The organism is Streptomyces sp. NPDC048257 (assembly GCF_043201855.1).
Lineage (GTDB): Bacteria > Actinomycetota > Actinomycetes > Streptomycetales > Streptomycetaceae > Streptomyces.
Window position 1 is genome coordinate 1 of sequence record NZ_JBICZI010000039.1, and the last position, 46,148, is coordinate 46,148.

The following is a 46,148-nucleotide window of genomic DNA, read 5'->3' on the forward strand; positions in this document are numbered from 1 at the left end:
GCAGCCATCTGGCACAACCGGACCAACGCCACACCCCTGACCAGGTCACTCATCGCCTACGACCACTGACCAGGACTTCGGACTTACTCGTCTAGAGGGGGGCGTCTTGTCGATCAGGCCGGATCAGGGAGCGTCACCTGGTGCGTGCGAGCGCGCGCCAGGTGACGCGAGCCGGCCTGATCGGCACGACACCCGCCGGGCCGTCCGGAGTGGGACCATGGACAGGAGAGGCGATGACCATGCGTTCCGGGAATGAGCCGGTGACCGCGCGCAGTCCGCTGCGGCTGCGGTTCTGGCTGGGTGTGTGGGGGCTGGTCTGGGCTGCCGCCGGCACGGCCCTGTTCTCGCTGGCGGGCCGTCCCGGATGGGCGGCCGCATGCGGGGCGCTGGCGCTGATCGTGGCCGTGGACCTGTTCATGATCGTGCGCCACATCCACCAGGGTCCGCACTACCAGCCCGGCCCGGACGTCCCTCCGTACGAACCGCCCCACGGCGGGTGAGACCGGCGAGACCCGGCTCGGGCCCGTCCCCCGCAGATCAGGCCGGATCGTCCCCTGCCGCTGCCCCTCCGGCGGCGGACGGTCCGGCAGGGCCCTCGAAGCGGGCCGCCGCCAGGTACTCGGGCTGTGGGTCGAGGGCCGCGGCGAGCCGGAAGTGCTTGCGCGCCTGCTCCGGGCGGCCCGCGCGCTCATGGGTCCGGGCCAGTGCGAAGTGGGCGAGGGCGTTGTCCGGTTCCCGCTCCAGCACCAGCTCGAACTCCAGCTCCGCCGGGCGCAGTTGGGCCGCGGCGAAGAAGGCCCGGGCACGCAGCAGCCGAGCCGCCGTGTTCTCCGGGTGCGCGGCTATCACCGAGTCGAGCAGCTTGACCGCGCCGCGCGGGTCACGGGCGGCGAGCAGGTGTTCGGCGGCCCGGTAGTCGATGACGTGGGTTTCCGGGCTGGACGGCGTGGGGCGCTGGGTCTCGGACACGGTCGAAATCCTTCCCTCTACGGGCGCGTTCAACGCCCCCGCCCCACCCGCTATTCCACGTACCCGTCAGAGCGCCCCGCCCGCCGCCCGGGCGGTGAGCTCTTCCCAGACCTTGCGCACCTGCGGTTCCAGGGCCTCCAGCGGCCCGTCGTTGTCGATCACGAGGGTCGCCACCGCGAGCCGCTGCTCGCGGCCGGCCTGCGCGGCCATCCGGGCCCGCGCCTCCTCCTCGGCCATCCCGCGCAGGGCGGTCAGCCGCTCCAGCTGCGTCTGCGGCGCCGCGTCCACCACGACGACCAGGTCGTACAGCGGTGCGAGGCCGTTCTCCGCGAGCAGCGGTACGTCGTGCACCACGATCGCGTCGGGCCCCGCGGCGGCCTCGAGCTCGGCCGACCGGGCCCCGACCAGCGGGTGCACGATCGCGTTGAGCGTCTGGAGCTTCGCCGGGTCCGCGAAGACGATGGAACCCAGCTTCGGCCGGTCCAGCGTCCCCTCGGCGGTCAGTACCGATTCCCCGAAGGCCGCCACGACGGCCGCGAGCCCCGGCGTACCGGGCTCCACGACCTCGCGCGCGATCCGATCGGCGTCGACGACGATCGCCCCGTACCCCGCCAGCAGTCGCGAGACCTCGCTCTTGCCGGCACCGATTCCGCCCGTCAGGCCTACTTTCAACATGCCCCGCAGCATAGGGGGCCCTGCCCGGACGTCAGTTCTCGCCCTCGCGCTCCGCCAGGAACCGCTCGAACTCGCGGCCGAGCTCGTCCGCCGACGGCAGCTCCGCCGGCTCGGCGATCATGTTGCCGCGGGTCTCGGCTCCGGCCGCCGCGTCGTACTGGTGCTCCAGCCCCTGCACCAGGCTGACCAGCTCCTCGTCGCCCTCCCGGATCTGCCGGTCGATCTCCGTCTGGGTACGGTGCGCCTCGGTCCGCAGCGCGTGCGCCACGGCCGGCAGGACCAGTCCGGTCGCCGCCGTGATCGCCTCCAGCACCGTCAGCGCGGCGTCCGGGTACGGGGAGCGCGCGACGTAGTGCGGTACGTGCGCGGCGACACCCAGTACGTCGTGACCGGCCTGGCCCAGGCGGAACTCCACCAGGGACTCCGCGCTGCCCGGCACCTGCGCCTCGTCGAAGGGGCTGCGGTGGCCCGGCATGAGGTCGGTCCGGTTGCCGTGCGGGGTGATGCCCACCGGGCGGGTGTGCGGGACGCCCATCGGGATGCCGTGGAAGTTGACCGAGAGCCGGACGCCGAGGCGCTCGACGATCTGCCGGACGGCGACGCAGAAGCGCTCCCACTCCACGTCCGGCTCCGGGCCGGACAGCAGCAGGAAGGGCGCTCCGGTGGCGTCCTGGACGAGCCGGACCTCCAGCTTGGGCTCCTCGAACTCCGTCCAGTGGTCGCGCTGGAAGGTCAGCAGCGGGCGCCGGGCGCGGTAGTCCACCAGCCGGTCCGCGTCGAAGCGGGCGACCACCTGGTGGGGCAGGGTGTCCAGCAGCCGCTCGACGATCTGCTCCCCGGCCTCACCCGCGTCGATGTACCCCTCGAAGTGGTACAGCATGACCAGCCCGGCCGAGTCCTGGGCGACTGCCAGGTCGGCCACCGCCAGGCCCTTGGCATCCCATTCGTACAAACCCTGTGGATCAAGCACCGTCACCACTCCTCCTCGCCTCGTTCCCTGCCAAGAACGTCCAAGACGGCGCTGCCATTCCCCAGTTGGCCGCATTCACAGGAACGCAACGATCAACGACCAGGAGGAGGTCGGGAGCGGGAGACGGGCAAACGCGGTAAGGCCCGCCCCCCGAAGGGGACGGGCCTTACCGTTCAACGCAGTTCAGCTCTGCTCACACCGGAGTGCGATGCGCGCTGCGATCAGCTCTGGCCGCCGGCCAGCTTCTCGCGGAGCGCGGCCAGAGCCTCGTCCGACGCCAGGGCGCCAGAGGTCTCGTCCGACTCCGAGGAGTACGAACCACCCGAGATGCCCGCGGGGGCGTTGCCACCGGCGGCCGGGGCGGCAGCGCCCTCGGCAGCAGCGGCCTCGTCGGCCTCGCGGCTCTTGATGACCTGAGCCTGGTGCTGCTCGAAGCGCTGCTGCGCCTCGGCGTACTGGGTCTCCCAGGCCTCGCGCTGCTTGTCGAAGCCCTCGAGCCAGTCGTTGGTCTCGGGGTCGAAGCCCTCGGGGTAGATGTAGTTGCCCTGGTCGTCGTAAGACGCGGCCATGCCGTACAGGGTCGGGTCGAACTCGACCGACGCCGGGTCGGCACCGAAGGACTCGTTGGCCTGCTTCAGCGACAGCGAGATCCGGCGACGCTCAAGGTCGATGTCGATGACCTTGACGAAGATCTCGTCGTTGACCTGGACGACCTGCTCCGGGATCTCCACGTGGCGCTCGGCCAGCTCGGAGATGTGGACCAGACCCTCGATGCCCTCGTCCACGCGGACGAACGCACCGAACGGAACCAGCTTGGTGACCTTACCCGGGACGACCTGACCGATCTGGTGGGTCCGGGCGAACTGCTGCCACGGGTCCTCCTGCGTCGCCTTCAGCGACAGGGAGACGCGCTCGCGGTCCATGTCGACGTCGAGAACCTCGACGGTGACTTCCTGACCGACCTCGACGACCTCGGACGGGTGGTCGATGTGCTTCCAGGACAGCTCGGAGACGTGCACGAGACCGTCGACGCCACCCAGGTCCACGAAGGCACCGAAGTTGACGATCGAGGAGACGACGCCGGAGCGGACCTGACCCTTCTGCAGGGTGGTGAGGAACGTCTGGCGAACCTCGGACTGGGTCTGCTCGAGCCAGGCGCGGCGCGACAGAACCACGTTGTTGCGGTTCTTGTCGAGCTCGATGATCTTCGCCTCGAGCTCCTTGCCCACGTAGGGCTGGAGGTCGCGGACGCGACGCATCTCGACGAGAGAGGCCGGCAGGAAGCCGCGGAGGCCGATGTCGAGGATGAGACCACCCTTGACGACCTCGATGACGGTACCGGTGACGATGCCGTCTTCTTCCTTGATCTTCTCGATGGTGCCCCAGGCACGCTCGTACTGAGCGCGCTTCTTCGAGAGGATCAGGCGGCCTTCCTTGTCCTCCTTCTGGAGAACCAGGGCCTCGATCTCGTCGCCGACCTTGACGACCTCGTTCGGGTCGACGTCGTGCTTGATCGAGAGCTCGCGGCTCGGGATGACGCCTTCGGTCTTGTAACCGATGTCGAGGAGAACCTCGTCCCGGTCAACCTTGACGATGACGCCGTCGACGATGTCGCCATCGTTGAAGTACTTGATCGTCTCGTCGATCGCCGCGAGGAACGCGTCCGCGTCGCCGATGTCGTTGACCGCAACCTGCGGAGTGGTGGCGGTGGTCTCGGTGCTGCTCGTCATGTGGGAAAGGGCTCCGGTTACGGACAGAAAGTCGTAGGTACTGCTACGCCGGGAGCCCTTATCGGCATCCACCGAAGACCGGACAGCCAAGGAGGCCCCCGATCCGCAGAGGAGCGGCGGGGCCTCGAAAACCGAGGGGACATCAACAGATGCAAGCGCAGCCTGCTAGGTCTGAGGAGCACAGGCTCGCAGCGCAACTTGTAGCATACGGGGGCAGCCGGACAGGGTCAATGCGCGAAGGCGCACACCCCGGGCGGATCGCCGCAAGACCGGCACAATTCATGGGCGGGAAGCCCTTCCTGACGCTTCCTGCCACATTCAGAACACATTCGCAGACTACGACGACGGGCCCCATGAACCAAGAGGACTACGCCTCCGAAGAAGCGTACGAAGCAGATCCGGGCTCCGGGGAGGACGCCGAGGCCACCCGGCGTGACGCGGGGGAAGCGGAGAGCAGCCGGGCCAGCCGCAGCTGGTGGGACCGCAACGCCGACGAGTACCAGAGCGACCACGGCGCCTTCCTCGGCGACGACCGCTTCGTCTGGGGACCCGAGGGGCTGGACGAGGCCCAGGCGGCCCTCCTCGGCCCCGCCGCCTCCCTCCGGGGCAAGGACATCCTGGAGATCGGCGCCGGCGCCGCCCAGTGCGCCCGCTGGCTGGCCGCCCAGGGCGCCCGCCCGGTGGCCCTGGACCTCTCCCACCGCCAGCTCCAGCACGCCCTGCGCATCGGCGACGACGTGCCGCTGGTCGAGGCCGACGCCGGGCGCCTCCCCTTCCGCGACGCCTCCTTCGACCTGGCCTGCTCCTCCTACGGCGCCGTCCCCTTCGTCGCCGACCCGGTCACCGTCATGCGCGAGGTGCACCGCGTACTGCGCCCCGGCGGCCGCTGGGTCTTCTCCGTGACCCACCCGATCCGCTGGGCCTTCCCCGACGAGCCCGGCCCCGAGGGGCTGTCCGTCGCCGCCTCCTACTTCGACCGGACCCCGTACGTGGAGCAGGACGAGCGGGGCCGCGCCGTGTACGTGGAGCACCACCGCACGATCGGCGACCGGGTCCGCGACGTGGTGGCGGGCGGCTTCCGCCTGCTCGACCTGGTCGAGCCGGAGTGGCCGGACTGGAACAGCCAGGAGTGGGGCGGCTGGTCCCCGCTGCGCGGACACCTGATCCCCGGCACCGCGATCTTCGTCTGCGAGCGCGACTGACGTGATCCGTACCGCCGCCCTCGACGCCCTGCCCGTACGGGAGGCCGTGCCCGCGCTGGTCTCCGCGCTGGACGGCCACGGCACGGCGGTGCTCTGCGCCCCGCCCGGCACCGGCAAGACCACGCTGGTGCCGCTGGTGCTGGCCGGGCTGGTGGGCGGCGGGCCGCGGCGCCGGGTCGTCGTCGCCGAGCCGCGGCGGATCGCCGCCCGGGCCGCGGCACGCCGGATGGCCTGGCTGCTGGGCGAGCAGGCCGGCGGCGCGGTGGGCTTCACGGTGCGCGGGGAACGCGTGGCGGGCCCGGACACCGTGGTGGAGGTGGTGACGACCGGAGTGCTGCTCCAGCGCCTCCAGCGCGACCAGGAGCTGGCCGGGGTGGACGTGGTGATCCTGGACGAGTGCCACGAGCGGCATCTGGACGCCGACACCGTCGCCGCCTTCCTGCTCGACGTACGGGAGACCCTGCGCCCGGAGCTGCGGCTGGTGGCGGCCTCGGCGACCACGGATGCCGCCGGCTGGGCACGCGTTCTCGGCCGGGGCGGCCCCGGCGCCGCGCCGGTGGTGGAGGCCGCGGGGGTCTCGTACCCGGTGGAGACGGTCTGGGCCCCGCCGGCCCGGCCGGTGCGGCCCCCGCACGGGATGCGGGTGGACCCGGCGCAGCTGACGCACGTGGCCTCGGTGGTGCGGCGGGCGCTGGCGGAACGCAGCGGCGACGTGCTGTGCTTCCTGCCCGGCGTCGGCGAGATCGCCCGGGTCGCCGGGCAGCTGGGCGGGGTGGACGCGGAGGTGCTCCAGATACACGGCCGGGCCCCGGCAGCCGTCCAGGACGCGGCGCTCTCCGTCGCCCCGCACCGCAGGGTGATCCTGTCCACCGCCGTGGCGGAGTCGAGCCTGACCGTCCCCGGGGTGCGCGTGGTGGTGGACTCCGGGCTGGCCCGCGAGCCCCGGGTGGACCACGCCCGGGGGCTGGGCGCCCTGGCGACCGTACGGGCGTCGCGGGCGGCCGGGCGCCAGCGGGCGGGCCGGGCCGGCCGTGAGGCGCCGGGCACGGTGTACCGCTGCTGGGCCGAGGCGGAGGACGGCCGCCTGGCCGCGTTCCCCTCCCCGGAGATCCGCGTCGCCGACCTGGCGCAGTTCGCCCTGCAGGCCGCGTGCTGGGGTGACCCGGACGCGGCCGGGCTGGCCCTGCTGGACCCGCCGCCGGCCGGGGCCATGGCGGCGGCGCGGGAGGTGCTGGTGGCCGTCGGCGCGGTGTCCCCGGCCGGCGGGGTCACCGCGCGCGGGCAGCGGATGGCCCGGATCGGGCTGCACCCGCGGCTGGCCCGGGCCCTGCTGGACGGCAGCGCCGCGCTCGGCGCCCGCCGGGCGGCGGAGATCGTGGCCCTGCTCGGCGAGGAGCCGCCGCGGGAGTACGGGGACGACCTGGCCGGCGCCTGGCGGCGGGCCCGTACGGGCGGCGACGCGTACGCCGCCCGGTGGCGCGCGGAGGTCCGCCGCCTGGAGCGCGCGGCCGGCACCACTGCCGGGGGCCGGCCCCCGGACCCCCGCGCCTCGAACGCCGGCGAGGCTGTGGTCGCCGACGCCGCCGCAGGGCTGATCGCGGCCCTCGCCTTCCCCGAGCGGGTGGCGAAGGCCAGGGGTGAGGGGGCCCTCCTGATGGCCAACGGCACCGGGGCCGAGCTCGGCGACGGCTCGCCGCTGCGCAGCGCGCCCTGGCTGGCCGTCGCGGTCGCCGACCGCGGTCCGCATGCCGCGTCGGCCCGGGTCCGGCTGGCCGCGGTCATCGACGAGGACACCGCCCGCTGCGCCGCCTCCCACCTGCTGACCGACGGCGAAGAGGTGCACTGGGAGGACGGGGACGTGGTCGCCCGGGCGGCGCACCGGCTCGGGGCGATCGAGCTGGCCGTACGTCCCCTGCGCACCCCCGACCCGGCGCTCGTGCGGGCCGCCCTGCTCGACGGACTGCGCGCCGAGGGGCTCGGCCTGCTGCGCTGGTCCCCGGACGCGCAGATGCTCCGGGCCCGCCTGGGCTTCCTGCACCGGACGCTGGGCGGTGCCTGGCCCGACGTGGCGGACGACCGGCACTTGCTGGAGCGCGCCGACGACTGGCTGGAGCCCGAGCTGTCCCGGGCCCGGCGCCGCGCGGACCTCGGGCGGATCGATGCCGGGCAGGCCCTGAACCGGCTGCTGCCGTGGGCCACCGGGGAGGCCGCCCGGCTGGACGAGCTGGCTCCGGAACGCCTGGAGGTGCCCAGCGGATCGCGGATCCGGCTGGACTACTCCGCCGAGCACGGCCAGCCGGTGCTCGCCGTGAAACTGCAGGAGCTGTTCGGGCTGGCCGAGACCCCGCGGGTGGCGGGCGTACCGGTGCTGGTGCACCTGCTCTCGCCCGCCGGCCGGCCCGCGGCCGTCACCGCCGACCTCGCGTCATTCTGGCGGGGCGGCTACCGGGCCGTCCGCGCGGAGCTGCGCGGGCGCTACCCCAAGCACCCCTGGCCGGAGGACCCGGCCACCGCCGAGCCCACCCGGCACACCAACGCCCGGCTCAGGCGCTGACCCCGTCCCCGTCCGCGGCCCCCGCCTCCCGTACGCGGCGGCCGCGGGCCTCCAGCCACAGGGCCGCGGCGAGCAGCGCGAGCCCGCCGGCAGCCAGGCCGATCGGTGCGTAGGTGTGCAGCGCGAGGACCTTCGTACGGTTCGACTTGACGAGGTCGACCGTGTGGTCGGAGTAGTCCTCGCGCATCGTGACGTGACCGGCGAAGGCCGTGAGCTTGCCGTCGGGGCCGCCGGCCGCGATGCCGCCGCGCATCTCCTGCTGGATGTCCTGCTCGGCGTTGACGGGCGCCCCGGTCACCGGGTCGACCCAGAACCTCACCTTGGCCGTGTACCAGAGGGTGGTGCCGGTGGCCGCCTCGATCGTCGACGGGTCGATGCCCTCGATGGGCATCTTCTTGGGCATGGGGACCTTGGTCCACGGAATGGTCTGCTCGAAGTAGTAGACGTCCATGCCCTTGAACGTGCGCGGCCCGACGTAGTGGATCGGCGAGGAGGTACGGGTCTGCGCGTCGAAGTACAGGTAGTCGCGCGGCTCGGTGAAGAAGGGCCATTTGAACTCGATGCCCTCGCGTTTGACGGCGTCCCCGTCGACCATCTCTCCGGTGGCGTGGACCGGGTCCTGGGTGTGCGCGTCGAAGATGTAGCGCTCGGGTATCTGGGAGACCATCTTCCCGTCCGGGCCGATGATGTAGGACAGCGTGTCCCAGACGACGACGTCCTTGCCCGCGCTCGCCTCGATCTCCCTGGACGCCTCCACGTTGCCCTTGAGGGTCTGGACGATGGTGACCTTGTCGACCTTCTTCGGCTGCATGCCGCCGGTGTAGTCGAGGAGCGTCGCGTCCTTCGCCTCCAGGACCATCTCCTGGTACTGGCTCGGCGGGATCTTGGCGAGGCGGGGGTACGCGTACCAGCGCAGCAGGGGTGCGAGGGCGGCGAGGAACACGGCGAGGGCGAGCAGGACGAGGCTGGCGGTACGTCTCAAGGCCGGGCCTCCTCTACTGTCCGGGCGCGCTGGGCGCGGTGGTGAGCAGGGGCTTGGGCGAGGTCTTGCCTTCGGTCGCCCCGAGCGCCGTGATGGCGAACACGAGGGCCAGTGCGGCGGCAAGCCCGATGGCGGCGGCGATGAATGCGCGCATGCCGGGCCTCCGGAATCTGATAGGGCGTCAGGATTGGAGCCGCACCGTAGCAACGCGGGACGGAGATGAGAACCGTCTGGGCCCCGGATCACGGGGAACCGGCGCTGACCTGCGAGGCGGTCAGCGGACACCGTCAGCGGACGCGGGGCGCGGGACTCGGGGCTCGACGGGCACCTCGGTCCGGGCGGTATTGGTCTGAATTACCTACGATCAGGCGTGTTGTGCCGCTCCGTGACGGGTTCCGGCTTCCCCCGGGTCAAGATCTCCCCTGACATCGCAGTGGAGTCCCTCTCGAGTCGAGGAGCACGCAGATGGGTCCGGATCCGGAGAAGAGGGCGGGGCAGCGGCTGGAGCCGCGGCACCGCCGCAGCAGATGGTTGGCCGGCGGCGCTGTCGCCTCGCTCGCGCTGCTCCTGGCGGCGGGGTTGACCGTGCCGAACGCGTTGGCGGCCCAGGGCGCCGACGGACGGGTGAGCGCGTCCGGCGCGGCGGGCGGCGGCGACACGTGCGGGAAGGACCCACGCTCCGGCAGGGACAAGGGCCACTGCAAGAGGGGCCCGAGAGGCCCGAAGGGACCCCCCGGGCCCAGTGGGCCGCCCGGCGAACCCGGCCCTCCCGGCCCCAGCGGTCCGCCCGGCGCCGTCGGGCCCAGCGGTCCACAGGGAGTACCGGGTGCCATCGGGCCCAGCGGTCCGGCCGGCCCCAGCGGACCGGCGGGTCCGAGCGGTCCGCCCGGACCCACGGTCAACGTCGGCGCGAGCATCTTCGCCGTCAACGAGCAGAGCATCCTGACCAGCATGCTGACCAAGATCCTCTTCACCGGCGCCGCCTACGACACGAACATGATGTTCGACGCGCCGAACTCGACCCTGGTGGTCAGGACGGCCGGGCGCTACCTCCTCACGGGACGGATCCTCCTGGCGTACCAGCCGAATCCGGCGGCGTCCCGCATCCTGCAGATCTATGTCAACGCCGGTCTCCGCGCCTCCGACACGCAGGACGCCGCGACCCTCCCGAGCACCGGGGCCGCTTCGCAGACGGTGTCCACGACCCTGCAGCTGAACGTGGGTGACGTGATTTCCCTCCAGGCCTTCCAGAGCACCGGAAACCCTGCCCTCTCGCAGCCCCAGTTCGGAGATTCGGTCACGGCTCCGCAGCTCACGGCGGAGCTGCTCGTACCGACGCCGTAACCGGCGCCGCCGCCCCACGGGACCGCGACGGCCCGCCGGTTCTCCGGCGGGCCGTCGTGCTGCCTGGATGACCCCGGCTACGGGGCCTTGGGCTCTCCCGTGGCCTTCGGCGTCGGGGACGGGGAAGCGGACGGGGAAGCGGACGGGGACGGGGACGGCTTGCGCGTGGCCGTGGAGGTCGGACCGGGCGTCGGAGTCGGCCCTGTGCTCGCCGGCGGCGTGGGAGTCGGACTCGGCGTGGGCGTGGGAGTCGGACTCGGCGTGGGTGTCGGCGTCGGGCTCGGCGTGGGTGTGGGTGTCGGCGTGGGGGTCGGTGTCGGCGTGGGCTTCGGGTCCGGCGTCGGGGTGGGCGTGGGGGTGGGCGTGGGGGTCGGCTTCGGGTCCGGCGTCGGCGTCGGGCTCGGCGTCGGTTTCGGGCTGGGCTTCGGGGGCGTGGGCGCGGGCGTACCGGGCCGGTCCGGGATCTCGTGGGTGCCCTTCAGGTAGTACGTGAACCAGGACCGCACCGTCCGCAGGTACTCCGTCGAGCGGTTGTAGGACAGCACCGCCCGGTCCAGGTCCGCGTCCGCCCGCAGGTCGCGGGTCCCCGCGCACAGGTACCGGCCGGCCGCGAGGGCCGCGTCGTGCACGTTGTTCGGGTTGCGGCGGCCGTCGCCGTCCGCGTCCTGGCCCCATGCCGCCCAGGTGGAGGGGATGAACTGCATCGGCCCGACCGCCCGGTCGTAGCGGGAGTCCCCGTCGTAGGCCCCGCCGTCCGTGTCCGCGATGTTCGCGAAGCCGTTGCCGTCGAGCACGGGTCCCAGGATCGGCCGCAGGGTGGTGCCCGCCGCGTCGACCCGGCCGCCCCGCGCCTGCCCGGACTCCACCTTGCCGATCGCCGCGAGGAGTTGCCAGCGCAGTCCGCAGCCCGGGTCGCTGCGCCCCACCGTCTTCTCCGCGCCCAGGTACGCCGCGAGCACGCTCGCCGGTATCCCCTGGGCCCCTTCCGCGGGCCCGGTCGCGGGCGACGCCGGCCCGGCCTGCGCCCCGGTCGGCGCCTGCGGCTGTGCGGGCGGCCCGTCCTCCGGCAGCAGCGCCTCCGGCGGCTGCGGGCTGACCAGCGGCGGGAGTTCGGTGAAGTAGGCGGAGTCCCCGCCCGCCGGGTCCGCGGCCGGCGGCTGCTGCCCGGCGCCCTCCCCGGCGGCGGAGAGCCGGCCGGCGCTCCCGGACCCCGGGCCCTGGGATGCGGTCACCGCTGCGACCACCAGAGCGGAGACCAGGGCGGCTGTCGTCCCCCTGCGCAGCCTGCGTCCGATTATTCGAGCCGACATGAGCCCAACCCCATCCCCTCGACGTCCGCGTGACCCTACGTCAGCTCCCTTCAAGGGGCACGCATGGTGGCCCGGAATTCACCACATCCCCACGTCCCAGAGCAGGTCACGCATACTGTCTGGACCCTTCGGGAGCATTGGCCCGAAGTAGGGAACGTCCACGGGAACATCCAGGAGAAGTGCCATGCCGTTCACTCTCAGCCACGCGGCCGCCGTACTTCCGGCCATCCGCCGGACCGGGCGTGCGCGGGGCCCCCTCGTCGCTTCGGCGCTCGTCCTCGGGTCGTTCGCGCCGGACACCTTCTACTTCACGGACGCGGTCGTCGAAGGGGTCATGGCGTACGGGGCCTTCACGCACTCGCTGCCGGGGATCTTCACCCTGGACGCCCTGCTGACGGCCGTCCTGGTGGGCTTCTGGCTTCTGCTGCGCGAGCCGCTGATCGCGCTCCTGCCGCGCGGCTGGCGGGGCAGGGTCCACACCTTCGTACGGGGTGAGGAGTGGCGTGAGCGTCCGCGGCCGGCCGCGCTCGCCGGCTGGTTCTACGTCTCGGCGGTCGTCGGTTCCCTCACCCACGTGGTGTGGGACAGCTTCACCCACCTCGACCGCTGGGGGACGAACGCGCTGCCGGATCTCGGTGAGCCGCTCGCCTACGGCCTCCCCCTCTACTCGTACCTGCAGTACGGCACTTCGGCGGTCGCGGCATGCGCCCTGCTCTGGTTCACGGTGACCGCCCTGCGCCGCCTTCCCGCCAGCGTGGCCCCCGCGTCCGTGCCGGTGCTCTCCCGCGCGGAGGTCCTGGGCGCCCTCGCCCTGCTCGTGGTGTGCGTGGCCGTCGCGGTCACCGTGCGCATCATCCGTTTCTTCACCTTCTTCGACCGGATCCGTACGCCGCTCGACATCATCCCGACCGTCTGCTTCGGCGCGGGCGGCGGCCTGGCCGTGGCGCTGCTGGTCTACGGGGTCCTCGTACGGCTGCGGCAGCGCCGCGACCGGACCGGGCGCCCCGCGCAGGAAGAGACGCGAACGCCCGTCCCCACCGCCTGAGCAGCGGGGACGGGCGCCGGTTCTGCCTGCCGTACGCGGATCAGTGCGCGGCGGACTCCCAGTCCGGGCCGACGCCCACCGACACGTCCAGCGCGGCCCGCAGCTCGACGGCTGCGCCCATCTCGCGCCGCACCAGCTCCTCGACCTGCTTGCGCTCGCCCGGGGCGATCTCCAGCACGATTTCGTCGTGGACCTGGAGCAGCATCCGCGACCGCAGGCCGGCCCCGGTGATCGCCTTGTCCACGCGCAGCATCGCAACCTTGACGATGTCGGCGGCGGTGCCCTGGATCGGGGCGTTGAGCGCCATCCGCTCGGCGGCCTCGCGGCGCTGGCGGTTGTCGCTGTTGAGGTCGGGCAGGTACCGGCGGCGGCCGAAGATCGTCGCCGTGTATCCGGTGGCGCGGGCCTCGTCGACGACCCGGCCGAGGTAGTCGCGGACCCCGCCGAACCGCTCGAAGAAGGTCTCCATCAGGCCGCGCGCCTCGGCGGGCTCGATGTTCAGCTGCTGGGCGAGACCGAAGGCGGAGAGCCCGTAGGCCAGGCCGTAGGACATGGCCTTGATCTTGCGGCGCATCTCGGCGTCGACGGCGGACCGCTCCACCCCGAAGACCTGGGAGGCGACGGTGGTGTGCAGGTCCTCACCGGTCGCGAAGGCCTCGATCAGGCCCGCGTCCTCGGAGAGGTGGGCCATGACGCGCAGCTCGATCTGGCTGTAGTCGGCCGTCATGAGGGACTCGAAGCCCTCGCCGACGACGAAGCCGCGGCGGATGGCGCGGCCCTCGTCGGTACGCACCGGCACGTTCTGCAGGTTGGGGTCGGTGGAGGACAGCCGGCCGGTCGCGGCGACGGTCTGGCTGAAGCTGGTGTGCACCCGGCCGTCAGCGGCGATGGTCTTGACCAGGCCCTCGACGGTGACGCGCAGCTTGGCCTGCTCCCGGTGCCGGAGCATGATCACCGGGAGTTCGTGGTCGGTCTGCGCGGCCAGCCAGGCCAGCGCGTCCGCGTCCGTGGTGTAACCGGTCTTGGTCTTCTTCGTCTTCGGCAGGTCCAGCTCGCCGAAGAAGACCTCCTGGAGCTGCTTGGGCGAGCCGAGGTTGAACTCGTGGCCGACGGCGGCGTGCGCCTCCTTCACGGCCTGCTGCACGGCTCCGGCGAACTGCTGCTCCATGGCCTCCAGGTGATCGCGGTCGGCGGCGATGCCGGACCGCTCCATCCGGGCGAGGAGCTCGGACGTCGGCAGCTCCATGTCGTGGAGCAGCTCCGCGGCGCCGACCTCGGCGAGCTTGTCCGTGAAGGCGTCGCCCAGGTCCAGGACGGCGCGGGCCTGCGCCATCAGGGCCTCGGCCTCGGCGGTCTCGTCGGCGCCGAAGGCCAGCTGGCCGTCGGCGGCGGCGGGCGCCAGCTCACGGTGCAGGTACTCCATGGACAGGGCGTCCAGGGCGAAGGACCGGCGGCCCGGCTTGACCAGGTAGGCGGCGAGCGCGGTGTCCATGGCGACCCCGGCGAGGGTCCAGCCGTGCTCGGGGAAGACCCGCATCAGGCCCTTGGCGTTGTGCACGACCTTGGGCTTCGCCGCGTCGGCCGCCCAGGCCGCGAAGGCCTGCTCGTCCGCCTCGTCCAGCTCGGCGGGCGTGAACCAGGCGGCGGCGCCGCCGGCCGCGGCCAGCGCGATCTCGGCGACATTGCCCTGGCCCAGCGCCCAGCTGTCGACGGTCGCGATGCCCAGCGGCCCGCCGGCGTGGCTCTCCAGCCACGGCACCAGCTCGCCGCTGCCCAGTACGGACGCGTCCAGCTCCACGGCGGCCACCGGAGCCGGCGCCTCCTCCTCGGCCGTGCCCGGGTCCACGGCGAGCAGCCGCTCGCGCAGCGAGGCGTTGCGGATCTCCAGGACGTCCAGCACGCCGAGCATGGCGGTCCGGTCGTAGGGGGCGCGGACCAGGTCGGCCGGGGTCTTGGGCAGCTCCACGTCCTTGACCATCTCGGTCAGGACCCGGTTGAGCTTGACGGCCTCCAGGTGGTCCCGGAAGTTCTGCCCGGCCTTGCCCTTGACCTCCTCGGCGCGCTCCACGAGCTCCGCGAACGACCCGAACTGGGTGATCCACTTGGCCGCGGTCTTCTCGCCGACGCCCGGGATGCCCGGGAGGTTGTCGGACGGGTCGCCGCGCAGCGCCGCGAAGTCCGGGTACTGCTGCGGGGTGAGGCCGTACTTCTCCTCGACCTTCTCCGGGGTGAACCGGGTGAGCTCGGAGACGCCCTTGGTCGGGTAGAGCACGGTGGTGTGCTCGGACACGAGCTGGAAGGAGTCACGGTCGCCGGTGACGATCAGCACGTCGAAGCCGGCCGCCTCGGCCTGCGTCGCCAGCGTCGCGATCACGTCGTCCGCCTCGAAGCCGTCGACCGCGAACCGCGGCACGTGCATCGCGTCGAGCAGCTCGCCGATCAGCTCGACCTGCCCCTTGAACTCGTCGGGGGTCTTGGAGCGGTTCGCCTTGTACTCGGGGAACTCCGTCGAGCGCCACGTCTTGCGGGAGACGTCGAACGCCACCGCGAAATGCGTGGGGGCCTCGTCGCGCAGCGTGTTCGCCAGCATCGACGCGAAACCGTAGATGGCGTTGGTCGGCTGCCCCGTCGCGGTCGTGAAGTTCTCCGCGGGCAGCGCGAAGAACGCCCGGTAGGCCAGGGAGTGCCCGTCCATGAGCATCAGGCGGGGACGGTCCGCTGCGGGCGGCTGGTCGGTCTTCTTCGCTGATGAATCTGCCACGCCCCCGATCCTAGGCGCCCCCGCTGACAATTCCGGCGTCGGCGATGTCAGCCGGACGTGACAGGATCGTTCTGTACGACACGACTGTTCAAAGGGGAACGTCATGGCCACGAAGCCGCCCGCAGGTGATCCGGTACAGGACGCACCGCAGGTCGCACCCCCGAAGCACGCGGCCGCCGGCCTGCCCGCGATCGGGCACACCCTGAGGATCGCGCAGCAGCAGATGGGCGTGGCCCGCACCGCCCGCACCCTGCTCAAGGTCAACCAGAAGGACGGCTTCGACTGCCCGGGCTGCGCCTGGCCCGAGGGCGACAAGCGGCACACGGCCGAATTCTGCGAGAACGGCGCCAAGGCCGTCGCGGAGGAGGCCACGCTGCGCCGGGTCACCCCCGAGTTCTTCGCCGCGCACCCGCTGGCCGACCTGGCCACGCGTTCCGGCTACTGGCTGGGCCAGCAGGGCCGCATCACCCAGCCCATGCTCCTGGAGAGCGGGGCCCTGCCGGGCGGCGGCGACCGGTACGAGCCGGTCAGCTGGGAGAAGGCCTTCGCGATCATCGCCGAGGAACTGACCGCCCTCGACTCCCCCGACGAGGCCCTCTTCTACACCTCGGGCCGCACCAGCAACGAGGCCGCGTTCCTCTTCCAGCTCTTCGCCCGCGAGTTCGGCACCAACAACCTGCCCGACTGCTCCAACATGTGCCACGAGTCCTCGGGCTCCGCCCTGACGCAGACCATCGGCATCGGCAAGGGCAGCGTCTCCCTCGAAGACCTCCACCAGGCCGACCTGATCATCGTCGCCGGGCAGAACCCGGGCACCAACCACCCGCGCATGCTCTCCGCCCTGGAGAAGGCCAAGTCCGCCGGCGCACGGATCATCTCGGTGAACCCGCTGCCCGAGGCCGGGATGGAGCGGTTCAAGAACCCGCAGAACCCGGTCGGCATGCTCAGGGGCACCGCCCTCAACGACCTCTTCCTGCAGATCCGCATCGGCGGCGACCAGGCCCTCTTCCGCCTCCTCAACAAGCTCGTCATCCAGACCGAGGGCGCCACCGACGAGGCCTTCATCCGCGAGCACACCCACGGCTACGAGGAGCTCGCGGCCGCCGCGAAGGACGCCGACTGGGACGAGACCCTCACCGCGACGGGCCTGACCCGCCCCGAGATCGAGCGGGCGCTGGCCATGATCCTGGCCTCGAAGCGCACCATCGTCTGCTGGGCCATGGGCCTCACCCAGCACAAGCACGCCGTCGCCACCATCCGCGAGGTCGTCAACCTCCTGCTGCTGCGCGGCAACATCGGCCGCCCCGGCGCCGGCGTCTGCCCCGTCCGCGGCCACTCCAACGTGCAGGGCGACCGCACCATGGGGATCTTCGAACGCCCCGCGCCCGCCTTCCTCGACGCCCTCGACAGGGAATTCGGCATCACCTCGCCCCGCGGGCACGGCTACGACGTGGTCCGCTCCATCCAGGCGCTGCGCGACGGCAAGGCCAAGGTCCTCTTCGCGATGGGCGGCAACTTCGTCGGCGCCACCCCCGACACCGAGGTCACCGAGGCCGCGATCCGCCGCGCCTCCCTGACCGTGCACGTCTCCACCAAGCTCAACCGCTCCCACGCGGTCACCGGCCGGCGGGCCCTGATCCTGCCCACCCTCGGCCGTACCGACAAGGACGTCCAGGCGGCCGGCAAGCAGTTCGTGACCGTCGAGGACTCCATGGGCATGGTCCACGCCTCCCGCGGCAACCTCGCCCCCGCCTCCCCGCACCTGCTGTCCGAGCCGGCGATCGTGGCCCGGATGGCCCGCGCCGTCCTCGGTCCGGCCTCCGCGACCCCGTGGGAGGAGTTCGAGCGCGACTACGCCTCGATCCGCGAGCGGATCTCCCGCGTGATCCCCGGCTTCGAGGACTTCAACGCCAGGGTGGCCCGCCCGGGCGGCTTCCAGCTCCCGCACGCCCCGCGCGACGAGCGCCGCTTCCCGACGAAGACCGGCAAGGCCAACTTCACCGCCGCACCCGTGGAGTACCCGCGCGTCCCGGCGGGGCGGCTGCTGCTGCAGACCCTGCGCAGCCACGACCAGTACAACACCACGATCTACGGCCTCGACGACCGCTACCGCGGCATCACCGGCGGCCGCCGCGTCGTGATGGTGAACCCGGCCGACGCGGCCGAGCTGGGCCTGGCCGACGGCTCGTACGCGGACCTGGTGAGCGAGTGGAAGGACGGAGTGGAGCGGCGCGCGCCCGGCTTCCGCGTCGTGTACTACCCGACCGCCCGCGGCTGCGCGGCCGCGTACTACCCGGAGACCAATGTGCTGGTGCCGCTGGACTCGACGGCGGACACCAGTAACACCCCGGCCAGCAAGTCCGTCGTCGTGCGCTTCGAACCGGCCTGATAGAACGACCTCAGGACAAGATGGTTAACGAGCGTTGACGAACGGAGCCTGACCATGGGCGAGCAGCACGTAGTGAAGTTCCCGCAGGAGGTGCTCGACGAGTACGCGGCGCTGGGCATCGACCTGCCCGCGCTGTTCTCGGCGGGGCACCTCGGCGAGCGGATGGACATCCGCATCCTGGAGGCCTCGGCCGACCGCGTCGTCGCCACCATGCCCGTCGAGGGCAACACCCAGCCGTACGGGCTGCTGCACGGCGGGGCCTCCGCCGTCCTGGCCGAGACCCTCGGCTCGATCGGCGCCATGATGCACGGCGGCATCACCAAGATCGCCGTCGGCGTGGACCTGAACTGCACCCACCACCGGGGCGCCCGCAGCGGCATCGTCACCGGCGTCGCCACCCCCGTGCACCGCGGCCGCTCGACGACCACCTTCGAGATCGTCATCACCGACGAGCAGGACAAGCGGATCTGCACCGCCCGCCTGACCTGCCTGCTGCGGGACGTCGACCAGGCCGTCGCGGCCGCCTCCGAGGCTCCCGCCCAGGCCTGACCCGGCGGCCCGGCCCGGCCGCCCGCGCCACCCCACAGGCCCGGATCCCGCCCCGCACGGCGGCGCATCCGGGCCTGCGCCCGTTATCGGACGGGTCGCGCCCGCAACCGCCCGGAATCCGCCACTCCGCACGCTGCGCGGCGACACCTGTTGTGTCACCGATGGTGACCGCCTACCTTCCCCTCATGGGGACCATGCCACGCACGGCCCGGTACGCCGCCCACATCCTGCTCGCGGCGCTCGCCCTGGCCGGATGCTCATCCTCCGCACCACCCTCCGCGGCGGGCTCCGGGACTCCCTCCACCGGCCCTTCCGCCGCGTCCTCCAGCGCCCCTCCCTCGCCCGTACAGGTCTGCACGGACCTCGTGTCGTACTGGGCGAAGGAGACCCTCCTGGGCACCAAGTGGTCCGGTCTCGACTGGGAACAGAAGGGCCTGTCGAACGGCCAGTACGCGATCCACGAGGACGCGGTCGCCGCGGGCCGCACGGAGGAGCGAACTGCCGGACGGGACAAGGCACTTGAGTTGATCGACCGGTTCGTGGCCCAGCGCTGCGCCGAACAGGACGGCGCGACGGCGAGCTCGGAGAACTGGCGGCCCCCGACGTGACCGGCATCACCGCATTCCCGAGCGCGCTGTCCGGCTTCCGGTCAGATCCCCCCGTACGACCGAACCGCAGGTGGGGGACCGTGCCACCACTCGGGCAAGATCCACTCGCATCCGAAAGCGAGGCCTTGACCGTCACCCTGCGTAATGCCCATCAGGGTCCTAATCCGCCTTTTCCCTTAAGAAAGACCACTCGCAGGATTCTTTTGGGCACGCGCAGCCACATTCGGCCGAAAATGATCTAAGACAGGTGCATGGAGGCCTCAAGCCCCTTAGAAGAACAGGTAATTCTCACGATGCGGACACCCACCAAGGTAAGAAAACGTCCGATTTGTCCACACTCCCGCCACACATTCTTGGCCTTGGCATAACAAGAGCGTCACATCCTCCTTTCCCTGCTCCCCGTGCTCGCCACCTCGGGCCTAGAGTCACGGCCAGTCACCGCGCCGCAGGGCGCGAATCAGCACGGCCGTGGACCTCCCAGTGCGGCCCGGCGACCCAACGGCACCTCTCACGAGGCAGCCGCGCCAGGGAAAGGAAGAATCGTGCGACACCGTTCTTTGCTCGTCCTCACCACCGTGATCACCACGGGAGCACTGACCCTCACCGCTTGCGGATCGCGCGACGGAGACTCCAAGGACAACGGCGGCGGCAAGAAGACCGTCGTCGTCATCGGCGTGGACGCCCCGCTCACCGGCTCGCTCTCCGCGCTCGGCCAGGGCATCAAGAACTCCGTCGACCTCGCGGCCAAGACGGCCAACAAGAACAACGAGGTCCCCGGAATCGAGTTCAAGGTCGAGGCCCTCGACGACCAGGCGGTCCCCGCCTCCGGTCAGGCCAACGCCACCAAGCTCGTCGGCAACAAGGACGTCCTCGGCGTCGTCGGCCCGCTGAACTCCGGCGTCGCCCAGCAGATGCAGGGCGTCTTCGCCTCCGCCAACCTGGCGCAGGTCTCGCCCGCCAACACCAACCCCTCGCTCAGCCAGGGCGACAACTGGGGCAAGGGCGAGTTCAAGCGCGGCTTCAAGACCTACTTCCGCACCGCCGCCACCGACGTGGTCCAGGGCAAGTTCGCCGCCCAGTACCTCTTCAAGGACGCCGGCAAGAAGAAGGTCTTCATCGTCGACGACAAGCAGACCTACGGCGCCGGCCTCGCCGCGATCTTCGCCGACGAGTTCAAGAAGCTCGGCGGAGAGGTCGTCGGCACCGACCACGTCACCGTGAAGGAGACCGACTTCTCCTCCACCGCCGACAAGGTCAAGTCCTCCGGCGCCGACTCCGTCTACTTCGGCGGCCAGTACCCCGAGGGCGGCCTGCTCGCCGACCAGATCAAGAAGACCGGCGCCAACATCCCCCTCATGGGCGGCGACGGCATCCAGGACCCGGCCTTCATCAGCGCCTCCGGTGAGGCCAACGAGGGCGACCTCGCCACCTCCATCGGCTACCCGGTCGAGAAGCTGGACACCGCCAAGAAGTTCATCGAGGACTACAAGGCCGAGGGCTACAAGGACCCGTACGCCGCCTACGGTGGCTACTCCTACGACGCCGGCTGGGCCGTCGTCCAGGCCGTCAAGGCCGTCGCCGCCGCCAACAGCGGCAAGCTGCCCACCGACGCCCGCGCCAAGGTCGTCGAGGCGCTCGGCAAGGTCTCCTTCGAAGGCGTGACCGGCAAGGTCGCCTTCGACGAGTACGGCGACACCACCAACAAGCAGCTCACCGTCTACAAGGTCGAGGGCGGCAAGTGGGTCGACGTCAAGAGCGACACCTTCAACCAGTAAGCCGGTAGTCCTCAGCACCACCCGTAACACCTGAACCATCCGCCGCGCGAGGGCGCAAACAGCGCCCTCGCGCGGAGTCTTATCCGACACGCTCATCGGAGGCCCTGCGGTGCACGAACTGCCGCAACAGCTGGCCAACGGCCTGGCCCTCGGTGCTCTCTATGGCCTCATCGCCATCGGGTACACCATGGTCTACGGCATCGTCCAGCTCATCAACTTCGCCCACGGCGAGATCTTCATGATCGGCGGCTTCGGCGCGCTCACCGCCTACGCCATCCTCCCGACCGGCACCTCCCTGCTGATCGCGATACCCGTCATGATCGTCGGCGGCGCCATCTGCTCCGTCGCCGTGGCCTGCGCAGCCGAACGCTTCGCCTACCGCCCCCTGCGCAGCGCCCCCCGGCTCGCACCCCTCATCACCGCAATCGGCCTCTCGATCGCGCTCCAGCAGCTCGTCTGGCAGTTCTACCCGGACGCCAAGAAGGCCGTCAGCTTCCCCGAATTCAAGGGCGCAGCCTTCAAGATCACCGATGGCCTGGCCATCCAGCGCGCGGACCTCTTCGTCCTCATCCTCGCCCCCCTCTGCATGCTCGCCCTCGGCGTCTTCGTCCAGAAGAGCCGCAGCGGCCGCGCCATGCAGGCCACCGCGCAGGACCCCGACACCGCGAAGCTGATGGGCATCAACACCGACCGCATCATCGTCATGGCCTTCGCCATCGGTGCCGCGTTCGCCGCAGTCGCAGCCGTCGCCTACGGCCTCGACAAGGGCCAGATCAACTTCGAGATGGGCTTCATCCTCGGCCTCAAGGCCTTCACCGCAGCCGTCCTCGGCGGCATCGGCAACATCTACGGAGCCATGGTCGGCGGCGTCGTCCTCGGACTCGCCGAAGCCCTCTCGATCGCCTACATCGAAGAGATCCCCGGCATGCAGCAGCTCGGCGGTGGAGCCTGGTCCAACGTCTGGGCGTTCGTACTCCTCATCGTCGTCCTCCTCGTGCGGCCACAAGGCCTGCTCGGTGAGCGCGTCGCGGATCGGGCGTGAGAACCATGACCACCATCACCACCCCGCAGACCGAAACGGTCAAGCAGGGCCCCGCGCCCACCACGCTCCTCTACGCAGTCATCGGCGGCAGCCTCCTCACCATCGTCAGCGCCTTCCTCGCGTGGACGTGGACCGCCGAATTCCCCGGCGACCTGACCTACTACGGAAGCCCCGCCGGCCTCCAGTTCGTCACCCTCGCCGGAGCCGCCCTCACCCTCGCCTACGCGCTCTCCGCACTCGGCGTCAAGGGCCTCGGCTGGCTCGCCCCCACCGGCTCCCGCAAGGCCATCTGGTTCCTGGCCCTCGGCAACCTCGCCGCCACCTGGTTCACGGTCCTGGCCATCACCGTCGTCCTCGGCGGCGTGATCAACCTCGAACCCGGCGCGTACGTCGCCCTCGTCGGCTCGGTCATCCCCGTCCTCGCCGCACACAAGCTCCCGGACGACACCCGCAAGGCAGCCCCCGCCAAGCAGCTGCCCTCCTGGGCCGAAATCCTCATCGTCACCGGCGTCTTCGCCCTCGGCCTCTTCGTCATCACCTTCGGCATCGACACCGATGACAAAGAACCGCAGCTCTTCGTCGCCTACCTCATCACCGTCGGCTTCGCCGCCCTCGCCCTGAACAAGGCCGGCCTCTTCGCGCGCCTCGGCGGCATCACCGCCAAGCACCGTCAGGTCACCCTCCTCGGAAGCGCCGCCGCAGCGATCGCCTTCCCGTTCATCCAGCAGAGCGGCGACACCTACACGCTCATCGCGGTCAACATCCTCATCTTCGCGACCGTCGCCCTCGGCCTCAACGTCGTCGTCGGCCTCGCCGGCCTCCTCGACCTCGGCTACGTCGCCTTCCTCGGCGTCGGCGCCTACGCCGCAGCCCTGGTCTCCGGAAGCACCGCATCCGCCTTCGGCATCCACCTCCCCTTCTGGGCAGCGGTCATCGTCGGCGCCCTCGCCTCGCTCATCTTCGGCGTGGTCATCGGAGCCCCCACCCTGCGCCTGCGCGGCGACTACCTCGCCATCGTCACCCTCGGCTTCGGAGAAATCTTCCGCATCGCCATGGGCAACCTCGACGGCACCTCCGGCCCGGACATCACCAACGGCCCCAACGGCATCCCCAACATCCCCCACCTCGAAATCTTCGGGTGGAACTTCGGGGAGTCCCACAACGTCGGCGGCATCGTCCTCGGCGCCTACGCCAACTACTACTTCCTGATGCTGCTCGTGATGGCCCTGGTCATCGTGGTCTTCGCCCGAGCCGGCAGCAGCCGCATCGGCCGCGCCTGGGTCGCCATCCGCGAAGACGAGACCGCCGCCGAAGCCATGGGCATCAACGGCTTCAAGGTCAAGCTCATCGCCTTCGCCCTCGGCGCCACCCTCGCCGGCCTCGCCGGCACCGTCCAGGCACACGTCAACAGCACGGTCGTCCCCGAGAACTACGTCTTCGCCGGGCCCGTCCCGCCGAACTCCGCGTTCCTCCTCGCCGCCGTCATCCTCGGCGGCATGGGCACCATCCGCGGCCCCATCCTCGGCGCCGCACTCCTCTTCCTCATCCCGGCGAAGCTGGCCTTCCTCCAGGACTACCAGCTCCTCGCCTTCGGCATCGCCCTCATCCTGCTCATGCGCTTCCGCCCCGAAGGCCTCATCGCCAACAAGCGCGCGCAGCTCGAGTTCCACGACGACACCGCTGACCAGGCCCCCACGGACCTGGCCACCGCCAAGGCGGGGGCGTGAACGACATGACGACCACCACTGACACCACCACCAAGACCACGGTTCTCCAAGCCAGCGGCGTCACCATGCGCTTCGGCGGCCTCACCGCCGTCAAGGGCGTCGACCTCACGGTCAACGCGGGCGAGATCGTCGGACTCATCGGCCCCAACGGCGCCGGCAAGACGACCTTCTTCAACTGCCTCACCGGGCTCTACGTCCCCACCGAGGGCAGCGTCCGCTACAAGGGCACCGTCCTGCCTCCCAAGCCCCACAAGGTCACCGAGGCCGGCATCGCCCGCACCTTCCAGAACATCCGGCTCTTCCACAACATGACCGTGCTGGAAAACGTCCTCGTCGGACGCCACACCCGCACCAAGGAAGGCCTCTGGTCCGCACTCCTGCGCGGCCCCGGCTTCAAGAAGGCCGAAGCCGCCAGCGAAGCCCGCGCCATGGAACTCCTCGAGTTCATCGGCCTGGAGAACAAGGCCCAGCACCTGGCCAAGAACCTCCCCTACGGCGAACAGCGCAAGCTGGAAATCGCCCGCGCCCTCGCCAGCGACCCCGGCCTCATCCTCCTGGACGAGCCCACCGCCGGCATGAACCCGCAGGAAACCCGCGCTGCCGAAGAACTCATCTTCGCCATCCGCGACATGGGCATCGCCGTCCTCGTCATCGAGCACGACATGCGCTTCATCTTCAACCTCTGCGACCGCGTCGCCTGCCTCGTCCAGGGCGAGAAGCTCATCGAGGGCACCGCATCCGAGGTCCAGGGCGACGAGCGCGTCATCGCCGCCTACCTCGGCGAGCCCTTCGAGGGCGACCCGGGCGCAGCCGAAGTCGCCGAGGTCGAGGCAGCCGAAGCCGCCGCCGAAGCCGCCGCGGAGACCTCGCCCGCCACCGCGCCGGAAGCCGAGCCCGAGGCCGAGGCCACCGCCGAGGCAGAAGCCGCGCCGGAGACCACCGAGCCCGAGGCCCAGGCCGACACGGAGTCCACCACGGACACCGACGCCGACCCGGACACCGACGCCGGCACCGACACGGAGTCCACGGACACCGACGCGGACAGCACCACCCGCACCACCAGCACGGAAGGAGAGACCAAGTGACCGCACTGCTCAAGGTCGAAGACCTCAAGGTCGCCTACGGCAAGATCGAAGCCGTCAAGGGAATCTCCTTCGAAGTCAACGAAGGCGAAATCGTCTGCCTCGTCGGCACCAACGGCGCCGGCAAGACGACCACCCTGCGCACCCTCTCCGGGCTCATCAAGCCCAAGAGCGGCACCATCACCTTCGACGGCCAGCCCCTGGCCGCCGTCCCCGCCCACAAGATCGTCTCCCTGGGCCTCGCCCACTCCCCCGAGGGACGCCACATCTTCCCCCGGCTGACGATCGCCGAAAACCTCCAGCTCGGCGCCTTCCTGCGCACCGACAAGGAGGGAATCGAGAAGGACGTCCAGCGCGCCTACGAGATGTTCCCCATCCTGGGCGAACGCCGCAAGCAGGCCGCCGGCACCCTCTCGGGCGGCGAGCAGCAGATGCTCGCCATGGGCCGCGCGCTCATGTCCCGCCCCAAGCTCCTGATGCTCGACGAGCCCTCCATGGGCCTGTCCCCGCTGATGATGCAGAAGATCATGGCGACGATCAAGGAACTCAAGGCGACGGGCATGACCATCCTGCTCGTCGAGCAGAACGCCCAGGCGGCGCTCTCGCTCTCCGACAGCGCGCACGTGATGGAGATCGGCAAGATCGTTCTCTCCGGCACCGGCCGCGACCTCCTCCACAACGAGGACGTCCGCAAGGCCTACCTCGGCGAGGACTGACACCACGTGTGAGGCCCGCCTCCCCTCGGGGGGAGGCGGGCCTCACGCATGTCCGGGGGCGGCTGCTATTTGCCGCTCTCCTTCTTCTTCGCCTCGGCGTCCTCGATGACCACCTCGGCGACCTGCTGCATGGACATCCGGCGGTCCATGGACGACTTCTGGATCCAGCGGAAGGCCGCGGGCTCCGTCAGGCCGTACTGCGTCTGCAGGATGCTCTTCGCCCGGTCCACCAGCTTGCGGGTCTCCAGCCGCTGCGAGAGGTCCGCGACCTCCTGCTCCAGCGCACGCAGCTCCGCGAAGCGGGACACGGCCATCTCGATGGCGGGAACGACGTCGCTCTTGCTGAACGGCTTCACCAGGTACGCCATGGCCCCGGCGTCCCGGGCTCGCTCGACGAGGTCGCGCTGCGAGAACGCGGTGAGCATCAGGACGGGCGCGATGGACTCCTCCGCGATCTTCTCGGCCGCGGAGATCCCGTCCAGGACGGGCATCTTCACGTCCAGGATCACCAGGTCGGGACGGTGCTCACGGGCGAGCTCGACGGCCGTCTGGCCGTCGCCGGCCTCGCCGACTACGGAGTAGCCCTCTTCTTCGAGCATCTCTTTCAGATCGAGACGGATGAGCGCCTCGTCCTCGGCGATGACGACGCGGGTCGTCAGCGGCGGAACGTGCGACTGGTCGGCGTCGGGCGTGGGCGTCGACTCGTGCTCGGCGGTCACGGATGCTCCTCTTTGCGGGGCTCTGCTGCTTGGATGAGCCTACCTAGCTGCAGCGCGCGATGGTCACCCGGTACACTCCGACCAGCGACCTAGCCGGGTTGGCGGAATGGCAGACGCTGATGTCTCAAACACATCTGTCCGAAAGGACGTGCGGGTTCGAATCCCGCACCCGGCACTTGTCCGAAAAGCGGACGTTCACCTTCGCGTGAACGTCCGCTTCTCGCGACTCAGGGCAAGTCGTCGTCGCCGACAGTGGCTCCATGGAATGGCACAGCCTCGATACTCGACAGTCGGCACTCGCCTTGCTGCGCGAAGGCACAAGGAACGCCGAGGTCGCACGTCGCCTGAACTTGCCGCTGGGCACTGTTGGCTACTGGAAACACATGGATCGGGCCAAGCGGGGCGAATGCCCCGGGGCTCATAATCCCGACTGCCCTCGATGCGACGGCAGCCCCCTGGATGCCAGCGCATACGCCTATCTACTGGGCCTCTATCTGGGTGACGGACACATAAGTCAATACTCAGCCCACGCCGTCCCCAACCTCATGATCACGTGCGATGACGCTTGGCCGGGGCTGATGGATTGCGCCGAAGAGGCGATGCGCCGAGTGTTCCCCTTCAATCGGGCGTGCCGGGTCCGCAGAGTCGGATGCCACAACATCAAGGTGTACTCGAAGCACCTGCCATGCCTGTTCCCGCAGCACGGGCCCGGCAGGAAGCATGAGCGGCGGATCGTGCTTGAGGGGTGGCAGCAGGAGATCGTCGATGCGCATCCGTGGGAGTTCCTGCGGGGGCTGATCCACTCCGACGGGTGTCGGGTCACCAACTGGACCGTCCGCAACGGCAAGCGCTACGAGTACCCGCGGTACTTCTTCACCAACAAGTCCGACGACATCCGTCGGCTGTGCACGGACACGCTCACCGCGGTCGGCGTCCGGTGGACCGTGCTGGCCCGGGGCAGTGATCCGTTCAACGTGTCCATCGCGCGGAAGGAGTCCGTCGCGCTCATGGACGCCCACATCGGGCCGAAGTACTAGCGTCGGAGGTGGGTGACGGTTCCGGTGGACGGGTCGTAGGTGATCAGGGGCGGCAGCTCGTGGTGGCCGGTGACGGTCTCGGCGGTGAGGACGGCCGGGCGGCCGCAGGCCGTGCCCAGTTCGGTGAGGAAGCGCAGCACGTCGGCGACGTGGGCGCCGTCCTCGATGTTGTCGGGCCAGAGGGAGAATTCGATCCCGTCGACCGGCAGGTGGCCCGTGAACCAGGTGCGGCCGCAGCGGACGGCGAGGCTTGCCGTGTAGCCGTCCTCGATGGTGGCGAAGGGGTCCTCGGTGTCGTTGCGGCCGATGTCCCGTCCTTCGGCGCCGTCGTACCAGGTGAGCTGGTCGGCGGCGCCGCGGAGGTGGTGCAGGACCTGCTGCCAGTGCGTGTCCTCGGTGTCGGTGACGGTGATGTCGCGGAGGCTTCCGTCGACGTAGAAGACGTCGCACATCCACGGGTCGGGCAGTCGGCAGGTGCCGGGGCGGGGTTCGCAGTCGTGGTGCGGTGGCTGCGTGGTCATCCGGTCGGTCCCCCGTGTGTGTCGGTCGTGAGGGCCCAGTATGGCGTTACGGGAGGTCGCCGTTGCCGCCGAGGTTGGCCACGAGGCGGCGGAGGGTGTTGATGGTGGCCGCGTACGCGGCGTCGTCGATGCCTTCCCGCATCGCTGCGTGGACCTTGGCGTTGCGGTCGTGGGCGCGGATGCGGCCCGCTTCGCCGGCTTCGGTGAGGGTGAGGCGGTCGTCGGCTTCGGTGAGCCAGCCGCGGGCGGTGAGGTCGGCGTAGACGGCTTCGAAGTCGGTGTCCTGGTCGTCGAAGGGGGTCAGCTTCTCGGTGAGGGCGGGGCGGGTCCATTGACCGGGGGTGCCTGCTATGTGGTTGAGCGTCCACCAGTGGGGCTGGGTGAGGCTCTCCTCGGCGAGGGCGGTGCGGAGGCCGCCGATGACGAGATTGGCGGCTTCGCGGGTCCAGTAGCCGATGGGCTGGGCGGCGAGCTGCTGCTGGGGGTATTCCTTGATCGTCATGTGGCGACCGTATGACCTCAGGTTAGGTTGAGGTCAAGGGATCCATGGACGAGGGAATCGTGATGAGTGAGAAGGCCCGGAAGTTGTTCGATGCGCTCGACCTGAATGAGGACGGGGAGCTGACGCGGGCGGAGGTGATTTCGGCGTTGCGGTCGAAGGGGCCGACGTTGGCTGCGCGGGGGGAGCTGCCGTTCTGGGGTGTGGGTGATGCGGGGGCGTCGTCTGCGTTGTTCGATGCGGCTGATGCGAACGGGGATGCGGTGTTGTCGTTCGAGGAGTTCGCGGCGGTGGTGGATCGTCGGTTCGGCTGGTAGGTGCGGGTGACCGCGTCGGGCGTGTTACCCGACGCGGTGTGTCGCGTGCGTCAGTGGACGGGGTCGCCGATGTGGTGGATGCGGACGAGGTTGGTGGAGCCGGTGACGCCGGGGGGTGAGCCGGCGGTGATGACGACGACGTCGCCGGGTACGCAGCGGCCGATGCGCAGGAGTTCTTCTTCGACTTGGGCGACCATGGCGTCGGTGGAGTCGACGTGGGGGCCGAGGAAGGTTTCGACGCCCCAGGTGAGGTTGAGTTGGGAGCGGGTGGCCTGGTCGGGGGTGAAGGCCAGGAGGGGGATGGGTGAGCGGTAGCGGGAGAGTCGGCGGACGGTGTCGCCGCTCTGGGTGAAGGCGACGAGGAATTTGGCGTCGAGGAAGTCGCCCATTTCGGCGGCGGCTCGGGCGACGGCTCCGCCTTGGGTGCGGGGCTTGTTGCGGTCGGTGAGCGGGGGGAGGCCCTTGGCGAGGATGTCTTCTTCGGCGGCTTCGACGATGCGGGACATGGTGCGGACGGTTTCGACGGGGTATTTGCCGACGCTGGTTTCGCCGGAGAGCATGACGGCGTCGGTGCCGTCGATGATGGCGTTGGCGACGTCGCTTGCTTCGGCGCGGGTGGGTCGGGAGTTGTCGATCATCGAGTCGAGCATCTGGGTGGCGACGATGACGGGTTTGGCGTTGCGCTTGGCGAGTTTGACGGCGCGCTTTTGGACGATGGGGACTTGTTCGAGGGGCATTTCGACGCCGAGGTCGCCGCGGGCGACCATGATGCCGTCGAAGGCGGCGACGATGTCGTCGATGTTTTCGACGGCTTGGGGCTTTTCGATCTTGGCGATGACGGGGAGGCGTCGGCCTTCTTCGTCCATGATGCGGTGGACGTCTTGGATGTCCTGGCCGCTGCGGACGAAGGAGAGGGCGATGATGTCGGCGCCGGTGCGCAGGGCCCAGCGGAGGTCTTCGATGTCTTTTTCGGAGAGGGCGGGGACGGAGACGGCTACTCCGGGGAGGTTGAGGCCTTTGTGGTCGGAGACCATGCCGCCTTCGATGACGCGGGTGTGGACGCGGGGGCCGTCGACTGTGGTGACTTCGAGGGTGACGCGGCCGTCGTCTACGAGGATGCGTTCGCCGGGGGTGACGTCGTCGGCGAGTCCTTTGTAGGTGGTGCCGCAGGTGTGGCGGTCGCCTTCGTGGTCTTCGACGGTGATGGTGAATTCGTCACCGCGTTCAAGGAGTACGGGTCCTTCGCGGAAGCGGCCGAGGCGGATCTTCGGGCCTTGAAGGTCGGCGAGGATGCCGACGCTGTGGCCGGTCTCGTCGGAGGCCTTGCGTACGCGCTGGTAGCGCTCCTCGTGTTCGGCGTAGGTGCCGTGGCTGAGGTTGAAGCGGGCGATGTCCATTCCGGCTTCGACCAATGCTTTGATCTGGTCGTATGAGTCGGTTGCGGGGCCCAGGGTACATACGATTTTCGCTCGGCGCATGGGTCGAGCGTATTCCCCTACCTGCGGGTAGGTAATCGCTTCCGGGTGTCCACTCAACAACCTTTGAGCAAAAGGTTGTTGACAACTGTTGAATGTGCATGGGGGTGCTCTGATGAGCACCCCCGGGGCCTCTTTTGTGGGTTCTTCAGAGTTGTGGCGGGGTCATGGTGAAGCGGGCGTTCACCTGTGCGTGGACGGTCTGCCGCTGGGGTTCGAGGTCGAGCGGCGGGGGGCCGGCGTCTTCGGTGGCGCTGAAGGCCATGGTGCGCATGCCTGTGCCGGCGGCGGCGAAGGGGGCGGCGTTCTCGGCGCCGAGGTCGGCGAGTTCGACGAGGGCGGCGAGGTCGGCGCCGAGGGCTTCGGCGTATTCGCGGGCGCGCTGGACGGCTTCGAGTACGGCCTGGCGGCGGGCTTGTCCGTGGGCGGGTGAGGTGGGGCGCAGGGCCCACCAGGGGCCGTCGACCTGGGTGAGTTCGAGGTCGGCGAGGCGGGTGGTGAGTTCGCCGAGGGTGGTGAAGTCGCTGAGTTCGGCGGTGATGTGGACGCGGCCGTGGTAGGCGCGGATGCGTTCGGCGCGGCCGTGGCGGGTGAGTTCGGGGGTGATGGAGAAGGCGCCGGTTTCGAGCTTTTCGACGGGGTCGCCGTAGCTCTTGATGAGGTCGAGGACGGTGTTGTTGCGGCGGGTGAGGTCTTCGAGTGCGGTGCGGCGGTCGGTGCCGCGGGCGCTGACGGTGATGCCGATGCGGGCGATTTCGGGGTCGACTTCGATGCGGGCTTCGCCGCGGACTGCGACGCGGGGGACTTCGGGGGTTCCGTAGGGCTGGTGTGCGGAGTCCTGGGTCATGTCTTCACTGTCGCACTGTCGCTCGGACGGGTGTGGTCATCGGATCGAAACCTGCTGGGGGTGTTGCGTCTTGTTGCTGGTGGGCCAGAATCTACGCGCGTTGTTCACGCCTCAAAAGGGAGATGGTATGGCGTTCGACCGTAGGACTTTTCTGGGGACCACGGCTGCGACGGGTGCGGCTGTGGCGTTGGCGGGGGCCACGAGCACCCCGGCCGCCGCGGCTGCGCAGGAGGGGAAGGGGTCGGGGTCCGGGCCGCGGACGTACGCGTTCACGGTGATGGGTACGACCGATCTGCACGGGAATGTCTTCAACTGGGATTACTTCACGGATGCGGAGTTCGACGACAAGGCGCACAACGACGTCGGTCTGGCGAAGATCTCGACGTTGGTGGAGCAGGTGCGGGCGGAGAAGGGGCGCCGCAACACGCTGCTGATCGATGCGGGTGACACGATCCAGGGCACGCAGTTGTCGTACTACTACGCGAAGGTGGATCCGATCACCGCGCGGCGGGGTCCGGTGCACCCGATGGCGCAGGCGATGAACGCGATCGGTTATGACGCGGCGGCGCTGGGGAACCACGAGTTCAATTACGGGATTCCGGTGCTGCGGAAGTTCGAGGAGCAGTGCGACTTCCCGCTGCTGGGGGCGAACGCGCTGGATGCGCGGACGTTGCGGCCGGCGTTCGCGCCGTACAGCATGCACTGTCTGCGGACTCCGTGCGGGCGTGATGTGAAGGTGGCGGTGCTGGGGCTGACGAACCCGGGTATCGCGATCTGGGACAAGGCGAACGTGCAGGGGAAGATGACGTTCCCGGGGCTGGAGGAGCAGGCGGCGAAGTACGTGCCGAAGCTGCGGTCGATGGGCGCGGATGTGGTGATCGTGTCGGCGCATTCCGGTTCGAGCGGTACGTCGTCGTACGGGGACCAGTTGCCGTACATCGAGAACGCGGCGGCGCTGGTGGCGGAGCAGGTGCCGGGGATCGACGCGATCCTGGTGGGGCACGCGCACACGGAGATCCCGGAGTACCGGGTGAAGAACAAGGCGACCGGCAAGGACGTGGTGCTGTCGGAGCCGTTGAAGTGGGGGCAGCGGCTGACGTTGTTCGACTTCGAGCTGACGTGGGCGAAGGGCCGCTGGTCGGTGGCGAAGGTCGCGGCGAAGGTGCTGAACTCGAACACGGTCGCGGAGGACAAGAAGATCACGCGGCTGCTGTCGGACGAGCACCGCAGGGTCGTGGCGTACGTGAATCAGGTGATCGGTACGTCGACGCAGGCGATGTCGTCGGCGGAGGGGGCGTTCAAGGACGTCGCGATCATCGATCTGATCAACCACGTGCAGGCGGAGACGGTGAAGGGGGCGCTGGCCGGTTCGCAGTGGGCGGCGCTGCCGGTGCTGTCGCAGGCGTCGTGCTTCTCGCGGACGGCGGCGATCCCGGCCGGGCAGGTGACGATCCGGGATGCGGCGGGGCTGTATCCGTTCGAGAACACGATGGAGGCGCGGCTGCTGACGGGTGCGCAGGTGAAGGACTATCTGGAGTACTCGGCGCGGTACTTCGTGCGGACGGCGCCGGGTGATGTGGTGGATCCGGCGAAGCTGACGAACGCCGAGAGCATTCCGGACTACAACTACGACGCGGTGTACGGGCTGGCGTACGACGTGGACATCGCGCAGCCGGTGGGTTCGCGGATCACGGGGTTGTCGTTCCAGGGGAAGCCGGTGGATCCGGCGGGGCAGTTCGTGCTGGCGGTGAACAACTACCGGGCTTCGGGTGGTGGGAACTTCCCGCACGTGCCGCAGGCGAAGCAGGTGTGGGCGAACTCGGACGAGATCCGCAACACGATCATCCAGTGGGTGAAGGCGAAGGGGACGATCGATCCGGCGCAGTTCGCGTCGGTGGACTGGCGGCTGACGCGGGCCGGGGTTCCGGTCTTCTAGGCCGTCTCTTTCGGATCTTGCCGGGCGGGGTGGCCGGTCGCGGTGTTCTGCGGCCGGCCACCCTTGTGTGGTGCGGGTCCGGTCAGCCTTCGGCGCCGGCGCGGCGCATGCGGGCGGCGAGGAGGAGTCCGGCGCCGGCGATGAGCGCGGTGCCCGCGCCGCCGGCGATCAGGGTGGTGTGGTCGCCTGTGCCGGTGGTGGCGAGCGGGGAACCGTTGTGGCCCTGGGCGCTGACGGCGGTGTTGCCGGTGCCGGTGTGCGTGCCGGTGTTCGTGCCGCCGGTGCCGGAGCCGTTGCCCTGTTCCTGGCCGTCCTTGCCGGGGGTGGGCTTGTCCTTGTCCTTGGCGGCCTGGTCCTTGGCGCGGGCCTCGTGCTGGCCCGTCTTCAGGAACTCGGTCCGGTCGGCGGGGGTGCCGGCGAGCGCGGCGCGGCCCGCCTTGACGAGTTCCGGTCCGCCGCCATCGATGATCTTGGCGATGGTCACGCGGTTGTCCTGGTCGCGCAGCTCGTGCTGGGTCACCTCCAGGAAGTGGCGCAGCTCGGCCGGGGTGGGCGATCCGTTCATGAGCTTGCTGATCGCCTCGCTCAGGATCGGGCCCTCCCAGCTCTCGTCGATGCGGGCCAGCTCGACGAGGTCGTCGGATGCCTGGGCGAGGTGGCGGCCGGTCTTCAGGAACTCCGCGCGGTCGGCGGGGGTGCCCTTCAGGGCCTTCTTGCCGGCTTCCTTCACGGCGGTGCCGCCGGTGCCGATCAGCCGGGAGATCTCGACCTTGTTGTCGTCGTCGCGCAGCTCGTGCTGGGTGACGTCGTAGAAGTGGCGCAGCTTTTCGATGGTGTTGCCGTTGCTGAGGACGTTGTTGATGCCCTCCTTCAGGCCGGGTCCGGCGCCCGGGAGGAGGCGGAGGATCGCGATGCGGTAGTCGTCCATGCGGATGTTGTGCTGGTCGACTTCGATGAACGTGCGCATGGCCTTCGGGCCGTCGGCGATGGCCTTGCGGCCGGCTTCCTTCATGAACTCGCTGGCCATCGGGTGGGCGATGATCGCGAGGATGGTCTTGCGGTCCTCTTCGGCCTGGTCGGGCACGGTCTGGTCCGGCACGGCCTGGTCGGGCGCGGTCGGTGCCGGCTGGTTGCCGGTGGCCGGAGCGTCGGGGCCGGCGGCGAACGCCGGTGACGCGATGAGGACGGCCGGAGCAAGGGCAGCGGTGGTCACCGCTGCGGCGATCCGGGAAAACTTCACAGACAAAACCCCCTGGAAACGTTTCTTCGACAGAAGAGACGTTCGACCGGTGCAGATAGTTGTATTCGTAATGTTCCCGCCCCTTGCGGCGGCTCGGGGCGTTGCGGGGCGGGGTCTCGATGCCGGACGGCAGGGCCCGTCAGGGGTGGTCGACGAGGGGGCGGAGTTCGCCTGCCGGGCGGGGGCGGGTGTGCTCGCGCTGTTCGAGGCCGAAGGTGGTGAAGGCGGTGCGGGTGGGCTGGGGGTAGGGCTCTTTGCCGGTGAGGGTGTTGAGGATGGCGGCGCTGCGCCAGGCGGCGAGGCCGAGGTCGGGGGCGCCGACGCCGTGGGTGTGGCGTTCGCCGTTCTGGACGAAGATGCTGCCGGTGACGGCGGGGTCGAGGACCATCCGGTAGCGGTCGTCGATGCGGGGGCGGCCGGAGGAGTCCTTGCGCAGGTACGGGTCGAGGCCTGCGAGGAGGCTGCCGAGGGGGCGTTCGCGGTATCCGGTGGCGAGGACGACGGCGTCGGTGGTGAGGCGGGAGCGGCTGCCCTGCTCGGTGTGTTCGAGGTGGAGCTCGACCTTGGTGGTGGCGACGCGGCCGGCGGTGCGGACGCTGACTCCGGGGGTGAGGACGGCGTCGGGCCAGCCTCCGTCGAGGGTGCGGCGGTAGAGCTCTTCGTGGATGGCGGCGATGGTGTCGGCGTCGATGCCCTTGTGGAGTTGCCATTGGGCGGGGACGAGGCGGTCGCGTACGGGTTCGGGCAGGGAGTGGAAGTAGCGGGTGTAGTCGGGGGTGAAGTGCTCGAGGCCGAGCTTGGAGTACTCCATGGGGGCGAAGGAGGGGGTGCGGGCGAGCCAGGCGAGGCGTTCACGGCCGGCGGGGCGGGAGCGGAGGAGGTCGAGGAAGACTTCGGCGCCCGACTGCCCGGACCCGATGACGGTGACGTGGTCGGCGCCGAGGATGCGCTGCCGGTTGTCGAGGTAGTCGGCGGAGTGGATGACGGGGACGGTGGGGGCGTCGGCGAGCGGGCGCAGGGGTTCGGGGACGTAGGGGGTGGTGCCGATGCCGAGGGCGAGGTGGCGGGTGTAGGTGCGGCCGAGGGCTTCGGCTTCGCCGGTGGTGTCGAGCTGGGTGAAGTCGACTTCGAAGAGGTCGCGTTCGGGGTTCCAGCGGACGGAGTCGACCTGGTGGCCGAAGTGGAGTCCGGGGAGGCGGCCGGCGACCCAGCGGCAGTAGGCGTCGTATTCGGCGCGGTGGATGTGGAACTGCTCGGCGAAGTAGAAGGGGAAGAGCCGTTCCTTGTGCTTGAGGTAGCTGAGGAAGCTCCAGGGGCTGGTCGGGTCGGCGAGGGTGACGAGGTCGGCGAGGAAGGGGACCTGGAGGGTGGCTCCTTCGATGAGGAGGCCGGGGTGCCAGCGGAAGTCGCGGCGCTGGTCGTAGAAGGCGGTGGCGAGTTCGCCCGCTCCCTGTTGTGGCAGGCCGTGGGCGAGGGCTGCGAGGGACAGGTTGAAGGGGCCGATCCCGATTCCGACGAGGTCGTGGGGGGCGTCGAGCTGGGCGGTCATCGGTGGGTTCTGCCTTCCAGGAGGGAGATGAGGGTGTCCAGGTCCCCCGCTGTGGTGTGCGGGTTGAGCAGGGTGGCTTTGAGCCACAGACGGCCGTCGGCGTGGGTGCGGCCGAGGACGGCGCGGCCTTGGTGCAGGAGGGTGCGGCGCAGGGTGGCGAGGTGGTCGTCGTCGGCGTGGGTGGGCCGGAAGAGGACGGTGGTGATGGTGGGGGGTGCGTGGAGCTCGAAGTCGGGGTGGGCGTCGAGGAGCCGGGCGAGGTGGTGTGCGGTGTCGATGGTGCGGTCGATGAGTGTGGCGAGGCCGTCGCGGCCGAGGGCCCGGAGGGTGGTGGCGATCTTGAGGGCGTCGGGGCGGCGGGTGGTGCGCAGGGAGCGGCCGAGGAGGTCGGGCAGGCCGGCTTCGGTGTCGTCGGTGGCGTTGAGGTAGTCGGCCTGGTGGGCGAGGGGGGCGAGCAGGGTGGTGTCGGGGACGGCGAGGAGGCCTGCGGCGACGGGCTGCCAGCCGAGTTTGTGCAGGTCGAGGGTGAGGGAGTGGGCGCGGCCGAGTCCGGCGAGTTTGTCGCGGTGGCGGGGGCTGAGGGCGAGGAGGCCGCCGTAGGCGGCGTCGATGTGGAGGTCGGCGCCGTAGCGGTCGCAGAGGTCGGCGATGCGGTGGAGGGGGTCGATGAGTCCGGCGTCGGTGGTGCCGGCGGTGGCGGTGACGAGGGTGGGGCCGGGGGTGGTGGCGAGGGCTTCGGCGAGGCGGGCGGGGTCGAGTACGCCGGTGGGGGTGGGGAGTTCGGTCGCCGGGGGGAGGCCGAGGAGCCAGGCGGCGCGGGGGACGGAGTGGTGGGCGTTGGCTCCGTGGAGGACGGTCAGGGCGGGGCCGTGGCGTTCGCGGGCGAGGAGGACGGCGAGTTGGTTGGCTTCGGTGCCGCCGGTGGTGACGAGGGCGTCGGCGTGGGGGGTGTCGTAGAACTCGGCGGCGAGGGTGCGGGTGAGGAGGGCTTCGACGGCGGAGGCGGCGGGGGCTTGGTCCCAGGAGTCGAGGGAGGGGTTCAGGGCGCTGGCTGCGAGGTCTGCGGCGGCTGCGACGGCGAGCGGGGGGCAGTGCAGGTGGGCCGCGCAGAGGGGGTCGGCGGGGTCGGCGGCGCCTGCGGCGAGGGTGTGTACGAGGGTGCGGAGCGCTTCGTGGCCGCCGGTTCCGTGGGCGGGGAGTACGTCGCCCAGTGCGGCCCGGACGCGGGCGGTGACGGCGTCGGGGCCGCCGGCGGGGAGGGGGCCGCCGCGTGCTGTGGCTCCGGTGGTGAGGGCGTCGAGGACGGTGTCGAGGAGGGGCCGCAGGGCGTCGGCGCCGCCGGTGCCTCCGGCGAGCGGGGGCGGTGTGCCTGTGCCGGGCAGCGCGGTCATCGGGGGTCCTCCGGGGACTGGGAGGGGTGCGGGGCGGGGCACCCTGCCAGTACAACGATCCGACCCGAATGGGGTAACCGCCGGGGTTTGTCCGGATCGACGGTGGCCCTGCGGGCGGCTCGGCCGATGAGGGGTGGCCGGTGCGGGTTGCCGGGGGCGGGGCGGGGTGCCGCCGGGACTCCATGAGGTGGGGCGCCCTGGGCCGAGTGGTCGGTGCGGGCCGGTACCGCGCCGCCACATCACGTACTCCGTCCCGGAGAGCACCCCGCCCCGCCCTCGTCACCGGCCCGGCACGAGGCCCGCCGGTGGGCCCCCGGGCCGGGGCCGGGGGTGGGACCGGGTGTCGGCCGGGACGGAAAGCGTGATGTGTTGGCGCGGTACCGGCCTGTACGGGCCCGTACCGGCAGGGCGCCGTACATCATGCAGTCCCGGAAGGCACCCCGCCCCGGCCCCGGCCCCTATTCCGCCTGGCTCCCCGCAGGGGACCGGCGGACGCGGAGGGCGCGGGAGAGGTCGTCGAGCTGGTCGACCAGTTTGCGGCGCAGGAGGGGGAGGATTTCCGGGTCGGTGAGGCAGGCGTGGCCGGCCTGGAGGTTGGCCTCGTCGATGGCGTAGGCGGGGAACGCCCAGCGGCCGGCGGCCTCGCCGATGGCCGGGCCCCGGCGGGCGCCGAGGGCGACGGCGTCCGGGTAGTAGCGGGGGACGTATTCGGTGAGCAGTTCGGCCTGTTCGGGCTGCCAGAAGCCCTGGGCGGTGGCGCTGAAGAGGTAGTTGGAGAGGCTGTCGTCGTGGAAGAGCCGGTCCCAGGCGGCGGCCTTGGCCTGCGCGGTGGGGAGGGCGGCGCGGCAGCGGGCGGCGCCTTCCTGGCCGGTGGCGCTGGTGTCGGCGGCGAGGGCGGCGTCGATCTCGGCCTCTCCGACGGCGCCGAGGACGGCGAGGCGGCCGAGGATGCGCCAGCGCAGTTCGGGGTCGAGTGCGGGGCCGCCGGGGACGGTGTCGTCGGCGAGCCAGGCGGCGATGGTGTCGGGCTGGGTGGCGCTGTCGACGAGGGTGCGTACGGCGGTCAGCCGCATGCCGGCTTCGGAGCCGTCCTCGGTGCGCCGGAGCAGGTCGCGGGCGATGGTGGTGAGGGTGGCGAGGGCTGCGGTCCGCTCCTCGGGGGCGACGTAGCGTACGGCGATCTGGGTGCGGGCGAAGGTGAGGACGCCCTGGACGATGGCGAGGTCGTTCTCCTCGGGCAGGTGTGCGGAGGCGGTGGTCAGGTAGTCGTGGGGGGCGAGTTCGCCGTCGCGGACCATGTCGCGCAGGGCGTTCCAGACGACGGCGCGGGTGAGGGCTTCGGGGATGCCGGAGAGGCTGTGCAGGACCGTTTCGACGGAGGTGTCGTCGAGGCGGACCTTGGCGTAGGTGAGGTCGACGTCGTTGAGGACGAGGAGGGCGGGGCGGGGTCCGGTGACCGAGATGATCTCGTCGGAGGGGATGTCGAGGTCGAGGAGTTCGCGCAGTTCCAGGACGCGGCTGTCGACGGGGTCGTGGTCGTAGACGCCGACGGCGATGTGGTGCGGGCGGGTGCCGCGGCGTTCGACGGCGAGGGTCCAGCCGGTGGGGCTGTCGGCGCGGCCGTTGGCTTCCTCGATGCGCGGGGTGAGGGTGTCGATGCCGGTGGTGCGCAGCCAGATGTCGGCCCAGGCGCGGACGTCGCGTTCGGTGTGGGCGGCGAGGGAGTCGATGAAGTCGGCGAGGGAGGCGTTGGCGAACTTGTGGCGGGCGAAGTGGGTGTTGATGCCGGCCAGGAAGTCCTTCTCGCCGAGCCAGGCGACGAGCTGGCGCAGGGCGGAGGCGCCCTTGGCGTAGGAGATGCCGTCGAAGTTGAGGAGGGCGGAGGCGGTGTCGGGGACGTCGTCGGGGGCGGGGGCGACGGGGTGGGTGGAGGGGCGCTGGTCGGCGTCGTAGCCCCAGGGCTTGCGGGTGACGCCGAAGTCGGTCCAGGTGTCGGTGAAGCGGGTGGCTTCGGTGAGGGTCTGGTAGCCCATGTACTCGGCGAAGGATTCGTTGAGCCAGATGTCGTCGAACCAGGCGAGGGTGACGAGGTCGCCGAACCACATGTGTGCCATCTCGTGGGCGATGACCATGGCCCGGGACTGGCGTTCCGTGTCGGTGACGGCGGAGCGGAAGATGAACTCGTCGCGGAAGGTGACGAGTCCGGGGTTCTCCATGGCACCGGCGTTGAACTCGGGTACGAAGGCCTGGTCGTAGGAGTCGAAGGGGTAGGGCTCGGTGAACTTCTCCTGGTAGCGGTCGAAGCAGTCTTTGGTGATCGAGAGGATTTCTTCGGAGTCGACGTCCAGGTGGGGTGCGAGGGACTGGCGGCAGTGGATGCCGAAGGGCAGTCCGGCGTGCTGGGTGTGGACGCTGTGCCAGGGGCCGGCGGCGACGGCGGCGAGGTAGGTGGAGATGAGGGGGGTGGGGGCGGACTGCCAGATGCCTGCGCCGCTGCCGTCGGGGGCGTCGCCGGTGCGGGTGGTGATGCCGTTGGCGAGGACGGTCCAGTGGGCGGGGGCGGTGACGGTGAATGCGAAGACGGCCTTGAGGTCGGGCTGGTCGAAGGCCGGGAAGACCCGCTGGACGTCGTCCATGAACATCTGGCTGTAGACGTACGTGTGGCCGTCCGCGGGGTCGGTGAAGCGGTGCAGGCCCTCGCCGGTGCGGGAGTAGCGCATGCGGGTGTCGAGGTGCAGCTCGTGGGGGCCCTCGGTGAGGCCGGTGAGCGGGAGTCGGTTGCCGGTGAGGGCCGCCGGGTCGAGGGGGTGGCCGTCGAGGGTGGCGGAGCGCAGCTCGACGGGCTTCAGCTCGACGAAGGTGTCGGCGGCGGTCCGGGCGGTGAACCGGATGACGGTGGTGGAGTCGAAGGTGTCGTCGTCGCCGGTGAGGTCGAGGGTGACGGCGTAGTGCTGGACGTCGAGGAGCTGGGCTCGGAGCTGCGCTTCGTTGCGCGTCAGTGCGGACATGGGGCCCATGCTGCCCCAGGGGACGGCCGGACCCCGATCTTCTACTCTTCGCCCGCAGCGATCGTCTCGTGGTGGCGGATGACCTCGGCGATGATGAAGTTGAGGAGCTTCTCGGCGAACGCGGGGTCGAGTTTGGCGTTCTCGGCGAGCTGGCGGAGCCGGGCGATCTGGCTGGCCTCGCGGCCCGGGTCGGCGGGGGGCAGCTGGTGCCTGGCCTTGAGGTGGCCGACCTGCTGGGTGCACTTGAAGCGTTCGGCGAGCATGTGGACGACGGCCGCGTCGATGTTGTCGATGCTGTCGCGCAGGCGGGCGAGTTCGGCGGTGACGCTCTCGTCGATGCCTGCGGCGTCCTTGGCCGCGCCCGCGCCCGTGCCCGTGCCGGTGCCGTTGTCGAGGTCGCTGATGTTCATGGTTCCCGAGAATACGTGCCGAGGGGCGCCGGTTCCTCGGGCAGTCGGCCTGTGAGACGGCAACCTCTTACTTGCCAGAGTGGAAAGTAATCGCCATAGTGGAAATCGACTGGGCGATCATCCGTGGACGAGCGAGGGGGAACCATGCAGGAGGCGGCGAAGGCGGTCGGGGCACTGGGCCGGGCGGCCGGTCTGGAGAAGGCGGCGCGGCGGCGCAGTGGCTGGTACGCGCGCTACCTGTGGGCGTTCGCCGCCGGGCAGCTGGTGCTCGTACCGATGGCCGTGCTGTGGCACGGGCCGGCCTCTGCGGTGGTGTTCGGGGTGACCAACGCGCTGCTGGTGACCGGGCTGAGCCTGTACGCGGCGCGGCAGCGCGTGGTGCGGCGGGGGTTCGGTGTGAAGCACGGTGTGCTGGTGGGGTCCTGGGCGGTGGTCTTCGCCCTGACGATCACGATCGGTACGGCGGTCTTCGGCCACGGCGTGCCGTTCGCGGCGGCGGGTGCGCTGGTGTGTGCGCTGCCGCCGGCCGTGGGCGCCTGGACCGAGACGCGGGGGGCGGTATGACGGACGAGCCGACTGCGGGCACCGGGGCGGAGGCGAAGCGTGGCGGCCATCCGAGGCACGACCTCGCGCCGCTGCTGAACGCGCCCGTACGGCTGTCGGTGGCGGCGGCGCTGGCTCCGCTGGACAAGGCCGAGTTCGGTTTCGTACGGGACCTGGTCGAGGTCTCGGACTCGGTGCTGTCCAAGCAGGTCGCGGCGCTGGAGGAGGCGGGCTGGGTCGCGGTCCACAAGGGCCGGGTCGGCCGCCGTCCGCGTACCTGGCTCTCGCTGACCCCCGAGGGCCGGGCGGTCTACCGGCGGCATCTGGCCGCACTGCGGGCCATCGCCCTGGGTTGAGGGCTGTCCCGTCATCCCGGGCGGGCGCGCGTCACCTGGTGCGTGCGGCCGCAAGGCCGGGGGCCGGCGGGTCCGGGCGGCCGGGGTGCGGGGGGCCATTTCGCGCAGCAGCCGCACCGTGATGACCGGTGAGACCAGGGAGTCGCCGACGGCTGCCGCCCGTACTGCTTCAACCGGCATGGCCGGGCTCGCGTCCTTCAGGAGGAAGCCGGACGCTCCGCCGTGGAGCGCCGCGTGGACGTACTCGTCGAGGTCGAAGGCGGTGACGATGACGATGTGCGGCGCACCTTCCCGGCCGGACGGGCGGCGGGTGACCTCGAGGCCGTCGAGTCCGGGCATGCGGATGTCGACGAGCAGGACGTCCGGCCGGTGTTCCGCGACGGCGGCGAGGGCGGCTTCGCCGTCGACGACGTCGGCGAGGACCTCGATGTCCGGCCGGCTTTCGAGGATCATCCGGAAGCCGGTTCTGACCATGTCCTGGTCGTCCGCGATGACCACGCTGATCGCCCTGCGCCACCTGCCCCACTGTTGCCCGCTGCCGCCACCGGTTCCGTCCCATGGGACCGGCGTGCGGGGCGGCCCGCAACCGCACGGCGGGGCGTCTCGCCCTTCCGGCCGGCCGGTGTCCGGCCGGAAGGGCGAGCGGGGGCTACATGCTCGCCGCGGCGCTCTTGATCGCGGCGGCGAAGGTGGAGACCTCGGTGTAGACGCCGGGGTAGTTGGGCCGGGCGCAGCCTTCGCCCCAGCTGACTATGCCGACCTGGATCCAGGCGTTGTTGTTGTCGCGGCGGAACATGGGGCCGCCGGAGTCGCCCTGGCAGGTGTCGACGCCGCCCTGGGGCAGGCCGGCGCAGATCTCCTCGCTCGGGACGAGGTCGTTGCCGTAGGCGGCCTTGCAGACGGCGTCGGAGACGAAGGGGACGGTGGCCTTCATCAGGTAGCGCTGCTGGCCGCCGCCCTCGCGGGTGGCGCCCCAGCCGGCGACGGTGAAGGTGCCGTTGTCGTAGGCCTTGGTGTCGGCGATCTTGAGGGTGGGGAGGTTGATGGGCTTGGCGAGTTTGATGAGGGCCCAGTCCTTGCCCTTGCCGTTGTAGCCGGGGGCCTGGAGGACCTTGGTGGACTTGACCTTGATGGCGCTGGAGCTGTTGAGGTCGACGACTCCGGCGGTGGCGGTGATGGAGGTGTTGTTGCCGGAGCCGTTCACACAGTGGGCGGCGGTGAGGACGATCTGCTGGGTGTACAGGGCGCCGCCGCAGCCCATGGAGAGGCGCACCATGAAGGGGAACTCGCCCTGCGCGGCGCGGGTGCCGCCGACGACGGGGGCCGTGCCGGCGGTGGCGGTGCCGGGCTGGAGGCTGACGGCGGCGAGGGCGACCGCGCCGACGGCGAGGCTGCGCTTCATGAACTGCACAAGGGTGGTCACAGTCAACACACTGCCTTTCGTGGGGGGTTGGGCTGTGCGTGCCATCGGGTGAATGACGGGTCCATGACACATCAGGCATGTGACGGACATCAAGAAGGCAATTTCGGCCAACTCCCGCCTCGGCGGCAGGGATTGCTGTAAGGAGGGCCCGATGACGGAGAACGGGGGGCCGGGCGGCCCCATCGAGCACGGATTTCCTCATCTGGCGACCGTGCGCGCCTCGATCACCGCGCTCTTCCGCCGGCTGTCGGCCGACGGGATCCGCGCCTACGACACGAGCTTCGCCCCCGCCGACGCCGCCTTCGAGGCCACCGACGACCTCCACCTGGGTGCGCAGCGGGTGGCCGCCGCGGTGGTGCGCGCGCTACGGCTGCCCGACGCGCGGATGGTGGTCTCCTTCCGCCCGATGGAGCAGGCGGCCACCGTGGAACTGGCCGCGGGGCCCGAGTACTTCGTCGAGGTCAGCGACCGCTTCCGTACCCACCGCCGGGACCTGGCGGCCGCGCTGTCGCACGAGGTCGCCCACGTCCTGCTGCACCGCCTGGACCTGCGCTTCCCCACCGCCGCGGAGGACGAGATCCTCACCGACACCGCCGCCGCGTACCTGGGTGCGGGCTGGCTGCTGCTGGACGCCTACCGCGAGGACGCGCTGACCCACCAGAGGTTCGGCTACCTCACGCCGGAGGAGTTCGGCTACGTCCTCGCCAAGCGCGCCGCGCTGTTCGGCGAGGACCCCTCCCCCTGGTTCACCAGCCCCCGGGCGTACGAGGCCTACGTGCGCGGGCGGGCGGCGGCCGAGCGCGACCACCGCCGGGCCCCGCTGGCGGCCGCCGGCCCGCTGGCGCGGCGGCGGTACGCGAAGGCGCGGCGTGCCGGAGCGGCCGGAGCCTCCGGGGCGGACGGATCGGCGTACGGCTTCGAACAGGACCGATCCGGGGCCGGGTTGCGGGTGAGCTTCCCCTGTCCGGTGTGTGCGCAGCGGCTGCGGTTGCCGGTGCGCGGGCGGCTGCGGGCCCGGTGCGGCCTGTGCCGCACCGTCCTCGACTGCATCACGTAGGACCATTCATCACGCGGCCACGAAAAGTTTCCTACCGGCCAGTAGACAGGGGGTCGGTTCTCGCCAACTCTGGTCACGTACATGCCAACTCCGTGACCGAGGAGCGCCCCCCATGCGCAGTACCCGCCGCACCCGTATGCCCCGTACCGCCGCCGCCGCGGTGGCCGCGACCGTCGCCGTCCTGATGCTGGTTCCGGCCACGGCCGCCCAGGCCGCGCCCGCGCCGGTGTCCGCTCCGGTGTCCGCGCCGGTGTCCCCTCCGGTGTCCGCACCCACGTCCGCCGCCCCGGCCGCCTCCGCGCCCGGCGGCAATGCGGCGATCCTCGGCATCGACTACGCCACCTGGCAGCGGGACGTCGCCGCCGTCGTCGACGCGGCCCGGCCCGCCATCGAGGCGCGCATCGCCGCCTCGCCCGCCGGTGAGAAGCCCGCCCTCGTCCTCGACATCGACAACACCTCGCTGGAGACGGACTTCCACTGGTTCTGGACCTTCCCGACCCCCGCGATCTCCAAGGTCCGCGCGCTCACCCAGTACGCGCACGCGCGCGGCGTCGCGGTCTTCTTCGTCACCGCCCGCCCCGGGATCATCCACTCCCTCACCGAGCGCAACCTCAAGGCCGTCGGCTACCCGGTCTCGGGGCTCTACGTCCGTGACCTGCCCGATCTGTTCGACGAGGTCAGCGCCTACAAGACCGGCAAGCGGGCCGAGATCGAGGCGCGCGGCTACACGATCATCGCCAACATCGGCAACAGCCCGACCGACCTCGTCGGCGGTCACGCCGAGCGCACCGTCAAGCTGCCGGACTACAACGGCAAGCTCTCCTGACGGCATTCGGCACCGGGGCCGGCGGGCGGTGCGAGCCCGCCGCCCTCGGCCGAGCCCGGCGGCGGTGGCGCCCGCTGCCGCCCAGCCGAAGGCCATGGCCGGGCCCGGATCAGGAAATGGACAACATGATGGGCCGGCTGCGGTTCAGCGAGCGGATGTAGCGGGTAGTCATAGGACATCGCACCGATGAGGACCCGGACCCGACCCCTCGCCAGGGGGCCGGGCCCGCTTCCGTTTCAGCCCTCTCAGGTGATCCGCACCCGGCCGTCGCCGACCCGTCGTGCCTGGCGGGCCGGGACGTATCCCTCGGCGAGGTCGGTCTCGACCGGCATCTCGTTGCGGGTCGTCTCCCCCTCGCCCTCGACGACACGGCAGCAGCGGGCACTGCGGGCGCCCTCCCGGCAGGCGTACGGGGCCGGGAGCCCGGCGGCGAGCCGCGCGTCGCCGAGGTGGCCTCGAAGACGAGGTCCGGGCAGTCTTCGCGCGCCGGCGGATGTTGAGGAGCCGGCTCTCGTACGCGTCCTGCGCGCCGATGCACGCGTACCGCTCGGTCAGCGGCGGCACCGGGGCCCTCCGCCGCTGACCGAGCGGTACCGGTACCGCCGTGCGCAGGATCCGGGCGGCCTCGCGCCGGTGCCGGTCGTCGAGCACGGGTCCTCCCGGCTGCGGTGGCGTGTGGTGCCGCAGACGGTAGGCGGGGGACGGGCGCGGGCGGGAGGCCGTGTTCCCGCTGAGCGGGAAAGGGACTTCGTCCCCTCCCTCGCCTTCCTCGCCGCGCTCGCCCGCGCGCTGTTCGGGCGGAGACGGCCTCGGCCCCGGAGGTGCTCGGGCCGGAGCGGGCCGGGGCGGACGCCGTGCGCCGGACGCCGGGCACCCGCGGGGCTCAGCGCCCGGGTACGGTCACTGCCCCGGCGCCGCCTCGCCCATGAGGTTCAGCTGCCAGGAGACGCCGAACCGGTCGTCGACCCAGCCGAACCTGGCGCTGAACCCGTACGAGCCGAGCGGCATCAGCTCCTTGCCCTGGTCGGCGAGCGCCGCGTAGAGGCGTTCGATCTCGGCCTCGCTGTCGCACTGGACGTACAGCGACATCGCGGGTGTGAAGCCGAACTGGTGCTTGACCGAGCTGTCGATGCACATGAACGTCTGTCCGGCCAGGGAGAAGGCGGCGTGCCGCACGGTGCCCTCCTCCCCGGCGCCGGGTCCGGTCTCGTCGGCGCCGTAGCGGCTGATGCCCAGCACTTCGGGGTCGTCGAACAGCGAGAGGTAGAAGGTCATCGCCTCCTCGGCCCGCCCCTCGAACATCAGGAACGTGGTGATCTTCTGCGGGCTCGGCGTGACGGTCATCGCTGGGTCCTGTCCCTTCGGTCTCCGGTCGCTCCCGGTCGGCTTCCGGTCCTCCCGGAGCAGCAACCCTAGGGGGTGCCTCGTCGGTCGGGCCGGATCGGCGAGCGGGGTGCGGGGGGGGGCGGGCCCCCCGCGCCCCGCCGGGTCCCGGAGGGGCGGGCCCGGGCCCCACCCCGCGCCCGACACCCGCCCCGGGGCCCGCGCCCGCCCGCGGGGGTTT

Annotated in this window: 40 protein-coding genes, 1 tRNA gene and 1 pseudogene; 21 read left to right on the forward strand and 21 right to left on the reverse strand. The window is 70.8% G+C overall.

Translation table 11 applies throughout. From position 1 onward, the window contains the following. Positions 1-239 precede the first annotated feature (239 nt). Positions 240-500, forward strand: a complete 261-nt coding sequence (locus ACGFZK_RS36215) for a DUF6343 family protein (protein WP_393853117.1) — start codon at positions 240-242, stop codon at positions 498-500. Positions 501-537: 37 nt separating this feature from the next. On the opposite strand, the gene ACGFZK_RS36220 is transcribed toward ACGFZK_RS36215, so the two are convergent. The 4 genes from ACGFZK_RS36220 to rpsA all read right to left on the reverse strand — a co-directional run bounded on the left by ACGFZK_RS36220 (position 538) and on the right by rpsA (position 4,344). Next, positions 538-969, reverse strand: a complete 432-nt coding sequence (locus tag ACGFZK_RS36220) for a tetratricopeptide repeat protein (RefSeq protein WP_393853086.1) — start codon at positions 967-969, stop codon at positions 538-540. Positions 970-1,035: 66 nt separating this feature from the next. Then, positions 1,036-1,644: a dephospho-CoA kinase gene (coaE, locus tag ACGFZK_RS36225; RefSeq protein WP_393853087.1), complete on the reverse strand. Its 609-nt coding sequence runs from the start codon at positions 1,642-1,644 to the stop codon at positions 1,036-1,038. Positions 1,645-1,675: 31 nt separating this feature from the next. After that, the gene (locus tag ACGFZK_RS36230) at positions 1,676-2,614 is read right to left on the reverse strand and encodes a PAC2 family protein (RefSeq protein WP_393853088.1); all 939 of its coding nucleotides are present in this window, start codon (positions 2,612-2,614) and stop codon (positions 1,676-1,678) included. A 221-nt stretch (positions 2,615-2,835) separates the two neighbouring features. Continuing rightward, complete coding sequence (gene rpsA, locus ACGFZK_RS36235) at positions 2,836-4,344, reverse strand: 30S ribosomal protein S1 (protein ID WP_393853089.1); 1,509 nt, start codon at positions 4,342-4,344, stop codon at positions 2,836-2,838. Positions 4,345-4,697: 353 nt separating this feature from the next. Here rpsA and ACGFZK_RS36240 point away from each other — a divergent pair, with 353 nt between their 5' ends. Both ACGFZK_RS36240 and hrpB read left to right on the forward strand, forming a co-directional pair. Then, positions 4,698-5,546 (forward strand): class I SAM-dependent methyltransferase, encoded by an 849-nt coding sequence (locus ACGFZK_RS36240; protein ID WP_393853090.1) that lies wholly within the window; start codon positions 4,698-4,700, stop codon positions 5,544-5,546. Between the two features lies 1 nt (position 5,547). Then, positions 5,548-8,100, forward strand: a complete 2,553-nt coding sequence (hrpB, locus tag ACGFZK_RS36245; protein WP_393853091.1) for an ATP-dependent helicase HrpB — start codon at positions 5,548-5,550, stop codon at positions 8,098-8,100. Here the strand turns inward: hrpB and ACGFZK_RS36250 are convergent. Continuing rightward, the gene (locus tag ACGFZK_RS36250) at positions 8,090-9,082 is read right to left on the reverse strand and encodes a DUF3068 domain-containing protein (RefSeq protein ID WP_393853092.1); all 993 of its coding nucleotides are present in this window, start codon (positions 9,080-9,082) and stop codon (positions 8,090-8,092) included. The genes hrpB and ACGFZK_RS36250 overlap by 11 nt on opposite strands. A 13-nt stretch (positions 9,083-9,095) precedes the next feature. Next, complete coding sequence (locus ACGFZK_RS36255; RefSeq protein WP_393853093.1) at positions 9,096-9,236, reverse strand: SPW_0924 family protein; 141 nt, start codon at positions 9,234-9,236, stop codon at positions 9,096-9,098. Between the two features lie 797 nt (positions 9,237-10,033). Here ACGFZK_RS36255 and ACGFZK_RS36260 point away from each other — a divergent pair. Beyond that, positions 10,034-10,426, forward strand: a complete 393-nt coding sequence (locus tag ACGFZK_RS36260; RefSeq protein ID WP_393853094.1) for a hypothetical protein — start codon at positions 10,034-10,036, stop codon at positions 10,424-10,426. 77 nt (positions 10,427-10,503) lie between these two features. Here the strand turns inward: ACGFZK_RS36260 and ACGFZK_RS36265 are convergent, their stop codons facing one another. Beyond that, positions 10,504-11,736 (reverse strand): lytic murein transglycosylase, encoded by a 1,233-nt coding sequence (locus tag ACGFZK_RS36265; RefSeq protein WP_393853095.1) that lies wholly within the window; start codon positions 11,734-11,736, stop codon positions 10,504-10,506. A 184-nt stretch (positions 11,737-11,920) separates the two neighbouring features. Between ACGFZK_RS36265 and ACGFZK_RS36270 the strand changes: the two genes are divergently transcribed. Beyond that, on the forward strand, positions 11,921-12,781 hold the full coding sequence (locus tag ACGFZK_RS36270; protein WP_393853096.1) for a DUF4184 family protein: 861 nt from the start codon (positions 11,921-11,923) through the stop codon (positions 12,779-12,781). A 40-nt stretch (positions 12,782-12,821) separates the two neighbouring features. Here ACGFZK_RS36270 and polA read toward each other — a convergent pair whose 3' ends face one another. Further along, positions 12,822-15,476 carry a DNA polymerase I gene (polA, locus tag ACGFZK_RS36275; protein WP_393853118.1) on the reverse strand — a complete coding sequence of 885 codons (2,655 nt, stop codon included), beginning with the start codon at positions 15,474-15,476 and terminating at the stop codon, positions 12,822-12,824. 169 nt (positions 15,477-15,645) lie between these two features. On the opposite strand from polA, the gene ACGFZK_RS36280 reads away from it, so the two are divergent. From ACGFZK_RS36280 to ACGFZK_RS36315, 8 genes are all read left to right on the forward strand, one after another. Beyond that, a complete protein-coding gene (locus ACGFZK_RS36280; RefSeq protein ID WP_393853097.1) occupies positions 15,646-17,931 on the forward strand; it encodes an FdhF/YdeP family oxidoreductase in 2,286 nt (761 codons plus the stop codon). A 54-nt stretch (positions 17,932-17,985) separates the two neighbouring features. After that, a complete protein-coding gene (locus ACGFZK_RS36285) occupies positions 17,986-18,480 on the forward strand; it encodes a PaaI family thioesterase (RefSeq protein WP_393853098.1) in 495 nt (164 codons plus the stop codon). Between the two features lie 185 nt (positions 18,481-18,665). Then, entirely contained in the window at positions 18,666-19,088 is a 423-nt protein-coding gene (locus tag ACGFZK_RS36290) for a hypothetical protein (RefSeq protein ID WP_393853099.1), read from the forward strand. A 542-nt stretch (positions 19,089-19,630) separates the two neighbouring features. After that, on the forward strand, positions 19,631-20,863 hold the full coding sequence (locus ACGFZK_RS36295; RefSeq protein WP_393853100.1) for a branched-chain amino acid ABC transporter substrate-binding protein: 1,233 nt from the start codon (positions 19,631-19,633) through the stop codon (positions 20,861-20,863). A gap of 109 nt (positions 20,864-20,972) precedes the next feature. Then, positions 20,973-21,905, forward strand: coding sequence for a branched-chain amino acid ABC transporter permease (locus tag ACGFZK_RS36300; protein ID WP_052876635.1), 933 nt, complete (start codon positions 20,973-20,975; stop codon positions 21,903-21,905). 5 nt (positions 21,906-21,910) lie between these two features. Further along, positions 21,911-23,632 (forward strand): branched-chain amino acid ABC transporter permease, encoded by a 1,722-nt coding sequence (locus ACGFZK_RS36305; RefSeq protein ID WP_393853119.1) that lies wholly within the window; start codon positions 21,911-21,913, stop codon positions 23,630-23,632. A gap of 5 nt (positions 23,633-23,637) precedes the next feature. Next, positions 23,638-24,717: an ABC transporter ATP-binding protein gene (locus tag ACGFZK_RS36310; protein WP_393853120.1), complete on the forward strand. Its 1,080-nt coding sequence runs from the start codon at positions 23,638-23,640 to the stop codon at positions 24,715-24,717. Further along, positions 24,714-25,430, forward strand: coding sequence for an ABC transporter ATP-binding protein (locus tag ACGFZK_RS36315; RefSeq protein WP_393853101.1), 717 nt, complete (start codon positions 24,714-24,716; stop codon positions 25,428-25,430). Before ACGFZK_RS36310 ends, ACGFZK_RS36315 begins: the two co-directional genes overlap by 4 nt. Positions 25,431-25,495: 65 nt before the next feature. Here ACGFZK_RS36315 and ACGFZK_RS36320 read toward each other — a convergent pair whose 3' ends face one another. Further along, positions 25,496-26,149: an ANTAR domain-containing response regulator gene (locus ACGFZK_RS36320; protein ID WP_030008501.1), complete on the reverse strand. Its 654-nt coding sequence runs from the start codon at positions 26,147-26,149 to the stop codon at positions 25,496-25,498. 92 nt (positions 26,150-26,241) lie between these two features. Between ACGFZK_RS36320 and ACGFZK_RS36325 the strand changes: the two genes are divergently transcribed. Then, positions 26,242-26,324: transfer RNA gene (locus tag ACGFZK_RS36325), tRNA-Leu, on the forward strand. An 85-nt stretch (positions 26,325-26,409) separates the two neighbouring features. Next, positions 26,410-27,186 carry a helix-turn-helix domain-containing protein gene (locus ACGFZK_RS36330; protein WP_393853102.1) on the forward strand — a complete coding sequence of 259 codons (777 nt, stop codon included), beginning with the start codon at positions 26,410-26,412 and terminating at the stop codon, positions 27,184-27,186. Here ACGFZK_RS36330 and ACGFZK_RS36335 read toward each other — a convergent pair. Next, positions 27,183-27,707 (reverse strand): hypothetical protein, encoded by a 525-nt coding sequence (locus ACGFZK_RS36335; protein ID WP_393853103.1) that lies wholly within the window; start codon positions 27,705-27,707, stop codon positions 27,183-27,185. The two genes, ACGFZK_RS36330 and ACGFZK_RS36335, sit on opposite strands and share 4 nt — an antisense overlap. Positions 27,708-27,753: 46 nt before the next feature. After that, positions 27,754-28,209: a MarR family transcriptional regulator gene (locus ACGFZK_RS36340; protein WP_393853104.1), complete on the reverse strand. Its 456-nt coding sequence runs from the start codon at positions 28,207-28,209 to the stop codon at positions 27,754-27,756. Between the two features lie 62 nt (positions 28,210-28,271). Between ACGFZK_RS36340 and ACGFZK_RS36345 the strand changes: the two genes are divergently transcribed. After that, on the forward strand, positions 28,272-28,523 hold the full coding sequence (locus tag ACGFZK_RS36345; protein WP_393853121.1) for an EF-hand domain-containing protein: 252 nt from the start codon (positions 28,272-28,274) through the stop codon (positions 28,521-28,523). A gap of 50 nt (positions 28,524-28,573) precedes the next feature. Here the strand turns inward: ACGFZK_RS36345 and pyk are convergent, their stop codons facing one another. Then, positions 28,574-30,001 (reverse strand): pyruvate kinase, encoded by a 1,428-nt coding sequence (gene pyk, locus ACGFZK_RS36350; RefSeq protein WP_393853105.1) that lies wholly within the window; start codon positions 29,999-30,001, stop codon positions 28,574-28,576. Positions 30,002-30,146: 145 nt separating this feature from the next. Continuing rightward, a complete protein-coding gene (locus ACGFZK_RS36355) occupies positions 30,147-30,845 on the reverse strand; it encodes an SIMPL domain-containing protein (protein WP_393853106.1) in 699 nt (232 codons plus the stop codon). Positions 30,846-30,972: 127 nt separating this feature from the next. Here ACGFZK_RS36355 and ACGFZK_RS36360 point away from each other — a divergent pair, with 127 nt between their 5' ends. Beyond that, on the forward strand, positions 30,973-32,781 hold the full coding sequence (locus ACGFZK_RS36360) for a bifunctional metallophosphatase/5'-nucleotidase (RefSeq protein ID WP_393853122.1): 1,809 nt from the start codon (positions 30,973-30,975) through the stop codon (positions 32,779-32,781). 82 nt (positions 32,782-32,863) lie between these two features. Here the strand turns inward: ACGFZK_RS36360 and ACGFZK_RS36365 are convergent, their stop codons facing one another. The 5 genes from ACGFZK_RS36365 to ACGFZK_RS36385 form a co-directional block, all read right to left on the reverse strand. Then, a complete protein-coding gene (locus tag ACGFZK_RS36365) occupies positions 32,864-34,021 on the reverse strand; it encodes an ALF repeat-containing protein (protein ID WP_393853107.1) in 1,158 nt (385 codons plus the stop codon). 139 nt (positions 34,022-34,160) lie between these two features. Next, complete coding sequence (locus tag ACGFZK_RS36370) at positions 34,161-35,570, reverse strand: lysine N(6)-hydroxylase/L-ornithine N(5)-oxygenase family protein (protein ID WP_393853108.1); 1,410 nt, start codon at positions 35,568-35,570, stop codon at positions 34,161-34,163. After that, positions 35,567-36,961 carry a pyridoxal phosphate-dependent decarboxylase family protein gene (locus tag ACGFZK_RS36375; protein WP_393853109.1) on the reverse strand — a complete coding sequence of 465 codons (1,395 nt, stop codon included), beginning with the start codon at positions 36,959-36,961 and terminating at the stop codon, positions 35,567-35,569. Before ACGFZK_RS36375 ends, ACGFZK_RS36370 begins: the two co-directional genes overlap by 4 nt. Before the next feature lie 458 nt (positions 36,962-37,419). Further along, complete coding sequence (pepN, locus tag ACGFZK_RS36380; protein ID WP_393853110.1) at positions 37,420-39,969, reverse strand: aminopeptidase N; 2,550 nt, start codon at positions 39,967-39,969, stop codon at positions 37,420-37,422. 41 nt (positions 39,970-40,010) lie between these two features. Continuing rightward, the gene (locus ACGFZK_RS36385; RefSeq protein WP_393853111.1) at positions 40,011-40,379 is read right to left on the reverse strand and encodes a chorismate mutase; all 369 of its coding nucleotides are present in this window, start codon (positions 40,377-40,379) and stop codon (positions 40,011-40,013) included. Positions 40,380-40,523: 144 nt separating this feature from the next. Here ACGFZK_RS36385 and ACGFZK_RS36390 point away from each other — a divergent pair, with 144 nt between their 5' ends. Both ACGFZK_RS36390 and ACGFZK_RS36395 read left to right on the forward strand, forming a co-directional pair. Then, positions 40,524-40,943, forward strand: a complete 420-nt coding sequence (locus ACGFZK_RS36390; protein WP_393853112.1) for a hypothetical protein — start codon at positions 40,524-40,526, stop codon at positions 40,941-40,943. After that, a complete protein-coding gene (locus ACGFZK_RS36395; protein ID WP_393853113.1) occupies positions 40,940-41,278 on the forward strand; it encodes a winged helix-turn-helix domain-containing protein in 339 nt (112 codons plus the stop codon). Before ACGFZK_RS36390 ends, ACGFZK_RS36395 begins: the two co-directional genes overlap by 4 nt. 60 nt (positions 41,279-41,338) lie before the next feature. Here ACGFZK_RS36395 and ACGFZK_RS36400 read toward each other — a convergent pair. Together ACGFZK_RS36400 and ACGFZK_RS36405 are read right to left on the reverse strand one after the other, a co-directional pair. Next, positions 41,339-41,752 (reverse strand): annotated as a pseudogene (locus ACGFZK_RS36400) (response regulator transcription factor); the annotation flags it as partial. Positions 41,753-41,927: 175 nt separating this feature from the next. Next, the gene (locus ACGFZK_RS36405) at positions 41,928-42,680 is read right to left on the reverse strand and encodes a serine protease (protein ID WP_393853123.1); all 753 of its coding nucleotides are present in this window, start codon (positions 42,678-42,680) and stop codon (positions 41,928-41,930) included. Positions 42,681-42,852: 172 nt separating this feature from the next. Here ACGFZK_RS36405 and ACGFZK_RS36410 point away from each other — a divergent pair, with 172 nt between their 5' ends. Beyond that, positions 42,853-43,758 carry a hypothetical protein gene (locus ACGFZK_RS36410; RefSeq protein ID WP_393853114.1) on the forward strand — a complete coding sequence of 302 codons (906 nt, stop codon included), beginning with the start codon at positions 42,853-42,855 and terminating at the stop codon, positions 43,756-43,758. 112 nt (positions 43,759-43,870) lie between these two features. Further along, positions 43,871-44,584, forward strand: a complete 714-nt coding sequence (locus tag ACGFZK_RS36415) for an HAD family acid phosphatase (protein WP_393853115.1) — start codon at positions 43,871-43,873, stop codon at positions 44,582-44,584. Between the two features lie 900 nt (positions 44,585-45,484). On the opposite strand, the gene ACGFZK_RS36420 is transcribed toward ACGFZK_RS36415, so the two are convergent. Next, positions 45,485-45,928: a VOC family protein gene (locus tag ACGFZK_RS36420; RefSeq protein WP_393853116.1), complete on the reverse strand. Its 444-nt coding sequence runs from the start codon at positions 45,926-45,928 to the stop codon at positions 45,485-45,487. Between the last annotated feature and the right edge of the window lie 220 nt (positions 45,929-46,148).

What these genes read in the sequence shown, in the direction of transcription:
- ACGFZK_RS36215 (WP_393853117.1), top strand. Translation starts at nt 240, where the DNA reads ATGCGTTCCGGGAATGAGCCGGTGACCGCGCGCAGTCCGCTGCGGCTG.
- coaE (WP_393853087.1), bottom strand. Translation starts at nt 1,644, where the DNA reads ATGTTGAAAGTAGGCCTGACGGGCGGAATCGGTGCCGGCAAGAGCGAG.
- rpsA (WP_393853089.1), bottom strand. Translation starts at nt 4,344, where the DNA reads ATGACGAGCAGCACCGAGACCACCGCCACCACTCCGCAGGTTGCGGTC.
- ACGFZK_RS36240 (WP_393853090.1), top strand. Translation starts at nt 4,698, where the DNA reads ATGAACCAAGAGGACTACGCCTCCGAAGAAGCGTACGAAGCAGATCCG.
- ACGFZK_RS36255 (WP_393853093.1), bottom strand. Translation starts at nt 9,236, where the DNA reads ATGCGCGCATTCATCGCCGCCGCCATCGGGCTTGCCGCCGCACTGGCC.
- ACGFZK_RS36260 (WP_393853094.1), top strand. Translation starts at nt 10,034, where the DNA reads ATGCTGACCAAGATCCTCTTCACCGGCGCCGCCTACGACACGAACATG.
- ACGFZK_RS36265 (WP_393853095.1), bottom strand. Translation starts at nt 11,736, where the DNA reads ATGTCGGCTCGAATAATCGGACGCAGGCTGCGCAGGGGGACGACAGCC.
- ACGFZK_RS36270 (WP_393853096.1), top strand. Translation starts at nt 11,921, where the DNA reads ATGCCGTTCACTCTCAGCCACGCGGCCGCCGTACTTCCGGCCATCCGC.
- polA (WP_393853118.1), bottom strand. Translation starts at nt 15,476, where the DNA reads ATGGACGGGCACTCCCTGGCCTACCGGGCGTTCTTCGCGCTGCCCGCG.
- ACGFZK_RS36280 (WP_393853097.1), top strand. Translation starts at nt 15,646, where the DNA reads ATGGCCACGAAGCCGCCCGCAGGTGATCCGGTACAGGACGCACCGCAG.
- ACGFZK_RS36285 (WP_393853098.1), top strand. Translation starts at nt 17,986, where the DNA reads ATGGGCGAGCAGCACGTAGTGAAGTTCCCGCAGGAGGTGCTCGACGAG.
- ACGFZK_RS36290 (WP_393853099.1), top strand. Translation starts at nt 18,666, where the DNA reads ATGGGGACCATGCCACGCACGGCCCGGTACGCCGCCCACATCCTGCTC.
- ACGFZK_RS36305 (WP_393853119.1), top strand. Translation starts at nt 21,911, where the DNA reads ATGACCACCATCACCACCCCGCAGACCGAAACGGTCAAGCAGGGCCCC.
- ACGFZK_RS36310 (WP_393853120.1), top strand. Translation starts at nt 23,638, where the DNA reads ATGACGACCACCACTGACACCACCACCAAGACCACGGTTCTCCAAGCC.
- ACGFZK_RS36330 (WP_393853102.1), top strand. Translation starts at nt 26,410, where the DNA reads ATGGAATGGCACAGCCTCGATACTCGACAGTCGGCACTCGCCTTGCTG.
- ACGFZK_RS36335 (WP_393853103.1), bottom strand. Translation starts at nt 27,707, where the DNA reads ATGACCACGCAGCCACCGCACCACGACTGCGAACCCCGCCCCGGCACC.
- ACGFZK_RS36340 (WP_393853104.1), bottom strand. Translation starts at nt 28,209, where the DNA reads ATGACGATCAAGGAATACCCCCAGCAGCAGCTCGCCGCCCAGCCCATC.
- ACGFZK_RS36345 (WP_393853121.1), top strand. Translation starts at nt 28,272, where the DNA reads ATGAGTGAGAAGGCCCGGAAGTTGTTCGATGCGCTCGACCTGAATGAG.
- pyk (WP_393853105.1), bottom strand. Translation starts at nt 30,001, where the DNA reads ATGCGCCGAGCGAAAATCGTATGTACCCTGGGCCCCGCAACCGACTCA.
- ACGFZK_RS36355 (WP_393853106.1), bottom strand. Translation starts at nt 30,845, where the DNA reads ATGACCCAGGACTCCGCACACCAGCCCTACGGAACCCCCGAAGTCCCC.
- ACGFZK_RS36360 (WP_393853122.1), top strand. Translation starts at nt 30,973, where the DNA reads ATGGCGTTCGACCGTAGGACTTTTCTGGGGACCACGGCTGCGACGGGT.
- ACGFZK_RS36370 (WP_393853108.1), bottom strand. Translation starts at nt 35,570, where the DNA reads ATGACCGCCCAGCTCGACGCCCCCCACGACCTCGTCGGAATCGGGATC.
- ACGFZK_RS36375 (WP_393853109.1), bottom strand. Translation starts at nt 36,961, where the DNA reads ATGACCGCGCTGCCCGGCACAGGCACACCGCCCCCGCTCGCCGGAGGC.
- pepN (WP_393853110.1), bottom strand. Translation starts at nt 39,969, where the DNA reads ATGTCCGCACTGACGCGCAACGAAGCGCAGCTCCGAGCCCAGCTCCTC.
- ACGFZK_RS36385 (WP_393853111.1), bottom strand. Translation starts at nt 40,379, where the DNA reads ATGAACATCAGCGACCTCGACAACGGCACCGGCACGGGCACGGGCGCG.
- ACGFZK_RS36390 (WP_393853112.1), top strand. Translation starts at nt 40,524, where the DNA reads ATGCAGGAGGCGGCGAAGGCGGTCGGGGCACTGGGCCGGGCGGCCGGT.
- ACGFZK_RS36395 (WP_393853113.1), top strand. Translation starts at nt 40,940, where the DNA reads ATGACGGACGAGCCGACTGCGGGCACCGGGGCGGAGGCGAAGCGTGGC.
- ACGFZK_RS36405 (WP_393853123.1), bottom strand. Translation starts at nt 42,680, where the DNA reads ATGAAGCGCAGCCTCGCCGTCGGCGCGGTCGCCCTCGCCGCCGTCAGC.
- ACGFZK_RS36410 (WP_393853114.1), top strand. Translation starts at nt 42,853, where the DNA reads ATGACGGAGAACGGGGGGCCGGGCGGCCCCATCGAGCACGGATTTCCT.
- ACGFZK_RS36415 (WP_393853115.1), top strand. Translation starts at nt 43,871, where the DNA reads ATGCGCAGTACCCGCCGCACCCGTATGCCCCGTACCGCCGCCGCCGCG.
- ACGFZK_RS36420 (WP_393853116.1), bottom strand. Translation starts at nt 45,928, where the DNA reads ATGACCGTCACGCCGAGCCCGCAGAAGATCACCACGTTCCTGATGTTC.